The 57,671-nt window shown below is 38.3% G+C and carries 38 protein-coding genes and 1 tRNA gene (2 of these 39 running past the window's edge); 21 read left to right on the plus strand and 18 right to left on the minus strand.

Annotated features, from left to right (window positions below):
* Together CNR22_09100 and CNR22_09105 are read right to left on the minus strand one after the other, a co-directional pair.
* On the minus strand, positions 1–359 hold the 5' portion of the coding sequence (locus CNR22_09100) for a DNA-binding response regulator (protein PBQ31919.1). Its footprint begins 328 nt before the window's first position; the window shows 359 of its 687 coding nt (coding positions 1–359); its start codon is at positions 357–359; the stop codon falls past the left edge of the window.
* 72 nt (positions 360–431) lie between these two features.
* Positions 432–1,985, minus strand: coding sequence for a hypothetical protein (locus CNR22_09105; protein PBQ31920.1), 1,554 nt, complete (start codon positions 1,983–1,985; stop codon positions 432–434).
* A 134-nt stretch (positions 1,986–2,119) separates the two neighbouring features.
* Between CNR22_09105 and CNR22_09110 the strand changes: the two genes are divergently transcribed.
* Positions 2,120–2,974: a hypothetical protein gene (locus CNR22_09110; protein PBQ31921.1), complete on the plus strand. Its 855-nt coding sequence runs from the start codon at positions 2,120–2,122 to the stop codon at positions 2,972–2,974.
* 179 nt (positions 2,975–3,153) lie between these two features.
* Positions 3,154–4,974: a hypothetical protein gene (locus CNR22_09115; GenBank protein ID PBQ31922.1), complete on the plus strand. Its 1,821-nt coding sequence runs from the start codon at positions 3,154–3,156 to the stop codon at positions 4,972–4,974.
* Positions 4,975–5,499: 525 nt separating this feature from the next.
* Here CNR22_09115 and kbl read toward each other — a convergent pair.
* Complete coding sequence (kbl, locus tag CNR22_09120) at positions 5,500–6,687, minus strand: glycine C-acetyltransferase (GenBank protein ID PBQ31923.1); 1,188 nt, start codon at positions 6,685–6,687, stop codon at positions 5,500–5,502.
* Between the two features lie 90 nt (positions 6,688–6,777).
* Between kbl and CNR22_09125 the strand changes: the two genes are divergently transcribed.
* The 6 genes from CNR22_09125 (at position 6,778) to CNR22_09150 (ending at position 14,565) form a co-directional block, all read left to right on the plus strand.
* Positions 6,778–8,769: a hypothetical protein gene (locus CNR22_09125; protein PBQ31924.1), complete on the plus strand. Its 1,992-nt coding sequence runs from the start codon at positions 6,778–6,780 to the stop codon at positions 8,767–8,769.
* An 82-nt stretch (positions 8,770–8,851) separates the two neighbouring features.
* Positions 8,852–9,919 (plus strand): glyoxalase, encoded by a 1,068-nt coding sequence (locus tag CNR22_09130; protein PBQ31925.1) that lies wholly within the window; start codon positions 8,852–8,854, stop codon positions 9,917–9,919.
* A gap of 138 nt (positions 9,920–10,057) precedes the next feature.
* On the plus strand, positions 10,058–10,675 hold the full coding sequence (locus CNR22_09135; GenBank protein ID PBQ31926.1) for a hypothetical protein: 618 nt from the start codon (positions 10,058–10,060) through the stop codon (positions 10,673–10,675).
* A gap of 51 nt (positions 10,676–10,726) precedes the next feature.
* On the plus strand, positions 10,727–11,716 hold the full coding sequence (locus CNR22_09140; protein PBQ31927.1) for a tRNA dihydrouridine synthase DusB: 990 nt from the start codon (positions 10,727–10,729) through the stop codon (positions 11,714–11,716).
* 284 nt (positions 11,717–12,000) lie between these two features.
* Positions 12,001–13,782 (plus strand): hypothetical protein, encoded by a 1,782-nt coding sequence (locus CNR22_09145; protein ID PBQ31928.1) that lies wholly within the window; start codon positions 12,001–12,003, stop codon positions 13,780–13,782.
* A 201-nt stretch (positions 13,783–13,983) separates the two neighbouring features.
* Positions 13,984–14,565, plus strand: coding sequence for a hypothetical protein (locus CNR22_09150; protein ID PBQ31929.1), 582 nt, complete (start codon positions 13,984–13,986; stop codon positions 14,563–14,565).
* Between the two features lie 150 nt (positions 14,566–14,715).
* Here the strand turns inward: CNR22_09150 and CNR22_09155 are convergent, their stop codons facing one another.
* Positions 14,716–16,947, minus strand: coding sequence for a phosphoribosylformylglycinamidine synthase II (locus CNR22_09155; protein PBQ31930.1), 2,232 nt, complete (start codon positions 16,945–16,947; stop codon positions 14,716–14,718).
* A gap of 200 nt (positions 16,948–17,147) precedes the next feature.
* On the opposite strand from CNR22_09155, the gene CNR22_09160 reads away from it, so the two are divergent.
* Both CNR22_09160 and CNR22_09165 read left to right on the plus strand, forming a co-directional pair.
* On the plus strand, positions 17,148–21,656 hold the full coding sequence (locus CNR22_09160; GenBank protein PBQ31931.1) for a hypothetical protein: 4,509 nt from the start codon (positions 17,148–17,150) through the stop codon (positions 21,654–21,656).
* Between the two features lies 1 nt (position 21,657).
* Positions 21,658–23,043 (plus strand): hypothetical protein, encoded by a 1,386-nt coding sequence (locus CNR22_09165; protein PBQ31932.1) that lies wholly within the window; start codon positions 21,658–21,660, stop codon positions 23,041–23,043.
* Position 23,044: 1 nt separating this feature from the next.
* Here the strand turns inward: CNR22_09165 and CNR22_09170 are convergent, their stop codons facing one another.
* The 3 genes from CNR22_09170 to CNR22_09180 form a co-directional block, all read right to left on the minus strand.
* On the minus strand, positions 23,045–24,199 hold the full coding sequence (locus CNR22_09170; GenBank protein ID PBQ31933.1) for a hypothetical protein: 1,155 nt from the start codon (positions 24,197–24,199) through the stop codon (positions 23,045–23,047).
* Positions 24,200–24,458: 259 nt separating this feature from the next.
* Positions 24,459–25,778, minus strand: a complete 1,320-nt coding sequence (locus tag CNR22_09175) for a dihydrolipoyllysine-residue succinyltransferase (GenBank protein PBQ31934.1) — start codon at positions 25,776–25,778, stop codon at positions 24,459–24,461.
* Positions 25,779–25,810: 32 nt separating this feature from the next.
* Positions 25,811–28,579 (minus strand): 2-oxoglutarate dehydrogenase E1 component, encoded by a 2,769-nt coding sequence (locus tag CNR22_09180; protein PBQ31935.1) that lies wholly within the window; start codon positions 28,577–28,579, stop codon positions 25,811–25,813.
* Between the two features lie 138 nt (positions 28,580–28,717).
* On the opposite strand from CNR22_09180, the gene CNR22_09185 reads away from it, so the two are divergent.
* On the plus strand, positions 28,718–29,158 hold the full coding sequence (locus CNR22_09185) for a hypothetical protein (protein PBQ31936.1): 441 nt from the start codon (positions 28,718–28,720) through the stop codon (positions 29,156–29,158).
* Here the strand turns inward: CNR22_09185 and CNR22_09190 are convergent, their stop codons facing one another.
* From CNR22_09190 to CNR22_09200, 3 genes are all read right to left on the minus strand, one after another.
* On the minus strand, positions 29,159–30,163 hold the full coding sequence (locus tag CNR22_09190) for an alpha/beta hydrolase (GenBank protein PBQ31937.1): 1,005 nt from the start codon (positions 30,161–30,163) through the stop codon (positions 29,159–29,161).
* A gap of 123 nt (positions 30,164–30,286) precedes the next feature.
* A complete protein-coding gene (gene gcvP, locus CNR22_09195) occupies positions 30,287–33,145 on the minus strand; it encodes a glycine dehydrogenase (aminomethyl-transferring) (protein ID PBQ31938.1) in 2,859 nt (952 codons plus the stop codon).
* 112 nt (positions 33,146–33,257) lie between these two features.
* Positions 33,258–33,662: a hypothetical protein gene (locus CNR22_09200; GenBank protein ID PBQ31939.1), complete on the minus strand. Its 405-nt coding sequence runs from the start codon at positions 33,660–33,662 to the stop codon at positions 33,258–33,260.
* A 232-nt stretch (positions 33,663–33,894) separates the two neighbouring features.
* On the opposite strand from CNR22_09200, the gene CNR22_09205 reads away from it, so the two are divergent.
* Positions 33,895–33,971, plus strand: a tRNA-Ala gene (locus CNR22_09205).
* Positions 33,972–34,827: 856 nt separating this feature from the next.
* Here CNR22_09205 and CNR22_09210 read toward each other — a convergent pair.
* The 3 genes from CNR22_09210 to CNR22_09220 all read right to left on the minus strand — a co-directional run bounded on the left by CNR22_09210 (position 34,828) and on the right by CNR22_09220 (position 38,207).
* The gene (locus CNR22_09210) at positions 34,828–35,733 is read right to left on the minus strand and encodes a hypothetical protein (GenBank protein PBQ31940.1); all 906 of its coding nucleotides are present in this window, start codon (positions 35,731–35,733) and stop codon (positions 34,828–34,830) included.
* A 118-nt stretch (positions 35,734–35,851) separates the two neighbouring features.
* Complete coding sequence (gene gcvT / locus CNR22_09215; protein PBQ34862.1) at positions 35,852–36,934, minus strand: glycine cleavage system protein T; 1,083 nt, start codon at positions 36,932–36,934, stop codon at positions 35,852–35,854.
* A 94-nt stretch (positions 36,935–37,028) separates the two neighbouring features.
* Positions 37,029–38,207 carry an acetyl-CoA C-acyltransferase gene (locus tag CNR22_09220; protein ID PBQ31941.1) on the minus strand — a complete coding sequence of 393 codons (1,179 nt, stop codon included), beginning with the start codon at positions 38,205–38,207 and terminating at the stop codon, positions 37,029–37,031.
* 200 nt (positions 38,208–38,407) lie between these two features.
* Between CNR22_09220 and rsgA the strand changes: the two genes are divergently transcribed.
* The gene (gene rsgA, locus CNR22_09225) at positions 38,408–39,337 is read left to right on the plus strand and encodes a ribosome small subunit-dependent GTPase A (protein PBQ31942.1); all 930 of its coding nucleotides are present in this window, start codon (positions 38,408–38,410) and stop codon (positions 39,335–39,337) included.
* A 39-nt stretch (positions 39,338–39,376) separates the two neighbouring features.
* On the opposite strand, the gene rdgB is transcribed toward rsgA, so the two are convergent.
* Positions 39,377–39,967, minus strand: coding sequence for a non-canonical purine NTP pyrophosphatase, RdgB/HAM1 family (gene rdgB, locus CNR22_09230; protein PBQ31943.1), 591 nt, complete (start codon positions 39,965–39,967; stop codon positions 39,377–39,379).
* 91 nt (positions 39,968–40,058) lie between these two features.
* On the opposite strand from rdgB, the gene CNR22_09235 reads away from it, so the two are divergent.
* Genes CNR22_09235 through CNR22_09250 form a run of 4 tightly spaced genes read left to right on the plus strand, consistent with a single transcriptional unit; the run spans position 40,059 to position 48,308 of the window.
* A complete protein-coding gene (locus CNR22_09235; GenBank protein ID PBQ31944.1) occupies positions 40,059–43,352 on the plus strand; it encodes a hypothetical protein in 3,294 nt (1,097 codons plus the stop codon).
* A gap of 11 nt (positions 43,353–43,363) precedes the next feature.
* Positions 43,364–45,286, plus strand: coding sequence for a hypothetical protein (locus tag CNR22_09240; GenBank protein PBQ31945.1), 1,923 nt, complete (start codon positions 43,364–43,366; stop codon positions 45,284–45,286).
* 4 nt (positions 45,287–45,290) lie between these two features.
* Positions 45,291–47,237, plus strand: a complete 1,947-nt coding sequence (locus CNR22_09245) for a hypothetical protein (protein ID PBQ31946.1) — start codon at positions 45,291–45,293, stop codon at positions 47,235–47,237.
* A gap of 12 nt (positions 47,238–47,249) precedes the next feature.
* On the plus strand, positions 47,250–48,308 hold the full coding sequence (locus CNR22_09250; GenBank protein ID PBQ31947.1) for a hypothetical protein: 1,059 nt from the start codon (positions 47,250–47,252) through the stop codon (positions 48,306–48,308).
* Here CNR22_09250 and lptB read toward each other — a convergent pair whose 3' ends face one another.
* A complete protein-coding gene (lptB, locus tag CNR22_09255) occupies positions 48,309–49,034 on the minus strand; it encodes an LPS export ABC transporter ATP-binding protein (GenBank protein ID PBQ31948.1) in 726 nt (241 codons plus the stop codon).
* A gap of 2 nt (positions 49,035–49,036) precedes the next feature.
* On the minus strand, positions 49,037–51,499 hold the full coding sequence (locus CNR22_09260; GenBank protein PBQ31949.1) for a hypothetical protein: 2,463 nt from the start codon (positions 51,497–51,499) through the stop codon (positions 49,037–49,039).
* 231 nt (positions 51,500–51,730) lie between these two features.
* Between CNR22_09260 and CNR22_09265 the strand changes: the two genes are divergently transcribed.
* The 4 genes from CNR22_09265 (at position 51,731) to CNR22_09280 (ending at position 55,219) form a co-directional block, all read left to right on the plus strand.
* Positions 51,731–52,702, plus strand: coding sequence for a hypothetical protein (locus tag CNR22_09265; protein PBQ31950.1), 972 nt, complete (start codon positions 51,731–51,733; stop codon positions 52,700–52,702).
* 85 nt (positions 52,703–52,787) lie between these two features.
* The gene (locus tag CNR22_09270; GenBank protein ID PBQ31951.1) at positions 52,788–53,297 is read left to right on the plus strand and encodes an acetyl-CoA carboxylase biotin carboxyl carrier protein subunit; all 510 of its coding nucleotides are present in this window, start codon (positions 52,788–52,790) and stop codon (positions 53,295–53,297) included.
* A 115-nt stretch (positions 53,298–53,412) separates the two neighbouring features.
* Positions 53,413–54,069: a superoxide dismutase gene (locus tag CNR22_09275; protein PBQ34863.1), complete on the plus strand. Its 657-nt coding sequence runs from the start codon at positions 53,413–53,415 to the stop codon at positions 54,067–54,069.
* Positions 54,070–54,136: 67 nt separating this feature from the next.
* Positions 54,137–55,219: an alcohol dehydrogenase gene (locus CNR22_09280; GenBank protein PBQ31952.1), complete on the plus strand. Its 1,083-nt coding sequence runs from the start codon at positions 54,137–54,139 to the stop codon at positions 55,217–55,219.
* A 65-nt stretch (positions 55,220–55,284) separates the two neighbouring features.
* Here CNR22_09280 and CNR22_09285 read toward each other — a convergent pair whose 3' ends face one another.
* Both CNR22_09285 and CNR22_09290 read right to left on the minus strand, forming a co-directional pair.
* Complete coding sequence (locus CNR22_09285; GenBank protein ID PBQ31953.1) at positions 55,285–56,676, minus strand: NADH-quinone oxidoreductase subunit N; 1,392 nt, start codon at positions 56,674–56,676, stop codon at positions 55,285–55,287.
* A gap of 153 nt (positions 56,677–56,829) precedes the next feature.
* On the minus strand, positions 56,830–57,671 hold the 3' portion of the coding sequence (locus CNR22_09290) for an NADH-quinone oxidoreductase subunit M (GenBank protein PBQ31954.1). The gene runs 619 nt beyond the window's last position; 842 of the gene's 1,461 nt are visible here — the last part of the coding sequence; its start codon lies off the right edge, out of view; it ends in the stop codon at positions 56,830–56,832.

Here is a 57,671-nt window from a genome sequence, read left to right on the forward strand (position 1 = left end):
TTACGGTTTAGAATAACCCGAATCTTTAATAGAAGCACCTCCGAATCAAAAGGTTTTACAATATAATCGTCAGCACCCAGTTTATAGCCTTTAATCATGTCTTCGCGCATACTGCGTGCGGTTAAAAAAATGACGGGAATAGTTTTATCAACTTGCTTTATTTCAGAGGTTAAAGTAAATCCGTCTTTCTTCGGCATCATGATATCGATAATACAAAGATCGAACTTTCCATTCCTAAAGGCTTCTAGTCCGTCCTCGCCGTTCATGCAAAGTTCCACAACAAAGCCATTCATCTTCAGGTAATCTTTCAATACCGAAGCAAAATTCTTTTCGTCTTCAACTAATAATATGCTATACATTTTAAAACTTATCTCTACCTGAACACTAAAAACTATTGACTATCTGCTATAAACTATTGACTATAAACCCTGCTAACTGCTAGTTAACACTAAAACAAACTCACTACCCGCTCCTAATTCGCTCCTCACTTCTACCCTGCCTCCATGCGCTTCCACAATCGACTTCACGTAACTCAATCCCAAACCAAATCCCTTCACATCATGAAGATTTCCACCCTGCACGCGATAAAATTTTTCAAATATTTTTCTTTGTTTATCTGCGTCAATTCCAATACCGTTATCCCTAAATTGAATTGTGATTTTTCCACTTTCTTTCTTCCCGCTAATTTTTAGCTCGCTTCTTTCTCCCGAATATTTTAAAGCGTTATCCAAAAGATTACTGAAAACCGTTTTTAAATGGCGCTCGTCCGCCCACACCTTTAAATCCTGATGGATGTCTACAGTTATTTCTGCATTCTGTTCGATAATTTGCAGGCGATGGTCTAAAATAACACTTTCTAATAGCGCTTTAACAGCTATCTGTTTTTTATCCAGTTGAATTTCTCCCTTATCCAAAACGGCCGTCTGTAACACCCGCTCTACATGGCCATTCAATTTTTTATTCTCTTCTTTTAAAATACGCATATAATCTTTAAACTTTTCTTCATTATTTTTTATAAGCGGGTTGCCAATGGCGTCAAGTGCCAAAGAGATTGTGGCTATGGGTGTTTTTAATTCATGTGTGATATTATTTACGAAATCATTTTTAATATCGCTCAGCTTTTTCTGCGCCAGTATAATCTTTATAACGTAAAAAAACACCAATATGATAATTAAAGAAAATGCCAGCGATAAAAGCAAACTGCCTCGCATATGCGCCATCAGATAGTCGTCGAGCTTCGGAAACTGGAGAAATAAGAATTCGCCTGTGTAAATAACGCGTTTGGAAGAGAGGTCTCGTGCAAAAGTTTTAAACTGTTCCGCATATCCTTTAGATTGTGCTAATATCTTTTTCCCGGGTGCGAGATTTTGCATAGAAAACTCAAAAGGAAGGAAAATACCTTTGTTGCTCAAAGTCTTTTTTATAAGCGCTTGAACCGTATCCGGACTTTCCTCATCAAGATCAATAACTCTTATCTCATTAAGCATCTTGTTCATAAGGGATAAAATTCGGGCAGAGTCAGTCAGATCTTTTGAGGCATTGGCACCTAAAGTCCTGCTAACAAGATTTTCTTTAACCGTTGCCTTTGTTCCACCTAATTGAATATTTATCGCAGTTCCTTTGATCTCAATAGAATTACTTTTCCCGGTGCTTGAATTAAAGATCTTTGAGGATTTTAGGCTTGCGACTTGCTCATGAAATGTTTTGATAGCGTCTTCTTTTTCGGTAATAATGGTGATTTTGTGAGATGGCGTTTTGGCAATGGTATCGCCATTCTGAATAAAATAGGTCATTTTTAATGACTGAAGATCTTTGCGCTCTTTAAATTTTGTATCCAGCTCTTCCAAAGCAGCATAAATACTCCGGTTAAATTCTTCTTTCTTTTGAAGGTAAAAATTCCTGATCCAGTAACCCTGCAGCCCAATAATAAAAAGTACACAAGTACTTAGCAGAACAAAAATAATTTTATAGGCTCTTGAATTCATGCGTTTCAAATGTAACCAGTATTTCTTTGGCTCTTTTCAACTTTAACTTTTCGTTAACAGGGTTTAACCGGAGATTAACCTGATTGCAGAACCACTGTCTCTAACTTTGCTGTGTAATTTAAACTCCAGATTTTATGAAAACAACATCTAAAGTATCAAAACCTGCCTCATGCATTTTAGCGATTTTATTTCTAAGCGTGAACCTGGTAACTGCGCAGCAAAGTGCAAACAAAAAAACAACAGTGCGTATAGTAAAGAAAGAAATAATTAATGGCGTAGAAAAAACAAGAGACAGCACTTATACCGTGGAAGGTGCCGTTAACCTCACTACCATTGACGCCTTGAGTGAGCTGTCAGAAGAAGAGTTCAAGACCCCTGAAGAAGGAGAGATTGTGATTTCAACCAAAAAAGAAAACGGTCTTACTATTTTAACAGAAAAGGATGACAAGGTAGTAATTGTTACCGATCTGGGGAGCGATGCCCAAATGATTGAAGTGGATAAAGAGAAAATGCTGCTGGACGACCAGGTACAAAGGGCCTTAAAAGCAGCCAACCTCAATGATAAGCCGGTAAGCGCATATAAAATAATGCAATTTAGAGATACTCCAAAAACAACCGGTGAAAAGATTAAACATGAGAAAATTATTTTTATAACCACTGTTAAACTGAGCGAACTCAATGAAAAAGAAGCCAAACAGTTGACCAAAGGAGGCGACTTGAAGGATCAAAATCTGAACGTAAAAGATCTGCATTTTTATCCCAATCCTACGAATGGAAAATTTAATTTGAAATTTGAATTGGCAGACAAGGGAAATACAGAGATTACAATTTTAAATGGCGAAGGAATATTAGTTTACAATGAGGAGCTGAAAAACTTTAGCGGCATTTACGACAAGGAAATTGATCTCAGCAAAAATCCCAAAGGAATTTACTTTGTGAAGATCAGGCAGGGAAATCATTCTCAGCTCAAAAAACTAATTCTCAACTAAATCGTTTTAAATTTCTTTCGTGCTAACATGTGCTGCATCAAGCATTGCGGCCCCTTTTCAGTACTGCTAAAAAACAACAGTTTTTGTTAAAAAAGTTAAATTAAGGTTGTTTCATGTAACAATAAGAGGAACTTTACGTCTTCTATAAAAACCTAAAAAAACAAACTAAAACAAATACCATGAAATCAAAACTTTTACTTGCAATTACGGCAGGCTTCCTTTTTTGTTCCACCCAACAAAAAGCGCAGGTCAGCAATTATTCATTCACCCAAACTTTAAGCACTTACGGCTCTGCTAATACCGGAAGTCTTGTAGGTCTGGCTATTCAGGATGACGACGTAGCTACTGTTTCCCTGCCCTTCAGCTTTACTTACGATGGCACCGCATACTCTTCTATAAACGTTTGCAGTAACGGTTACTTCAGTTTTAATACGCTTACAGGAGATGAGTATTTTGCAATCCAGACTTCTACAACTTCCAATGTAATTTCTCCTTTTGGTAATGATTTATACAAAGGAATGTTTATTAACGTTGACATGACGGCAGGTAGCGCGACTCTTACAAACGTAAGCTCCACTGCGGGATTAGCGGTGGGAACTATATTTGAAGATTTTTTTGGAGACTTTAGTTCAAATCCAACTATTGTATCTATAACCGGAAATACAATCGTTTTGAACCAACCTGCACTTTTTACTAACACAGCTTATCCAATGGTTAGTACGCACGGAACTATAAAACAAAGCGTGAGTGGAATTTCTCCGAACCGTATCTGCGAATTTGAATTTGCCAATTTCTCAAGGTATTTCGAACCCGATGAAATACTTAACTTTAAACTACGCCTTTATGAAACGTCGAATAAAATAGAGGCTTTATATGGTCCTATGACTGTTGCTCCTGATTATATTCCGTCTGAGGTTGGATTAAAAGGTGCCAGCAATACAGATTACAACTCACGTTTAGTGAATGCTTCTGTTAATACCTGGAGCAACTCCAGCGCTTCAACAAGTATTACTGACTTTTGCGACTTTGACAACACTATCTTCCCGGCATCTGGTCAATCTTACATGTGGACTCCTGTAAGCTGCACAGTTCCTGTATTAGCTGTTAGTGCTACTAATTCTGTAGCCTGCGCAGGTGTATCTGTTGTTTTAACTGCAACTGGTGCTACTACTTACTCATGGTCTAATGGCCCTGCTACAGCTCAACAAACTGTTACTCCTTCTGCTACTACTGTTTACACTTTAACCGGGGCTAATACAACTTGTACATCATCTATCACTTATACACAGGTAGTAGCTGCTACTCCAACACTAACAATCGCTTCAAGCAGCTCAGTTAGTTGCGCAGGTCAATCTGCTACGCTTACTGCCAACGGTGCAACAAGTTATTCCTGGAATGCCATTGCAAGCGCATCTCAAAATATTGTATCTCCAACTGTAACAACCACCTATAGCTTAACCGGTTCTAATGGAACTTGTACTGCCAATACAAGCTTCACTCAAACCGTTGTGGCATACCCGGTTCTAACGGTTGCAATCACACCTACAGTTATTTGTGTGGGTAATTCCGCAACAGTTACAGTGTCTGGTGCTACAACTTATTCATTTAATAATGTAGCAGGAACTTCTTCTACGGTAATTACTCCGAGCGCCACTGCAACATACACTATAGCAGGTGCTAACGGTGCTTGTGCTACCACAAAAACTTTAACACAAACAGTTTTAACTGATTGTGCTACTGGAATTAAAGAAGCAAGTCTTGAAAGTGTTGGTATTTCTGCTTATCCAAATCCTTTTGGTTCAGCATTAAACATTAAAAATGCTTCTGAAAACGAATTAAACGTTTCTATTTCTGACGCTCTTGGAAAAGTAATTTACAGCGCTAAACTAAAAGGTCAATCTGTTGAAACTATTTCAGGAGAATCTTTAAACAGCGGTCTATACTTTATCTCTGTCCAAGGAACTAATGGATCTATCACTAAAAAATTAATCAAACAATAGTACTCTCTTTTAACTAAAAAACCCCGGTGGAAAATTCCACCGGGGTTTTTTATTTTCTTTTATGATGCTTAAGCTCTTTAATGCATGAACGTCAATCGTACCGCAAAGATGTCACATCGAGCGTAGTCGAGATGTCACATCGAGCGTAGTCGAGATGTCACATCGAGCGTAGTCGAGATGTCACATCGAGCGTAGTCGAGATGTCACATCGAGCGTAGTCGAGATGTCACATCGAGCGTAGTCGAGATGTCACATCGAGCGTAGTCGAAATGTCACATCGAGCGTAGTCGAAATGTCACATCGAGCGTAGTCGAAATGCCACATCGAGCGTAGTCGAAATGTCACATCGAGCGTAGTCGAAATGTCACATCGAGCGTAGTCGAAATGTCACATCGAGCGTAGTCGAGATGCCACATCGAGCGTAGTCGAGATGGTGCACCAAAATCCAGGAAGTTGTTCTCGGTTACGCTCGAAGTGCCAACTGCTTTAGATTTTTTCTCAAGCCCGTGTCGTTATTAACGCCTCCTACTTGATCACTCCCAACTCTTTGCCCACTTTTGTAAAAGCAGCAATCGCTTTGTCTAAATGTTCTTTCTCATGTGCCGCGCTTAATTGTACACGAATACGGGCTTTGTCTTTTGGAACTACCGGAAAGAAAAATCCGATCACATAAATGCCTTCTGCTAACAATTTGTCTGCAAAGGTTTGAGATAACTTTGCGTCGTATAACATCACAGGAACAATAGCACTATCTCCTTCACGAATATCCAATCCCGCTTCTTTTATCCCTTTTTTGAAATAATTAATGTTCCACTCTAATTTATCGCGCAGGGTAGTTGCTTCCGAAAGCATATCAAATACAGCAATGCTGGCACCTACAATAACTGGTGACAAAGAATTGCTAAATAAATAAGGACGCGAACGCTGACGTAAAATTTCGATGATTTCTTTTTTAGCACTTGTAAACCCGCCCATAGCACCGCCTAAGGCTTTTCCAAGAGTTCCGGTAATTATGTCTACGCGATTCATTACATTCCTGTATTCAATAGTACCTCTGCCTGTTTTACCTATAAAGCCAGTTGCGTGACTTTCATCTACCATTACAAGGGCATTGTATTTATCAGCCAGATCACAAATTTTATCCAAAGGGGCTACGAAGCCATCCATACTGAACACACCGTCTGTCACAATAATACGGTGACGTTGTGCCTGTGATTTAATCAACTGTTCTTCGAGATCAGCCATATCACAATTCTTATAACGGTAACGTTGCGCTTTACACAAACGTACACCATCAATAATACTGGCGTGATTTAACTCGTCACTAATAATAGCGTCCTGCTCATCAAACAACGGTTCAAAAACCCCACCGTTAGCATCAAATGCAGCTGCATACAAAATAGTATCTTCTGTTCCTAAAAATTTGGAGATCTTTTGTTCTAAAGTTTTATGAATGTCTTGCGTTCCGCAAATGAAGCGCACGCTGCTCATACCAAAGCCATGAGAGTCTAACGCTTTTTTTGCGCCCTCAATAACTTTTGGATGACTGGAAAGTCCTAAATAGTTATTTGCACAAAAAATAACAACATCTTTTCCGTTTACTTTTACAACCGCATCCATAGGTGTGGTTATAACACGTTCGCGTTTAAATAAACCGTTGCTTTCTATTTCTGATAAAGTTGTTTGAAGTTGTTCTTTTAGCTGGCCGTACATAATTTAATATTTTCGCGCAAAGATAAATTCTATTTGACAATATTGGTAATATTTACAACTGAATACTGCCTCCGGATTTCACTTTCACAAATGGTTTTCCAGATTTTGGGGCCTTTTTTTGGCAAACACACTGATAATTGGGTAATTGTGTTAATTCGAGGTAAAAGGTTTTTCGAAAAGCCACAGGATTCCTATCTTTACGGGGTTATGTTGACTAAAAAAGCATCTTTTATTTGTTTTCTGGTTCTGGCTTTTTTTTCGGCTTTCTCCCAAACCGGACCCGCTGGCGTTAATACTTCTTCAACAAATGTCTTTTGGCTAAAAGCAGATGCAGGAACTTCTTCAGCATCCAATACGACCGCAATTTCTTCCTGGAACGATCAGTCTGGAAATGGCATTCATATGACCCAAACCGTTACTGCTCAACAACCTTCTTTTGCTACCAATGTTATAAATGGTTTTCCGGCCATTTTATTTGATAACTCCACTACCGCAAACCAGAACGATAAGATGCTGGGTGCCGACAATTCTATATTGGATAATACCAGCGGTTACACTTTTTTTACTGTTACCCGTCCACTAACTCTCGATGGGAATGCCAGATCAATTGTGTGTAAAAGAACAGGTGTTTCCATTGATCAGTCTTTTATGATCTTCTATTATACAAGCAACAAACTCCATTTCGATATTCAGACTACAGATGACCGCTGGTCTTCGGCCACTACGTTTACTGCAAACAATACCTATCTTTCTTCGCTTGTTTATAATGGTACGCTTACTTCAGGCTCTCGTTGTGCTTTGTATGTAGAAGAAACTTTTGATAAAAACGCTTCAGAAACCAGCACTCTTGTTCCGGATAACACCTCTCCCATGTTGATTGGCAGCACAGATGCCGGTGATGGCAGGCCTTTTGGCGGTTACATTGCCGAAGTAATTATTTACCGCGAAGCTCTTGGCAATGCGCAACGCATCATTGTAAACAATTATCTGTCCGCCAAATACGATATCACTTTAAACGCCAATGATAAATATGCCGGCGACAATTCAGGGAATGGGAATTACGATCGGGAAGTTGCCGGACTTGGTCAGGAATCATCCGGGAGCAGCTCTTCTTTTTCTGCTTCTATTTCCGGTGGATTAGGGATGGTAGCCACGGCCGGCCTCGACAATGGAGACTATGTGTTTACAGGTCATGCAATAACAACCAATACCACCATTACCTCTGATGTTGGAGGAATGACCGGCTCAAATAGAGCACGTTGGCAACGAGTTTGGTATGTAGATGTTACTAATGCTTCCACCAATATTACATTAGATGTAGAATTCGATATGAGTGATGGCGGTATGCCCACCTTCACCCTGGGTTCACTTTCTAATTACGTCCTGTTATACCGTTCCGGGCAAACTGGCAACTGGCTTGAAGTAACCACGGCAAGTTCTATCAGCGGTGACAGAATTATTTTTAATGGTTTATCAGCCCTCGTAGATGGGTATATAACTCTTGGCACCCGTGACTTTCACAATAGCCCCCTGCCAATAAGTTTGGCCGAATTTACAGCAATACCGCGCTCCTCCGAGGTTGATCTGAGTTGGGCTACCCTTTCTGAAAAAAACAACGCGTTTTTTACTTTAGAAAAATCTATAGACGGAAACTCTTTCCAAGCCTTTGCAAAAATCGAAGGAGCAGGAACCAGTTCTGTATTAAAAAATTATAATTTTACAGATCAAGATCCTTATCCCGGCATTTCTTACTACCGTTTAAAACAAACTGATTACGACACTAAAGAGAGTAATTCGGAACTGGTAATGGTAGATTTTAAAGGCGATGAAGGAGATCTGATTATTTTTCCGAATCCTACCCATGGCAACTTTAAGATTAAATTTCCCAACACTTCTGTTAAAGAAATTACAGTAAGAATTTTAGACTTGTCCGGAAAAATGATTGTTTCCCAACTATCGGTTACAAGAGGCGACGATTCGTTTTTTACACCCGCAAAACTTCCGCAGCTTGCTTCGGGTACATACGTAATAGTGGCATCGTCTCCTACAAAAGAGTATTCGCGTAAGTTGATTATTAAGTAGCCAGCTTTTAACTGAACAGGTCTTTCTTTAATCTGTGACTTTTTTACACAAACTATTTTTATGATATATTTGCCCTCATATTATGGATAATTACATCATTTCAGGCATTCAACAGGTAGGCATTGGCGTACCAAACGTTCACAATGGGTTTAACTGGTACAACTCCAATTTTGGAATGGATATTCCCATTTTTGAAGAAGCAGCAGAGGCCAATCTTATGTTGCCATACACTGGCGGCGTTCCTCATAAACGCCATGCTATTTTAGCCATCAACATAAAAGGCGGCGGCGGATTCGAAATCTGGCAATACACCAGCCGTACTCCCCAACCACCAATCTTTAAACCACAATTAGGCGATCTTGGCATTTTCTGTGCTAAAATGAAAACCGATGATGTTGAAGCGACTTACGATTTTTTAAAATCAAAAAATGTAAAACTATTGGGTGGCATCACAGAAAACCCCTTAAAGAAAAAACATTTTTTCTTAGAAGATCTTTATGGAAATTTATTTGAAGTAATTGAAGACAACGTTTGGTTTTCCCGCGGACTTAAGCATACTGGCGGGCCCGTTGGTGTAATGATAGGCGTAAGCAACCTGGAGAAATCTATAAATTTTTATAAAAAAATTTTAGGGTACGATACCGTTCAGTATAAAGGGGAAGATACTTTTTCAGACCTCTCTGTTTTACCAGGAGGAACAACAAAAACCAGGCGTGCCATTTTAACTCACAGCAAAGAACGTCAGGGTCCTTTTGCACCCTTGTTTGGCAACAGCTACATCGAATTGGTTGAAGCAACAAACTACAGTCCGCGCAAAATTTTCGAGAACCGTTTCTGGGGAGATCTTGGTTTTATTCATTTATGTTTCGACATCAAAAATATGGCGGCATTAAAAAAGAAATGCGAAAGTCTCGGACATCCGTTCACTGTTGATGGTGGCGCAGGCTTTGAAATGGGCGAAGCTGCAGGACATTTTACCTATATCGAAGATCCCGATGGCGCACTCATAGAATTTGTAGAAACCAAAAAAATTCCAATCATGAAAAAGCTGGGCTGGTATTTAGATCTTCGCAAACGTGCCCCTGAAAAACCACTGCCACGCTGGATGCTGAAGGCTCTTAAGTTTAACAGGAAAAAGGTCGTAGCTTAAAATTACAGGCTCTTAACTGTTCTCGTAATTCGTGCAAGGTGTTTCGGAATTGCAAATTTTAACTTTTGTATCTCTTCTCCCTTAACCTATTTTTTCTTGATTCTTGCCCGGTGGCATAGCTTTTGCCATATCTTGGGTATGAAAAAGCTTTTTTATATATTCCTTCTGATTTCTGCTGTAAATGCGAAAGCCCAATATTTGCTTTCTTCTAATACATCTGTTCAATCTTGTAACGAGATTGATTCGTGTTTAACGGTAAAGAATTTTTCTTTATTGTATTATGACGAATCGAAAGGCGAATTTTTCCTGAAATTAGACTTCGGTTCTTTCCGTCCAGACGTGCGCGATAGCATAAACAACTGGCTGAGCAAAGAAAAAAGGGATACTTCACTCTACTTCAGAGCAATTTTTCCCAAAGAAAATTTTCCGGTATTAACTACAGAATCCAGAAAAACATACAAACTTAATGGTCGCCTTTTCTATAACAACCAATGGAAAGATCAAACGGTTGACATGACCATCTTTGCCTCACAAAACAGTTTAATGAATACCACTTCCAGCAGCACAAATTATGGATTTGAAAACTACAAAGTAAATTTTTCCATCCCTTTTGTTCCTTCCGATTTTAAGGTGTATAAAGATTTAAAATACGGCGATCAAACAGTAAATATTAACGTGACACTCGGCCGAATCAACATTCTGAAACCAGGAATGGAACCTTTGTTAAGCGAGGTGTATTACCAGCCTAACCGTTAGATTTAGGCTTATTCTCACTACAATCGCGCTTTTTTGCCTATCTTTACGGCCTTGATTAAGATTGGTCCAAATATCGAACTTCCGGAATTTCCTTTATTGCTTGCACCTATGGAAGATGTGAGCGATCCGCCTTTCCGCTACGTATGTAAACAATATGGTGCAGATTTAATGTACACCGAATTTATTAGCAGCGAAGGTTTGATTCGTGATGCTATTAAAAGCCGCAAAAAACTTGACATTTTTGACTACGAGCGTCCTATAGGCATTCAGATTTTTGGTGGCGATGAAGAGGCAATGGCGATGTCTGCAAAGATTGTAGATGCTACACAGCCCGATATTTTAGATATTAATTTTGGTTGTCCTGTAAAGAAGGTGGTCTGCAAAGGCGCCGGAGCAGGGGTTTTAAAGGATGTAGACTTAATGGTGCGTCTTACCAAAGCCGTTATTAAAAGCACAACACTTCCTGTAACCGTTAAAACGCGATTGGGATGGGATGACTCCATGATCAATATTATGGAAGTGGCCGAACGGCTGCAGGATATTGGCATTCAGGCACTCTCTATTCATGGGCGTACACGCGCTCAAATGTATAAGGGGGAAGCTAACTGGAAATACATTGCTGAAGTAAAAAACAATCCCCGCATTAAAATTCCCATTTTCGGAAATGGGGACATTGACTCTCCTGAAAAAGCCTTACACTACAAAAACACTTACGGCATTGACGGCATCATGATTGGCCGCGCTGCAATTGGATATCCCTGGATCTTTAACGAGATCAAACATTTTTTTGCAACGGGAGAACATCTTCCCAAACCTACACTGCAAAACCGCGTAGAGGTTGCCAAAACGCACGTTCTTAAATCGGTTGAATGGAAAGGCGAAAAACTGGGCCTTCTTGAAATGCGTAATCATTACGCCAATTACTTCAGAGGCATTCCTAATTTTAAAGAAACCCGCACAAAACTTGTTACACTAAGCAGCACACAAGAGATTGTGGATGTACTCGACCGCGTGCTTGAAATGCCTGAGCTGATCGCTTAAGGTTGAAAAAACTAGCTGAAGTTCACCTGCATTTTCAAAAGGTAACTACTTAACGCAAAAGCCGGGTAAACCCTGATTCTACTGCGTTTCCACATGTGGAGTAATTTCTCCAGGCTTTTTTTTGGACATCCCTTTCTACACGTGATTTTCTCGTGTACTCTCTAACGTATTTATAGTTAAGCTCTTAATGCATTTGCAATAGCGCAAATGGTCAGGCACAGAGTTATCAGAAACTAAGGCCTATTACTTCCATTAATTATTAACTAATTAAAAACTCATTCACTATGTCAAGCTTCAAAAACAAAAAGGATTCTAAAAGTGAAAACGACGAGAATTCAACAACAGCAGAGTCGACCTATAATTCAACCTCTGCAACAGATTCAACAACTACAGGATCGGATAATTACGGCACGAAAAAAGATTCAAGCACAGGAACTACTGGCAGCATGACCTCCGCAACGGATAAAACTAACGACCCTTCTGCAAAAGATCAAACTTCAACGTCTAAAGCAACAGATCAAACAACCTCGGGAAAATACGGTAAAAGTGATGATGTAAGTACCTCCAGAACTTCTGATAAGTCTGGTTCTGATAATTCAGATAAAGATTCTAAATCGTCGGCGTCTAACGACAAAACAACTTACGGAGACACAACCCGCACTTCCGGAAAAAATTACGGAAATAATTATTCCGATGAAAATAACAACGAAGCTGAAGCATACGGTCAAAGAGATACTAACTGGAATTCTAAAAATTCAGGTCAGTACAACCAGCAATCAAACCAAAACATGAACTCTGGCCGTCGCGATCAAGGCGATTCAGGACAATATGGTTGGGCTCAAAGTGGTACAAAACAAGAACCTTCTAATCAGAACTTCGGTCAACAAGGCTATAACACTACTAATAACCCGTACTCTACCGGCGATCAAAGCTATGGTCAACAAAATCAAGGCTCTAACAGCAACTATGGTTCAGGCGATCAAAATTACGGTGGTGGATATAACTACGGTGACCAAAATTACAATAGCGGATCTACTTCAGGTAATCAAAATAGTGGTCAACGTAATTCAGGTTCTAACTATGGTAACCAAAATTATGGTTCACACAACCAAGGTTCAAATCAGGGTTACGGTTCACAAAACTACGGGTACAATCAAGGACAGGGGTCACAAAATTACGGTTCAAATCAAGAGCGCGGTTCACAAAATCATAACCAATATTCCGGCTCAAATTACGGCAACCAAAACTATGGCTCAAATCAAGGTTCCAGCCAAAACTGGGGTAATAGCCAGGACTACGGAAGAAACTTCAACGACACAAATACAAGCTACGATAATCAATACACGGGTAACCAAAGAAACCCCGGTTCATCTTACGGCTCCAACCAGGGCACTTATGGTTCAAATCGTGGTTCTTCTTATGGGTCAAATCAAAGGAACAATCAATATGGTATGGCGGATTATAACAGCCAAAATTCAGGATACGCTAATGGGGGCTGGCAGAACCAAAATTCAGATTTCCAAAACTCAAACCGTGGTGGCTCTATGAACCGTGGTGGTAATCAGGATTGGAATCAAAATCACGGTCAAAGAAATAACTATTCTGATAACCGCAACGAAGAAAATGGCGGATGGTATGGTAGCTCGCAACGCAATGGCGGTAGCGATTACAGACAGGGACGTCGTAATTCAGATCAAAGTTCATACGATCAGGATTATGGACGCGGTAACAACAGCTCATACCAGGACAGCGAAGGCAGTAGCCAAAAAAATCAGGGAAATTACAACGACAACCGTAATGCGGGTTACAACTCAGGAGCCGGACATACCCGTAATAACCAAGGTACAGGACGTGGATACGATAGCTCAAACTATTTTGAGAATGAGCAACCATCTGGTCGTCGTAATGCTACTTACAACACATCTTCCGGATATAACCAGGATTATGATAACACCCGCTCAAGCGGATCAGACTACGATCACTTTAACGATTACGAACGCGGCAACAATGAGTTTGGCGGCAGCGATCATAGCTCAAAAAGAAATAAAAAACACTTTGGAAAATAATTAAAACACTATCTCTTATAAATTATTTTCTATCTACAAACCCCGGAACCTTCCACTACAGAAGGAACCCGGGGTTTGCTTTTGATGAATTTATTACCCGGAATAGTTTTGATCAGGAATTAAACGCGTCTTTACTCCCTAAACTTCTCAAAAACAACTGGCACAATTTTATCTAGTATTAAGAAACTAAAAATAAAACCAATGATAACTTTAAAAAAAATTACTACTTACTCAACAGCTTTATGTTTAGCTGTAACATTAATGAGCTCTTGCTCTTCAAATTCAACAGACACTAAAGAAATGGCTGAAGAGTCAAACGAAGAAAAATTTGATAACAAAGGCGAAAAAGCTGCAGACCATTTGGTAGAAGCTTATTCAGGAAATATGTACGAAGTAAAAGCTTCTGAAAACGCTGCTATGAACGCCTCTGATCCTGAAGTGAAAAAAATTGCTGCTATGATGGTAGAAGCACATACAAAAATGAATACAGATGTAGCCAGCCTTGCCGGTCAAAAAAATGTAACACTTCCAACCGATCTTACGGATGACCAAAGAAAATGCATCGAAAAATTAACTGAAAAAACAGGGGTTGATTACGATAAAGAATATATTTCTGATCTAAAAGATAAGCATGAAAAAACTTTAAAAATGCTTCAAAAAGTATCTGATAAATGCGACGATGCTGAAATTAAAAATTGGGCTACTGCCTCCATTCCTGAAGTGCAACACCATTTAGATATGGTTAATGCTGCTCATGAGAATTTAAAAAACCGCAAGTCATAATTTTGATTCACGGTAAACTGAAAAAGGGCCCCTTTCGGAGCCCTTTTTTTTGTCACAAATGACACGGATTTCACTGGTTTTTAATTATATCAGATCAGCGATATCGTTATAATCAGTGGCTAACTTCTTCAGGCTGTAATCTGCGAAATTTTAATTCAGATATCCCTCAATACTCGTATCAAACGACTTCTTAAAATCACTTACAGTACCATAATTCGTTCCGTCAATAACAATCGCATTTCCTTTTACAGATCCTAATTTTGTAAACGCGACACCTTGTTTTTTTAATTCTGCTTCCACAGCTGCATTAGATCCCGCTGAAGCACTTACCACCACACGGCTTTGAGCTTCTCCGAATAAAAACGCATCCTTTCTTACAGATGAATCAGATGAAATTTCAAATCCTAAATTGTTCACCATGCTGCTTTCTAAAAGCGTCATAAATAAACCACCATCACTTAAATCGTGTGCAGAATTAATGGCTTTTGAACGAATAAGTGCAGTAACTGTTTGCTGTACTTTGTATTCTGTCTCCAGGTCAAAATAAGGAGCCGGGGTATTTTTTACCTTATGAAAACTGTATAAATATTCTGAGGAAGAAATATCGTTTTTACTTTCACCGATTAAATAAATAGTATCGCCTTCGTTTTTAAAATCTAAAGTGGTTTTGTGAGCTTTGTCTTCTACAATTCCAATCATACCAATGGCAGGAGTTGGAAACACTGGTCCCTCGTAGCTTGATTGATTATAAAAACTTACGTTACCGCCTGTTACAGGTGTTTCAAATTTTAAACAAGCTTTGCTCATTCCTTTAATAGAACCAACAAACTGCCAGTATACTTCCGGATTGTAAGGATTTCCAAAATTCAAACAATTTGTCACCGCGCTTGGAATACCTCCGCTGCAAACAATGTTACGGGCCGCTTCACTCACAGCAATAGCACAACCTGTTTCAGGATCTGCATTCACATAACGTGCGTTACAATCCACTGTCATTGCCAAAGCTTTTTTACTTCCTTTAATATTTACAATAGCAGCATCACTTGGTGCATTCGTACTCATATTAATAGTTCCAACCATACTGTCGTATTGGTTATAAACCCAACGCTTGCTGGCAAGATTTGGATGTTTTGCCAAATGTTCCATCGCCGGTTTCAGATCCTTTGGTTCCGCAACCGAAGCGATATCGAATTTTTTAGACTCCGCAAAATAAGCCGGTTCTTTATACTCGCGCTTGTAAATTGGAGCGCCACCTCCTAATACTAATACTCCCGCAGGCACATCAGCTACTAACTCGTCGTGCATGTAATATTTTAAACGATCACCTGCAGTTACTTCTCCTATTTGCTCACAGTTAAGATCCCATTTATCGAAAACCTTTTTTACCAGCTCTTCTTTTCCTTTTTCTACAACTACCAACATACGTTCCTGAGATTCAGACAAAAGAATTTCAAATGGATGCATTCCTGCCTGGCGCGTAGGAACTTTGTGTAACCATATGTTCATGCCGTGCTCACCTTTAGCACTCATTTCAGAAGTTGAACAGGTAATTCCTGCTGCTCCCATATCCTGCATGCCAATAACAGCACCGGTTTTAATCACTTCTAAAGTTGCTTCCAACAATAATTTTTCCTGGAACGGATCTCCCACTTGTACTGATGGAAGGTCTTTCGCCGAGTCTTCAGTCAAATCTTTACTGGCAAAAGCGGCTCCGGCAATTCCGTCTTTTCCGGTTGAAGATCCAACAATGAATACTGGATTTCCAACGCCATAAGATGTTGCGCTTACTGTTTCACCTGTTTTTACAATCCCCACGCTCATGGCATTTACCAAAGGATTCACGTTATAACATTCGTCGAAAAATACTTCTCCGCCTACAGTCGGAATTCCAAAGGCATTCCCATAATCACCAATTCCTTTTACAACTCCCTTTATCAGCCATTGTGTTTTCGGTGAATTGATATCACCAAAACGCAAAGAGTTTAATTGCGCAATGGGACGAGCACCCATGGTAAAAATATCACGGTTAATTCCACCAACACCTGTTGCTGCACCTTGATAAGGTTCTAAAGCACTTGGGTGATTGTGCGATTCAATTTTAAAACAACAAGCTAAACCGTCGCCAATGTCAACCAATCCGGCATTCTCTTCACCTGCTTCTGCAAGCATGTGCGGACCTTTCTTAGGCAGAGTTTTTAACCAGGTAATTGAATTTTTGTAAGAGCAGTGTTCGCTCCACATTACCGAAAAAATAGAAACCTCCGTAAAATTTGGGGTTCTTCCAAGAATTTCTTTAATTTTTTCAAATTCCTCAGGTAAAAGTCCCAGGTTTTTTGCCGCTTCAAGGTCAGCTAATTGTTCAGAATATTTAAGTGTTGACATAGGTGATTTTAAAGGCACAAAGATATTATTTTTAACCCCCCGGTAAAGTGTTTTTTAATGAACATTTTCGCAAAATTTTGAGAAAAAGAAGCCGTATCGCCTCTTTCGTCGAATATTGACGCGTTTTAGCAAATTAAAACAGTCTAAAAACCTATAAACTTCTATTCATTTTTTATATTTGGTCGTTTAGTTTAGCGCCTATGTACCTTCCTGTATTAAGATCTCTTTGTATAAATTTATTTGTTGTTGTATGCCTGGCAGGGCAAGCACAAACAAAGCTTACACAGTTTTCTACCGACACCACAAAATTTACCAGAGACCTTAATCAGTATTTCCAGGATAACTCTGCAAATAAAGTTCAGGCTGCTGACTACATTCGTGAGTTTGAAAAGTTGTGGAAGGAAAATGTGGTAGCTGGTTATTACAAAGAAATAATCATGGAAACCTCTAATACCATGCTCACTAAGCGCATGAAGCCTTTTCCTTATTTTATCGGATATCTTAACACCGTGGTAAATGCCATAGTTGCAAAACAAAGCATAGAGAATTTTCAGAACTGGCAAGCCTGTGTCGACAAGCTTTTGAAAAGTAAATCGAACAGAGGTGCTCAGGATTTTTTAGACATGAGTGAAAATATTTTTAAGAATAATACCTTTTATAAGACTCCTTCGTACCGTTATTACAGTATTGAACCTAACTACAAATTTGTATACGACACCATTCCGCTGGTTATATTTAACGACATTACACTCATAGGCGCAAATCCACGCGGCGACAGCCTTGCTATTGAAGAAACGAGTGGTACCTACTACCCGATAAGCGGAAAATTCGTCGGCAAAGGTGGGAAGGTAAGTTGGGTAAAAACAGGCCTCGATGCTGAAGTATACGCGACATTAAAACGCTACACCATTGATTGTAAAGTAGGAAATTATACCAGTGACAGCGCTGTGTTCCAGGGTAAACAGTTCTTTAACCAGCCACAGCTTGGAAAAATAAACGACCGGGTAATCACTGAAAATGGCGAACTCACCTATCCCCGCTTTGATTCTTACAGCAAAAGACTCGTAGTAAAAGATATTTATCCGGATATAGATTATGAAGGTGGTTTTGGCATGAAGGGCGCAAAATTCGTGGGAACGGGTGTTGGTTCAAATATGGCCCGTCTGGTTTTTAAAAACAACGGTGTCCGCTTTTTAGAAATCAGTGCGCGTGCCTTCGGTATGGGAAAAGAAAAAATTGTGGGAAATCCTGCGCAAATAAAATTCTTTCTCGAAAAAGACACCATCTACCATCCTTCCTTAAGTTTTACCTACCTCGTTGAAAAAAGGCTTGTGACTATTTTACGTGGCGATGACGGCCTTCAAAAAACGCCTATTCAAAATACCTTCCACAAGTACGACATGTATTTCGAGGAAATTGTATGGAATATTGATGAACCTTTTCTTTCGTTTAATTTTCTTCCAAACAATTTACAAGGCGAAGCTTATTTCGAGTCTTCTGATTTTTACAACCGTGATAAAGCAGAAGCGATTCGTATGGGAGAAAAGATCAGCCCTATTACCAGGATGATCGAATATTACAATGAAAATAATAAACCTCAGACTTTTACGGTTGTCGATTTTGCAAAGTATATACGTTTCCTTGCTAATGACCTTCGTCCAATCATTTTTAAAATGGCCGTTTTTGGTTTAATTTATTTTAATCCGGAGACTGATGAAATTAAAGTACGACAACGTTTATTCGACTATGCCGAAAACGCAAAACACAAACACGATTACGACATCTTAACCCTTCACTCCGTAAATCCGGGAAAAGATAATGCCACCATGAATCTTCTTAATTTCGATCTAACGGTTCACGGTGTAAGGCAGGTATTATTAAGTGACACGCAAAAAGTATTTATCTTCCCGAAACAAGGAGAAGTGCTTTTGAAAAAGAACAGACGCATCGATTTCAGCGGCACCGTAGCTTCTGGTAAATTTGAATTTGTAGGTAAAGACTTTGTTTTTGATTATGATCTTTTTAAGATCAGTATGAAGACGATTGATTCCATAAAAATTTACGTGGAAGCTTTTGAACCTGACGTTAATGGAAACATACCCTACAAAAAGGTACAAACATTAATTGAAAATGTAAACGGAGAATTGCGTATCGACGCCCCAAAAAATAAAAGTGGCTTTGGAAAAGCCCCTACCTTTCCAAGCTTCCAGAGCTTTAAAGAGAGTTATGCTTTTTATGATAAACGCCAGATTTTTAAAGGTGTTTACGACCGCGATAGATTTTATTTTAAGTTAGACCCATTTAATATCGATAGTCTCGATAACTTCCGTAACGAGGGTATGCGCTTCGATGGAACATTCGCCTCCGCAGGAATTTTCCCGGATTTTAAAGAAACTCTTGCTTTACAAAAAGATTATTCACTCGGATTTATAAGGCAAACTCCCCCTGGTGGTTTTCCAATCTACAAAGGTAAAGCAAACTTCGACCAGGAAATTCGTTTAAGTAACAAAGGTTTAAGGGGTGGCGGAGATCTGAAATTCAGCTCAAGTTTATCGAAGGTCCCCGACCTGATATTCTTTCCGGATAGTGCTAACGGTATAGCCAATAGCTACGACATCGCCGAGCAGGATAGTCCGGAGTTTCCTGTTGTGCATGGCGATACAGTGCGCTTACATTTTATGCCTTTTGAAGATCTGTTACAGTCTTTTGATATCAGAACTCCCTTTCTGGCCTATAGAGAGAAGGTTCAGTTTCGTGGACGCTATGATCTTACCTTTAAAGATTTGGTAGGAAATGGAAAAGTAGATTTTGAAAAAGCGAACCTGGTTTCTACCAAAATTTTATTTGTTAAGCGGCGCATTTTTAGCGATACCGCCAACTTTCGCCTGAAAGCCTTTGAGGAGGAAGGGTTCACATTTAGTACCGTTAACGTTAATGCTAAGATTGATTTCGACCAGCGCATTGGCGAGTTTGTTACCAATGGAGAAGGTTCGTATGTGAAGTTTGATAAAAACCAGTACATCGCTTTTATGGATCGTTTTAAATGGTACATGGATGCGGAAGATATTGAATTGGGTGACACTCAGAAAAAAGCTGTACAGGATACTTCTGAAGCCGGCCTCGATCTCGAAGGTCCCGAGTTTATCAGTATTCATCCGAAACAGGATTCACTGCGTTTCTTTGCGCCCGGCGCGAAATACAATTTACGCAAGTACATTATTCGTTGTGTAAATGTTCCTTTCATCAATGTGGCCGACGCCAGGGTTTTTCCAAAAGAAGGTGATGTTACCGTCTTTAAAAACGCGGTGATGGATACCCTCCGTCAATCTTCTATCCTGGCTAATACAGTTACCAAGTTTCACATGATTCGCAACACAACTGCCAATATCTATGGGCGACGAAGTTACCTGGCATCCGGTGAATACCAATACCTCGATGAGAACGATAAACCCTACTTAATTTTATTTAAAACTATTAAACCGGATACCTCAGGACAAACTATTTCAGAAGGGGAAATTCCTGAAAAAGAAAATTTCAAATTCAATGATTATTTCAGTTTCGCAGGAAAGGTTTATTTACAAGCTACACAACAGTTCTTAACTTTTGATGGGGGAACTAAAATTGTACACAACTGTAACAAAATCGGAAAATCCTATTTGAAATTTACCGGCGAAATAAATCCAAAAGAAATTTTAATTCCGATTCCAAAAAGCTCTTTGGATATGCGAGGTGCACCGGTTGGTACAGGCTTATTTTTTAATCCTGATTCCAATAAGGTTTTTGCCTCATTTTTATCCTTGCAAGGTTCAAGAAGTTCTCGTGATGTAATTGAAGCCGAGGGGGTGTTAACTTTTGACAGAGAAAATCAGCAATACGAAATCTCAAACAAAGAAAAATTAGAAGAGATGAGTTTGCCTGGAAATTACGTGAGTCTAAATACCTCTAATTGTCTGATTAATTCAGAAGGAAGCTACAACATTAGTACCGACCTGGGACAAATAAAATTAAAGAATGTGGGTAACGCGGTTTACAATGCCGTTAACGACAGCATTAATTTTAATCTCATGATGGTTTTCGATTTCTTTTTTGAAGAAAGTATTCTTAGAAAAATGGGTAAAGATTTTGAACTCTCAGCAGGTTCGTTAAATCCAACTCCTTTTGAAGGGGATCTCTTTAACCACGGTATGATTGAACTTCTTGGAAAAGAGCGTGGCGACCGGGCTCTATCTGAATTAAACTTGTACGCAAGCTTTAAAAAATTCCCTGATGAGTTAGAAAAAGCAATTGTGTTGAACGATGTAAAGCTAACTTATAACGAAAAATTAAAATCTTACATCTCTACCGGACCCATAGGCGTTAGCAATATTCTAAAAACAGAAATTTTCAGATATTTCGGCGGACAATCCATCATTCAGATCACTAAAAAAAGTGGCGGAGACATATTGGATATCTATCTCGAAGCGGATGCTAACACCTGGTACTATTTTAACTTTACCCGCGGAAAAATGCTTGCAGTGAGCAGTAATAAAGATTTTAATACCTCATTAACAGAATTAAAAAGCAAGAACAAAAAAATGAACGTCGAGAAAGGTCCTTCCTATTCTTTCGACTCCAATAATCCTGCTAAGAGGCAAAAATTTCTTGATAATTTAAAACGTAGCGGCGCCTTAGGTGGCGACGAGACTGAGGAGAAAAAAGACGACGAATAAAATGAGGATATACGCTTTAAGCATCTTTTTCTTGTTTAGTTCTTTGTGTTGTTTTTCGCAAGCACCAAAGTTTGATATAAAGTTTTCAGAGCCACTGGCTATTTTTTCGTACGTTGATCAGTTGTCATCAAAGCATCCTGACAATGTATTCAAAAAACAATTCAGCACATCTATTTATAACCGGGAAAAATATAAAACTTTGTTAGCCCAGTTTGATACACTTCGCATTAATTACTCCTACCATTTCGAAGGATTTCCCTATGGTTCTAAAAATCCGGGCATGACAGAAGCACTGATTAAGAAAAATCTTATCAGCAGCGCTAATCTTAAAGATTTTAAAAAACGTGCAATAGGAATTCTTCCTAATTCAACGCTCTTGCAACTCAGCGCCATCTTATATGAGTTTCAGATTGTGTACAGAGAATTGGTTTATCAACCCAATAAAACAAAATTCGAAAAACAATTAACAGAGATAACTGAGCTTATAAAAACAAAAAACCTCAGCACGTATTTTGATAAAGGATTAACATTTTATAAATCTAACTGGGACGAATCCTTTGCGTTTGAAATTGCTTTTTATCCTTTTCCAGATGAAGTAGGATTTAGTGCGGAAGCATTTTGTAATAATGCTATTTGTGCAATAACACCAGACACTAAAGATTATAAAATTCTTTTAGGAGTTGTTATGCATGAGATTTACCATATTCTTTACAACGAACAATCTGTTTGGGTTAAAAATAACATTGCCAAGTGGTTTGCCGCTAATTCTTCCAAATGCAGTGTCTACGGCTATCATCTGCTCAATGAAGTTCTCGCTACAGCACTTGGAAACGGTTACGTTTACGAAAGTCTGAGCGGAAAAAAAGATGAAGGTGACTGGTATAACCGTAAATACGTAGATCTAATGGCAAAAAAGATCTATCCGATGGTCGTGGATTACATCACGCAGAAAAAACCAATTGACGAAGGTTTTGTAAATATCTATCTTAAATTTTACGATGAAAATTATTCTGACTGGTTAAATGAGATGAGTAATATAATGTGCTACCGTTACATTATAACCGACAGTGCCACCGATTTCTCTGTCTTCTCAAAACAATTTCCTTATGCTTCACTATCACAATATGAAGATCAGGTTACGGAACTTTCTATTCAAAAATTAAAAGCTACCCCGGTAACTAAGATCATCATTGTATCTAAAGACAATGAGACGAAGTTAGCAATGATTAAAAAAGAATTTACAGAATTAAAAGAGTGGAAATATAAGGCCAAAACAGATTTTATTTACACTACTTTCTTAGAAGATAAAACACAATTTCTCCTTATCAATACAGTGAAGAATACAACCGAACAAATGATCAACGGTCGTATTTTACTTCCAAAATAGTTTAATTTTTTAGCAATCGCTTTGCAATAAAACCTGAAGAAGTTTTAATTTTTATAAAATAAGTGCCCGCAACAAGGTCATCAGTAATAATTTCGAGTGCGTACTTATCTGTTTTAAAAACAGGCAGGTTAATTAAACTACCAAAAGCATCATAAATACGTATGTCGGCCGGCACAGATAGCGGTTCAGATGAAAGAACAGTCAGCTTATTTTGAAAAGGATTAGGGTAAATCTTTACGATATTATTGCGATTGCTTACATCAAAAGTAATTATATCATAGTTTGTACTTGTTCCGTCTTTGTCGGTCTGTCTTAGATAATAATAATTTAATCCCGTACTACTTTCCGGATCATCCACACTATAATTAACCAATCTATTGCTAGTTCCTGACCCTGAAATTTGTGCTAGCTCATACCAGCTCAAACCATCTTTTGATTTAAATAAAGTGAAATAATCATTATTCATCTCAGAGGCTGTACTCCAGTTTAAATTCACGCTTCCATCTCTTAACAGGGCATAAAATTTTAAGAGTTGTATCGGCAACGGTGATGATGACATACATGCACACATGGCTCCATTTGGCACTACCTGCCGGGTTATACTAAGTCCTGCAGATTGGTATTCAAGCACACAGCGATTGTTACCTGTATTTTCACCATAATGAATTTTGAAATCCTGTAAGCAATTGGCTGTAAAAATAGCAACCGCTGAAACTGTTGTGGGAGAGTGCAATCCTCCGTTATTGATAAAACTATTTCCTGAAGTTGGATTAGCAATCAATGCATTTCCTCCAAGGAAAAGGTAACAGGCATCATCGCTTGTTAAATAGAAAGTGTAACTCCCGGCTGCTACAAAAATTCTACCACTGAAACGCGTACTGTATGTTTCAGGGCTTGCGTTACTTCCAGATGCAGGAGGCGCGATCGATCCCCAGTTGTCAGTAGAGTAGCCAATCGTGGATTCATTGCGTGTTAAACCTACGGTTGTTGCGGTAAAATAAGTATGCACATCATTGAAATACCCTGAATAATATTCTCCTGTGGCTCCGCTACTGCATGGACAAAGTGTGCCTGAAGCAGTGCAACTAAAAGTTGTCTGGCAAAATATTCTTAAGGATAAAAAAATAAGTAGTACGCAAAGAATTATACTTTTCATTGTATTACGAATTATTAATGAAAGATAAACATTAAAACAGAATCTAATTTATTTTCTATCGCTGATAATAGGGCTTTTGACGAAGCCTTTAAATTCCCTGTGGTTTTCCCACACTTTATCTAGTAGAAGTCTCAGAAAAACCCACAAGTCTTTATCTTAAAACCTCCTTCTATCCCGGTATTGGGATCGAAGAATCAGGATTTTTTTTAACGCATTCAGAAGGGTTTATAGACTATAAAAAATAAATCAGTCGCTCTACTTATAATCCCAGTAGTATTTCCTCTGGATTTTTACCTCCAAACAACATACGACTTGGATTTTCAAGCATCTCTTTTACTTTCACTAAAAAGCCAACACTCTCCTTACCGTCAATTATACGGTGGTCGTAACTTAATGCAACGTACATCATCGGGCGGATAACAACTTGACCGTTAATCGCCATCGGACGCTCAACCACATTGTGCATACCCAGAATTGCGCTTTGAGGAGGGTTGATAATTGGTGTGCTCATCATACTTCCAAAAACACCTCCGTTGGTAATAGTAAAAGTTCCACCTTCCATATCAGGAATGCCTAATTTACCGTCACGTGCTTTAACAGCAAGTTCTTTGATTCCCATTTCAATTTGGGCAAGACTCATTAATTCTGCATTGCGCAAAACCGGCACCATTAAGCCTTTAGGAGCACTTACTGCTATTCCAATATCGCAATATTTATTGTAAACAATTTCTTCGCCATCAATCATACCGTTTACTGCCGGAAAATGAAATAAAGCTTCGGTAACCGCTTTGGTAAAGAAACTCATAAAACCTACATTGGTTCCGTAAACCTCTTTGAATTTGTCTTTGTATTTGGCGCGGATAGCATAAATCTCGCTCATGTCTACTTCATTAAATGTAGTCAACATAGCTGTTTCGTTTTTTACAGCCACCAACCGTTTAGCAACGGTTTTACGAAGATTACTCATTTTCACACGTTCTTTGTCACGCGAACCCTGCCAGCTATTGCTTAATGCTTTTTCAGCAGTAGGTAAGCCGTTAGAGAGTGCAGATAAAACATCTTGTTTAGTGATGCGACCGTCTTTACCGCTTCCGTTTAACTGATTAGAAGAAATATTATTTTCAGCCATCATCTTACCTGCTGCAGGACTCGGAGTTCCACTTGCGTAGGTTTGTTTGCTATCAGCCGATTGCTTACCGACTTCTGCCGACTGCTTGCTGACGTCTGCCGTCTTCTTACTTTCAGTTGCTTCTTCTTTTTTAGGCTCAGCTTTCGTTTCCTCTTTCTTAGCTTCAGCTTTGGGTTCGCTTGTGGCAGATGCCGTTTTAGCCTCCGGCTTAACTGAAGTGTCAATTTTTACAACTACCTGTCCTACTTTTACAGTATCGCCTTCACCAGCCATCAATTCTATCTTACCTGCCTCTTCAGCATTTAAAGTTAAAGTAGCTTTATCTGAATCAATTTCAGCTAACACTTCATCTTTTTCAACAACATCACCTGTTTGTTTTACCCAACGGGCAATGATCACTTCTGTGATAGATTCTCCGGGACTTGGTACTTTTAATTCTACGATTGCCATAATTTTTTATTCTATTGAATAGGTTTCTAATTTTATTTTACAAGCACTTTTGAATTTGAAAAAATGCTCACCATAATTTCTTCGCTTTCCGCAGCATGACGTTTTGCAAATCCTGTTGCCGGACTTGCTGCTTCATCCCTTCCTACGTACCGCATGTTAAGCGAACGAAGATTTTTATCTACAAATCTCCACGCTCCCATGTTCTCAGATTCTTCCTGCACATATAAATACTCTTTTACGTTTTTATATTTCGCAAGAATAGCATCTATTTGTTTTTGTGGGAATGGATACAATTGTTCTAAACGGATAAATGCAATATCGTTCGTTCCTTCCTTCTCTCTGCGCTCAATTAAATCGTAATAAATTTTTCCTGAACAAAAGGCCAAACGCTTTACTTTTTTCACATCAGCCGTTACATCATCAAAAATTTCATTAAATTTTCCTTCTGTGAAATCTTTAACGCCACTAACACAAGTTGGATAGCGCAATAATTTTTTAGGCGTAAAACAGATTAACGGTTTACGGAAATCTCTTTTTAATTGGCGACGAAGTGCGTGAAATTGTTGTGCTGGTGTTGTTGCATTTATTATTTGCATGTTATTTTCAGCGCACATTTGAAGGAAACGTTCTATGCGCGCACTCGAGTGTTCCGGACCCTGTCCCTCATACCCGTGTGGTAATAATACAACGAGACCATTCATTCTTCTCCATTTATATTCGGAAGAGGATAAATATTGATCAATAATAATCTGCGCGCCATTAAAGAAATCGCCAAATTGTGCTTCCCATATTGTTAAAGCATTTGGCGATGCATATGCATAGCCGTATTCATAACCAAGAACCGCGTATTCACTTAAATGCGAGTTGTAAATTTCCAATCTTTCAGGTGCGCCAAAATTATTTAACGGCACGTATTCTTCTTCACTATCTTCTACTTTTATTACAGCGTGACGGTGAGAAAAAGTTCCGCGTTCAACATCCTGTCCGCTAAAACGCACTCTGTGGCCTTCGTTCATTAACGACGCGTAAGCCAACAATTCTCCCATTGCCCAATCGTAAGTGTCAGATTTAATCATATTCTGACGATCGTTGAATAAACGTTCAATCTTATTAAAGAATTTTTTATCCTTAGGTAATTGTGTCGTTTTTTCGGCTAGTTCTAAAAATAACTTTTTATCAATGCCTGTTGCTGGTGATTCATCAAAATCGTGACCACCGGCCATTTGCACGCCTTTCCACGGACCTTGAAGAAAAGAGGTGATTTTAGCCTTCTCTACTTTTTTTGCAGCCTCCAGATTTTTTTCCAAATCATCCTTAATAGCTTTTTCTATGTCTGAAATTTCTTCAGCAGTGAACGAACCTTCCTCAATTAATTTCTTAGCGTAAATTTCTTTTGGATTCGGATGTTTTGCAATTTCTTTGTAAAGTAATGGCTGAGTGAAGCGAGGTTCATCACCCTCATTGTGTCCGTATTTACGGTAACATAAAATATCAATAAAAACATCTTTACGGAAATTCATTCTGAACTCCATCGCCATTTTTGCAACAAGAGTTAAAGCTTCCACATCATCACCATTTACATGGAACACCGGAGCTTTTGTCACTTTTGCAACATCTGTACAATAAGTGCTTGAACGTGCATCTCTGTAATTAGTTGTAAATCCAACCTGGTTGTTAATTATAAAATGAATTGTTCCACCAACTTTGTATGCATCTAAATGAGCCATCTGAACCACTTCGTATACTACACCTTGGCCTGCAATAGCAGCATCACCATGAATAATGATAGGACAAACTTTTCTGTGATTTCCTTTATGACGGCCATCGATTTTAGCGCGGGTAATTCCTTCAACAACCGGAGCAACAGTTTCAAGGTGCGATGGATTCGGCGTTAAAGAAATGTGAACTGTTTTACCAGATTCGCTGGTAACGTCGTTACTGTATCCCATGTGATATTTAACATCACCGTCAAATAGGCCGTCTTCACTAGGGCGTCCTTCAAACTCTGTAAAAATATCAATTGTTGGTTTATTCATAATGTTCGCGAGAACATTTAAACGACCGCGATGTGCCATTCCGATTACATAATCTTCAATCCCCATTTCAACACCATGCTCCATCAAAGAATTCATAGCTGGTAGAAAAGATTCAGCCCCTTCTAACGAAAAACGTTTTTGTCCTACAAATTTTGTAGCAAGAAAATTCTCAAAAGTAACGGCTTCTGTAACTTTTTTCAGAATACTCATTTTCTCTTTTTTAGAGAAATTCGGAATGTTTTGAGAAGTTTCCATTCTTTCCTGCAACCAGGTTAAAAGATTTGGATTTCTGATAAACATATACTCAACGCCAATACTTTGGCAATAAGTTTTTTCAAGATGTTCTATGATGTCTTTTAACTTGGCATCTCCGATTTCAATTTCGGTTCCTGCATGAAAAACCGTTTCAAGATCACTTTTATCCAGATCAAAAACATCTAAACTGAGATCCGGTTTATACTTGCGTCTGTTTCTAACAGGGTTGGTTTTTGTAAATAAATGCCCCCTTGTTCTGTAACCATTAATAAGGTTAATTACGGCGAATTCCTTGCCAACATTATTATCTGAACTTGAACCTTTGCCAGCCGAACCGCCTGCATTTGCCGCAGTACTATTCGCTTTGGAATAATCTGCTCCAGCAAATTCAAAACCTTTAAAAAAATCCTGCCAACTTTTGTCCACAGAATTAGGATCCTTTAAAAATTGAGCGTAAAGTCCTTCAATTGCTACTACATCACTGTTTCCTACGTAAGAAAATTTGTCCATTTTACCGAGTTAGAATAATGGGTAAATTTAAAGAAATTATTGGGATATAAGCTTGAAAAAAGGCCAAAATTACTAGGATAAACCGTTCTGAAGAGCATTCTGTGCTAGACGATTTTTCACTCCACCAAAATTTCTTAAATCAAAGAATTTAAACTGGCTTGTTCTAAGTTTTTATTTACTTTTACGCTAGTGAAATATTTCCTGACATTAGCTTTAGTTTTAACTCTTTTCGGCCTTCGGGCTCAGGAAACTGTTAATCCATTGCAAACACAAACTCAGCTTAAAGTTAAGGAACTTGTAGATAAAAAAGCTGAATATAACCGTTTAACAGGTGGCAAACAGGATGGATACCGCATTAAGATCCACTTTGGAAGCGACCGTGATGCTGCAGAAGCAATGCGCATTAAATTCGCCAGTCGTTTTACAGAGTATTCTTCCGATAAAGAGTATGAACAACCTTACTTTGTTGTGCTGGTTGGTGATTACAAGACCAATCTTGAAGCCTATGAAGCTCTTAAAAAAATTCGTCCTGAATTTCCAAATGCTTTTATCGTGAAAACGAAAATAAAAGCCCGCTAATTATTTTAAAGGATTTTTCTGCAGTTCAAAGTTTTCAGACTTGGCTGATACTGCATGTTTTTCAGCTCTCAAATCGTCGTTTACACCTAAAGAAGGTTCATGTCCGCAAATTTCTCTGCAAACAGACGTATCCATTTGACATAGCGTTTTGCAATTCGATTTATCCAGTAACAGTTGTTTGATAATGCCAGGTTGCTGATGTGTGATCTGATGCCCTGTGTGTTTTAGTTTTACAAATACAGCGGGACAAGCGGTAATATACTTTTTAGCAAATGAATAATTTGCTGTATCCGCTACCTGATCTTCTTCCCCTGTGATCACATAAGTGGGTGTGTTTAACTTTTGCCACTCCGGAATCATAAGGCGCATTTCCTGTGCATGTGAAAATTTTTCTTTTGTGGCAACATTTAAAAGATCGGGTAAAGCCCACTGCACTAAGCGCGAATTGCCAATATCACTAAACCAATAAAATTTTTCTTTATCAGGATCAATTACCGGCGACACCATGATCAGTTTCTCAAAAGTTTCAGGAAAATGAATCGCAAGCCAGGCGGCAATGGGTGCACCGTATGAACGACCCACCATAAATACCTTTCTGTTGGCGGTATTCTCTTTGTCAATAATATTTTTAATCGCAAGTGCCTGTAGTTGCGTCGACAACACTTCCTTACCATACTCCGATTTTCCATAACCTAAACGGTCAACCGCAACAATCTTAAAATTTGCCTGCAACAAGCTGTCATCCGTTAGATTCATATAACCATACCAGGCCCCGGGAGCGCCGTGAATCATAACTAATAATGGCAGTGTGTCACTTTTGCTTAATACAGCGTAGTGCATTTTATGATCTGAAAAAACCGTTTCTTTATAAACAGGTTTAACCGGCTTGCTAAGATAATGTTCCTGCAATTCAGCATCTGTGTAAATGTATTTATTCAGATAACAGCGACTAAAGAATAAACTCAGTACGGCAATAACGCCAGTTAAAAAAAGGATTTTTTTCATTTAATAAAAGTAAGGACCAAAAAATGATATAATAAAGTTAACGAAAAAAACCCTCCGTTATTGGAGGGTTTTTAATTTTTAACTCAAGCCTTAACATTTAATAAGAGCTTTCCACATGTGGTATTAGGCCTCTACAGGCTCTTCCATATATGCTTCAATCGGAGCACAAGAACAAACCAGATTACGGTCACCGTAAGCGTTATCGATTTTACCTACACTTGGCCAGAATTTATTGTCACGTACCCAATTTAATGGATAGGCAGCTTTTTGACGTGAGTAAGGTTTTTTCCAATCATCACTAATCACTAATTTACAAGTGTGTGGCGCGTTTTTAATAACGTTATCGGCTTTATCAAATTTACCGTCTTCAATTTCTTTTATTTCTTTGCGAATAGCGATCATAGCATCACAGAAACGGTCCAGCTCAGCTTTTGATTCTGATTCTGTTGGCTCTACCATTAAAGTATTTACTACCGGGAACGCTACCGTTGGAGCATGGAAGCCATAATCCATCAAACGTTTTGCGATATCTGCTACTTCAACTCCTGTTGCCATTTTAAATTCATTACAATCTAAAATCATTTCGTGAGCGCAACGTCCGTTTTTGCCTGTGTAAAGAATTTTATAGTGATCTTTTAAAGTTTCTTTAATGTAGTTGGCGTTTAAAATAGCCATTTCAGTAGCTTGTTTCACGCCATCATTTCCAAGCATTTTAATATAGCCATAAGAAATAAGCAAGATCAACGCACTACCATAAGGAGCTGCCGATACCGCGTGAATCCCTTTATCACCACTAGTATTAATAATAGTATGTGAAGGTAAAAACGGAACTAATTTTTCAACTACCCCGATTGGTCCCATTCCAGGACCTCCACCGCCATGAGGAATAGCAAAAGTTTTATGAAGGTTTAAGTGGCAAACGTCTGCTCCGATATTACCGGGAGAGGTTAAACCTACTTGAGCATTCATGTTTGCTCCGTCCATATAAACCAATCCACCGTTATCGTGAATTAATTTGGTGATGTCCATAATAGACTCTTCGTACACACCATGTGTAGAAGGATAAGTCACCATTAAACAAGAAAGGTTGTCTTTGTATTTTTCCGCTTTTTCCTTTAAGTCAGCAAGATCAATATTCCCTTTGTCGTCACATTTGGTAACTACGATAGTCATACCCGCCATTGCTGCGCTTGCAGGATTAGTGCCGTGTGCAGAAGAGGGAATTAAAGCCACATTTCTGTTAGCATTTCCATTCGCAATATGGTAAGCTCTGATAACCATTAAACCTGCGTATTCTCCTTGAGCACCAGAGTTTGGTTGAAAGCTCATGCGGGCAAATCCGGTAATTTCAGAAAGATCTTTATTTAATTGCTCGATCAATTCTGTATAGCCTTGCGCCTGATCAACCGGCACGAAAGGGTGAATGTTTGCAAACTCCGGCCAGGTAATTGGTAATAATTCAGATGCTGCATTTAATTTCATCGTGCAAGATCCTAAAGAGATCATTGAATGAACCAATGATAAATCTTTGTTCTCAAGACGTTTGATATAACGCATCATATCACTTTCACTATGATAAGTGTTGAAGGTTGGATGCGTTAGATAGCGTGAAGAACGATTTATAGCGGATTTCGAAATCAGATCAGAGGCCTTTACTTCAGCCTTTGTTGTTACACCAAAACTTGCTAAAATATCGGCGATATCATTTTCCTCCACTGTTTGATCTAAGCTTAGAGCAACGTGTTTATCATCTACTTTTCTAAAATTGATTTCTTTTGAAACAGCTGCGGCCATTACTTTCGCAGCATCGCATTCAACCACAATGGTATCAAAAAACACTTTGGTTTTAACAGTTAAACCGCCTTTTTTCAATTCTCCCGCCACTGCGGCCGTAGCGTTGTGCACACCTTGTGCAATTGCTTTAATGCCTTCTTCACCATGATATACAGCGTACATACTCCCCATGATAGCCAGTAAGGCTTGGGCGGTACAAATGTTTGAAGTTGCTTTATCGCGTTTAATGTGTTGCTCACGTGTTTGAAGTGCCATACGCAATGCAGGGTCTCCTGCTGTATCAACCGATACACCAATGATACGTCCTGGAATTAAACGTTTGTAATCTTCGCGGCAGGTAAAGAATGCTGCGTGCGGACCACCATAACCTAGTGGAACACCAAAACGTTGTGAGTTACCTACCACGCAATCTGCGCCCCACTCTCCCGGAGGAGTTAACAAAGCAAGTGCCAGAAGATCTGTCGCTACGGCAACCTGGATATCTTTCGCTTTTGCTTCAACCACAAAGTTTTTGTAATCTACTGCTTCTCCGTTAATATCCGGATATTGAATCAGCATACCAAAAAACGATTCGTCTAATTTTGTTGTAGATGTATCGCCGATTACAAGCTCAATTCCATAAGGCACGGCGCGGGTTTTAACCACATCAATAGTTTGAGGAAAACACGTGCTGCTAATGAAGAATTTATTAGCGTTGTTTTTTATTTTGTCTTTACTGCGGTGACTGTAAAACATAAATAAAGCCTCTGCAGCTGCAGTTGCTTCATCTAAAAGCGATGCATTTGCAATTGGCATGGCCGTAAGATCCATAACCATAGTTTGGAAATTAAGAATGGCTTCTAAACGTCCTTGCGCAATCTCAGCCTGGTAAGGCGTGTAGGCTGTGTACCAGCCTGGATTTTCCAGAACGTTACGCTGAATCACCGCGGGTAAAATATTGTTATAATAGCCCATGCCTATATAAGAACGAAATAACTTGTTCTTTTTTCCAAGGGCTTTTAAATGTTTGGAATACTGGTACTCACTCATAGCAGGCGCTATACGAAGCGGTTGCTTTAAACGAATAGTAGGAGGAACTGTCTGTGAAATTAATTCATCAACACTTGCTACTCCAATTTTCTTTAGCATAGCTTTAACCTCTTGCTCACGAGGGCCGTTGTGACGGCTCACAAATTTGTCGGTAGTCATTTAAACGCAAAATTTTAGTCCGCAAATTTACTAAAAATAAGGCGCTTATGCAGATACTTTGTTACAAGAGATCTTAACCAATTGTTAAAAATAAAAAAGGCAAAAAAAAAGACTAAGCAGCCATACCACTTAACTTGTCGATGGTGCTGTAAAGAAGGTTCATATTGATGGGCTTGGGAATGAATTCATCTGCGCCTAAAGTGAGGGTGTTATTAATCAGAGGGCCACCAGGGAGACCAGAGATGAGAATAATGGGAGTCTTTGGATAAAGGTTTTTTAGAGTGCATGTTAATGACATGATCGGGGTATCAAGCATAATTACATCAGAAATAATCAGGTCTATTTTATGGTCACTAAGTTCATCAAGAGCCTTAATGCCATTGGAGGCGGTGTAAACATGATAGCCTTGCTTGCTCATTGTTTTACTGATTAGAAAAAGAAAATCTTTATCGTCATCAATTACCAGGATATTTTTTGAGTTCGGTTCCATTGTATGTATATACGGGGCAATTTTCATACCAGATGTTTAAATTGTACTGATAATAGGCAACGCAAGCGTTAAAATGCGTGAAAATTCGATGAATAGGGGTTTTCTGGGGGCGAACTGACTTACTTGCAAAAAAATAAAGTCAAAAAGAGAGGTAAAAATCTTGGGGTAATTTGACTTTTGCTCTTATTGCGCATCCCACAACAGTATTTTTTTCTACGGTTTAAAAATTAATCTTATTTTTGCAATCCAATTATAATGCGGGGGATTAGCTCATTTGGCTAGAGCGCTTCGCTGGCAGTGAAGAGGTGATCGGTTCGAATCCGATATTCTCCACCAGAGTCCCGGTTTTGCCGGGACCTTCTTTTTTACATAGATTTTAAGTTTACATTCTTTATTCAATTTAAGAGAGGATTAATTCTCAGGAGACTTATTTAACCCAACAGCAGAGATCAAGCGGAAAAACTCGAAAATGTATTGAAGGCTTTGCCCGGTAAGGCACTAGCTCATTTGGCCAGAGCGCTTTGTTCCGACTTAAAATTGGCATGAAGAGGTGATCGGTTCCCCCGATAGCTATCGGGGCGATATTCTCCACCAGAGTCCCGGTTTTGCCGGGACCTTCTTTTTTCCATAGATTTTAAGTTTACATTCTTTAGTCAATTTAAGAGAGGATTAATTCTCAGGAGACTTATTTAACCCAACAGCAGAGATCAAGCGGAAAAACTCGAAAATGTATTGAAGGCTTTGCCCGGTAAGGCACTAGCTCATTTGGCCAGAGCGCTTTGTCCCGACTTAAAATTGGCATGAAGAGGTGATCGGTTCCCCCGATAGCTATCGGGGCGATATTCTCCACCAGAGTCCCGGTTTTGCCGGGACCTTTTTTTTTACATAGATTTTTAGTTTACATTCTTTAGTCAATTTAAGAGCGTATTAATTCTCAGGAGATTTATTTAACCCAACAGCAGAGATCAAGCGGAAAAACTCGAAAATGTATTGAAGGCTTTGCCCAGTAAGGCACTAGCTCATTTGGCCAGAGCGCGTTGTTCCGACTTAAAATTGGCATGAAGAGGTGATCGGTTCCCCCGATAGCTATCGGGGCGATATTCTCCACCAGAGTCCCGGTTTTGCCGGGACCTTTTGTTTAGCATTTAACGAGATCTGGGTCAAAAAAAAAGGCGCCTTTCAGCGCCTTAAATCAATTCTCTACCTGGGTATCCCCTACATACATGCCATTCTTGTAGACGGCTACGCGTGTTAAAATACCATTATCATCATAAAAGTAGGCTTTCCCATCCATAAAACGGTTCTCTTTAAACACGCCGTCTTTGGTAATTTGTTTGTTCTTATTATATAAGGTATACTGACCATTCAAAACCATTGGTCCCTTTGCCGGAACGCCTTTTTTAGCAGCCTCATTCGGACGTTCATCGTCTCTTACTTTCACTACGGGTGCATTCTCTGCAGGATTATCAGATTTAGGCTGAATTGGTTTCTTTGGAGCAAATTCTTTTATGGAGGCTACATCAACATTTCCATCGGCAAAGTTCTTTTCTGCTTTTTGATCTCCGTTTTCGTAGTATTCTTTTATGATCCCGCTTTCTTTACCATTTGAAAAATTTCCTTCAATGGCCAATTGTCCGTTTTCATAAAAATATTTTTGAGACCCTTCGCGTTTACCCGTTTGGCTGAATACAAATTCGTGTTGTACCTGGCCGTTATCGTAGTATAATTTATAATTACCTACCCAACGGTTGTTTTTCCAGTTTCCTTCTTCGCTTATTTTTCCGTTTTCATGAAACATTTGGGCGTAACCATCAGGACGCCCATTTACGAATGTGAGTTTGTTTTTCATATTGCTGTTGCAATAGTACTCCATCCATAATTCTGTTTTTTTATTGTCTCTGTATTTCCCTTCTTCGGCCTTTTGATCGGGTTTATAGCAGCTTCCGGGTTTGTGTTTGCCCATTAAAATCCACTTGCCTTGTTTCTTGCCATCCACATCAATTTTATTGATAGTGTCTTTGCCATTAAGCTCCCAGTTCTGGGATTTAACCAGCCCGGCGAAACAAAACAAAAATAAAACGGCGACAAATTTCTTCATGATCAATTATCAAATATAATTGTTTTTAATCTCACTCACTTATTTTTTAGATTAAAATTCAAAACTTATTTATAAATGTTAATATTTAACGGACGAAAGGAAATTTAACTGCGGGAGCTTACTTTTTAAGGAAAGGAATCTTGCAAACCTTTGCTTTAATAGCTTTATCACGAATCATAATGTAAATTTCAGAATCTGCTTTTGCGAATTCGGTAGCTACATAACCCATACCTATGGCTTTATTAAGAGTGGGCGATTGTGTTCCTGAAGTTACTTTACCAATCACCTTACCGTTAGCGTCGGCAATCGGGTAATCGTGGCGAGGAATCCCACGGTCAATCATTTCAAAACCAACTAGTTTTTTTGAAACACCAGTTTGTTTTTGAGTTTCTATGTTTTTTCTGTTAGTAAAGTCTTTAGTGAATTTGGTAATCCAGCCTAATCCAGCTTCAATGGGAGAGGTTGTATCATCAATGTCGTTTCCATACAGGCAAAAACCCATTTCTAAACGCAGAGTGTCACGCGCTCCTAATCCAATCGGACGAATATCGAATTCTTTTCCTGCTTCAAAAATACCATCCCACATTTTGTTTGCGTGTTGGTTATCGAAATAAAGCTCGAATCCACCCGCACCTGTATAACCAGTATTGCTAATTACCACATTGTCGATACCATTGAATTTTCCCTTTACAAAGCTGTAATAAGGAATATCCGCCAATTTAACATCCGTTAGTTTTTGAAGAGCTGCAATAGCGTTCGGACCTTGAACCGCCAATAACGAAGTATCATCCGAAATGTTTTTCATATCCACATTCCAGGTGTCGTTTTGTTTGATCCAGTTCCAGTCTTTTTCAATATTGCTGGCGTTAACTACCAACATATAAGTTTCTGCATCTATTTTATAAACCAAAAGATCATCTACAATGCCGCCATCGTTATTAGGTAGGCAAGAGTACTGGGCTTTTCCATCGGTTAAAACAGAAGCGTCGTTACTTGTTACTTTTTGAATAAGATCTAAGGCATGAGGCCCTTTCAAAATAAATTCGCCCATGTGACTAACGTCAAATACCCCGACACTGTTTCTCACAGCAGCGTGTTCTTCGTTTAATCCTTTATAAGAAACAGGCATGTTGTAACCTGCGAATGGCACCATTTTAGCGCCAAGGGAAATATGTTTTTCAGTTAGGGCTGTCGACTTCATTTCAGATGTATGTTTTTTTGATAAGGGCATAAAAGTAAACAAAAAAGCCTCAACTTTTGTGAAGCTGAGGCTTTAAATTTTATACAAGGTAGTGTTAGTTCATATTTTCAATTACAAGTGCACTGGCACCGCCACCGCCGTTGCAAATTCCTGCAGCGCCGTATTTAGCGTTGTTTTGTTTCAGAATGTTTATTAAAGTAACTATTACACGTGCCCCACTCGCTCCCAAAGGATGCCCGATAGAAACAGCGCCACCATTTACGTTTACTTTCGCAGCATCGAGATTCATTAATTTGATGTTTGCTAAGCCAACAACGCTGAAAGCTTCGTTTAATTCGAAATAATCAATATCCGTCATTTTTAAACCTGCTCTTTCAACAGCTTTTGGAACCGCTAAACTCGGTGAGGTAGTGAACCACTCCGGAGCTTGTTCCGCATCCGCATAACCAATAATTTTTGCAAGCGGTTTTAACCCTAAAGCATCTGCTTTTTCTTTACTCATTAAAACTAAAGCAGCAGCGCCATCATTCATAGTACTTGCATTAGCAGCCGTTACAGTTCCATCTTTCTGAAACACCGGTTTTAAAGCCGGAATTTTTTCGAAATTTACATTTTTATACTCTTCGTCTTCAACGAATTCTACATCGCCTTTTTTTGTTTTTACAGTTACCGGAATAACTTCTTCTTTGAATTTTCCGGCGCTCCACGCTGCTGCCGAGCGTTTGTAAGACTCAATAGCGAAAGCATCCTGTTCTTCACGCGAAAAATTCATGTCTTTGGCACAAAGCTCTGCGCAATTTCCCATCGGCACATTTCCGTACACATCGGTAAGGCCATCTTTTGCTAAACCGTCGATTAGTTTGGCATCACCATATTTGTTTCCCCAACGCGTGCTGTCAGAATAAAAAGGAACCGAACTCATATTTTCCATTCCACCTGCAACAACGATATCGTTATCACCTAGTAAAATACTTTGCGCAGCTAATGAAATAGATTTCATGCCACTTGCGCAAACTTTATTTACCGTAGTACAATTTACGCTGTCTGGTAATCCCGCAAACTTAGCGGCCTGGCGCGCCGGCGCCTGACCAAGATTGGCCTGCATAACAGAACCCATAAATACCTCGTTTACTAATTTACCATCTAATTTTATTTTTTCAATGGCTGCTTTAATAGCGCTTGCTCCTAACCTGGTAGCAGGCACTCCTGCTAAAGTTCCGCCAAAAGATCCAATGGCTGTTCTTACCGCCGATACTACATATACTTCTTTCATTGTGTGATTGTTCTAGTAATTTTTAAAAGTTGCCTAATTTACGGATAATTTCAGTTTTTTTCTTTTTGAAAGCCCCAGATAGGTAAGAAAATTAGTATTTCTTATGCTTTGCCAGGCTACAAAAGGCCCAGGAAAGGCCTCAAAATGAAACGAATAAAATAAAATGGCTATTTTTATAAACTTATAAGTGAAATTTAAAAATGGAGGGTGTTGTAGTAAAGTCGACGGGTAGTAGGTATCTGGTAAAAGCCGGTGCTAAAATTTATGATTGTGTACTTAAGGGAAAGATCCGCCTGGAAGACCGCAAGACCACCAATCCTATAGCTGTTGGAGATATTGTTGATTTTGACATCGAGGATAATGATGAAGCTTCCATCAAAAAAATCCATCCACGTAAAAACTACATTATTCGCAAATCGATTAACCTGAGTAAGAAAACACAAATTCTCGCCTCCAATCTGGATCAAACTGTTTTAATTGCCACCCTTGTGTCTCCCCGCACCAGTCTTGGTTTTATTGACCGCTTTTTAATTACCGCTGAAGCTTACCGTATTCCGGCAAAACTTATTTTTAATAAATCTGATTTACTCACTGGAGAATCAGCGGAAATGCAAAAAGAAATTATCGCGCTTTATTCTAAAATTGGTTACGAATGCATTGAAGTAAGTAGTTACGACACAAAACAAATTGAAAGTTTACAAAGCATTTTTAAAGATAAAACCACGCTTATTGCTGGTCATTCAGGTGTGGGAAAATCTACTTTTGTAAATGCCTTGCAGCCCGGACTTAACTTAAAAACCGGAGAAATTTCTTCGGCGCATGCTAAAGGAATGCATACTACAACTTTTGCTGAATTACATCCTCTGAGTTTTGGCGGAAGTATTATTGATAGTCCGGGCATTAAAGAGCTCGGTCTAGTGGAAATGAAAAAAGAAGAGGTGGGACATTATTTTCCGGAAATTCGGGAACGTATGAACGCTTGCAAGTTTAATAACTGTATTCATGTTAACGAACCAAAATGCGCTGTTATAGCAGCTGTAGAAAGCGGAGACATCAGTGAAGAACGTTACACAAGTTACCTCGGAATTTTAAACGGAGAAGAAATGGATTGGAAAGAATGGGAAATATAACAACTCCATTCAAAATAATTCTCAAAACAAATTTACATATCAAAGTGTGTTCAAATACTCTATTAGCTTTTTAACAGCAAGGGCGCGGTGACTAATTTGATTCTTCTCCTCAGCGCTAAACTCAGCAAAAGTTTTATCAAAACCGTCGGGAATAAAAAGTGGATCATATCCAAAACCATTATGACCTCGTGGAGACATGGCGATTGTTCCTTTTACTTCACCCGCAAAGAAATGCTCCTGTCCATTCTTGAGGAGAGTTATTACTGTGACAAATCTTGCCCTGCGACTTTCTTTAGAGCTTAATTCCTGCAATAGTTTTTTATTATTGGCCTCATCATTTTTTGGTACACCTGCATAGCGGGCACTGTAAACGCCGGGAGCATTGTTCAACGCCTCTACTTCAAGTCCACTATCATCGGCAAATACTGCTGCCTCTTTGCCTTCCGACTTCAACCTATCTATTACGTACTTAGCCTTTAAAAACGAATTTTCTTTAATAGTGGTTCCGGGCTCGGGAATTTCCTCCAGAATTCCTGCTTCTTCAAGTCCTGACAGCTTGTATCTATCAGAAAGTAGCGGCGTTATTTCCTTAATCTTGTTTTTGTTGGCCGAAGCAAATAGAAGGTTCATAGACTATAGTTATTTGTGCTATTCGCTGCAAGATAAGCAGCATAAATTTAAAATATTACTTATTTTAGCAGAATTCCATTTTTACCCACTTATGAAACACACACGCACTTATTCCCTGTTATTGGGCACGATTTCTTTTTTTGCTACAACTTTTAACGCACAAAGCAATTTTAAGGAACTTGAACGTTCTTCAGTTATCATTAACCGTGGCATTGAGCTTCACGGCGACAAAAAATACGAAGAAGCAATTACCGAGTTTAAAAAAGTTCACAGAAATGATTCTAATTACTACCTGGCTTCTGTAGAGATTTTAAATTCTTACCTGGCGCTCAAAAAAAACAACGAGGGTATTGCATTGTGCGATGAACTTCTGAAATTAAAAAATGATTACACGCCAAACATCCTGATTTATAAAGGCGACTTTTTAGATCACATGGAAAAATATGGCGAAGCGGAAAAGATTTACGAAATGGGGGCAAAAGAATATCCGATAAATCACGTGTTCTATTATGCCATGGGAGTTAGCAAATTGCATCAAAAAAAACCCGATCAGGCTTATACATACTTTATAAAGACCTTAAAACTAAATCCATTTCACTCGGCAAGTCACTTGCAATTAGGATTATTAGCCCGACGCAATAACTCTATTGTTGGTACTATGCTTGCTTACCAGTTTTCATTATTGTGCGATGCCTCCAGCAAAAGAGCCCAGGGCATTGTTGGCGATCTTGAAAAAATTTCAAAACTAGAACTGGAACCTGATACTATTTTGTCAATGAAGGTTTTTGAAACTGAAAATGATTTTACAGAGTTAGAAAGCATTATTAAATCTAAAGTAGCACTGGGAAGCAAATACAAATCAAAAACAGATTTGCAATTTGATCTGGTAAAACAAATGCAACTTTTAATTGAAAACATTGGCAAATACAAGGATGTTAAAGGATTTTACAATGAATTTTATGGAGCCTTTTTCACCGAGCTCAATAATTCAAAATTTCTTGAACAATTTATTTATTTCAGTTTACGTGGCATGGAAGTTGAAAAAGTGAATAAATGGCTGGCAAAAAATAAGGCGGACGTTGACGTTTTTGAAACCTGGTGTTATAACTACATGTGCAAAACTCTGGCCAATTATCCTGAAAATTTAAATGGAAAAATTGTAACTGTACCACATTGGTTTCAACAAAATTTAATTGTGGCCGCAGGAGTGCAAAATGCGGAAAAAAACAACGAAGGCTATTGGGTTTATTATTATAAAAACGGAATCAAAAAGGCTGAAGGTGAATTTGTAAATGGGAAAAAAAATAAAGTCTGGAAGTATTATACTCAAACCGGAGCTACCAAAGAAGAAACAGAATTCAGTAATGGTGCCGAAAAATTATATAAAAGTTTTTACGAGAACTCAAATCCCAGTGTAGAAGTTGCGATTGCCGACAACAAGATCACCGGTGTTAAAAAGGCTTATTTCTCTAACGGAAATATTGCCTCCAGTACCGAATATAAAAACGGAGAAATAAGTGGTACCGAAACGCACTATTACAGAAATGGGTCTTTACGGTACTCCATAAAAAATGAAAAAAAGGTGATAAACGGCGACCTGGTGGAATACTTTGATAACGGAAGAATTTATCAGAAAGTTTCTTTTGTAAATGATAATCGCGAAGGAGCATCAAAAACCTTTTTCAACAATGCAAACAATACCGTAGCTTCTGAAGGTGTTTATAAAAAGAATAAAGCTATAGGTGAGTGGAAAACCTATTACAGAGGTGGCAGCATTTACAAGCAAATGACCTACAATGAAGATGGTTTTTATGATGGCACAGTAAAAGAATTTCATGAAAACGGAAAAATTAAAACGGAGGAAGTTTATTCGGCGGGTAAACTTAATGGCCTTACAAAAGAGTTTACTGATGATGGCAGTTTATGGCAGGAATTTGCTTATAAAAAGGGCAAACTTCTTGAGTACAGAGCCTTTAAAAAAGATGGTACAAAAATCTGCGACAACAAGATCAATGGAAAAAATTTCCAGTTAGTGCTCTATCATCCTAATGGCAACAAACGACGTGAAGGAAAAGTAAGTGATGGTGAACTGGACGGAATTTGGAAAGATTACTCCAGCTTTGGTGTGTTAACGCGTGAAGCAAATTATAAAGAAGGACGATTTGACGGTAAATATCTGGAGTACCATACCAACGGAAAAGTGAGAAAAGAACGTCTCTATAAAGAAGGTACAGAAGACGGTTATTATAAATCTTTTTATTTGGATGGAACGCTGGAAACGGAGGGAATGATAGTAGAGGGCGAAAGTCAGGGTTATTGGAAAAACTATTACAAAAACGGTAGTCTTGAAAGTAATACCTATTATCTAAACGATGATATGTTTGGCTGGAACGAATATTTTGACGTAAATGCAAAACTCTCCAGCGAAAACTTATACCGTGAAAACTGCCTTGTAAAAATTGTTTATCACGATACAACAGGGTCCGTTTCTCAAAACATTGATCTGCCAGGTGGTACGGGACTAATTGAAAGAAAAACAATGGATGGCGTTGTGATCTTTAAAAAACAATATGTGAAAGATTATGCTGAGGGTACCTCCAAAAGTTTTTATCCTGATGGAAAAACAGAAACCGAAGTGGAATATAAAAAAGGAAAACGGGAAGGAAAAGCATTTGCCTTCAATCCACTGGGTGGCCAAATAAGCGAGATCGGGTATTTTAATAACGAAAAAAACGGAAAGGAACTTGTTTATTTTGATAATGGTAAAGTTCAATCTGAATATTATTATGAGAATGGCAACATTAACGGTAAATGTTTTTTTTATTTCCAAAGTGGAAAAATTTTTAAAGATATAAATTATGATTACGGCGATACAGAAGGAGAATCAAATGTATATGATGAGTCCGGTGAACTGATTTACACACGTAATTTTCACAACGACCTATTAATGAGCTACACCTACAAGGACACAAAAGGGCAGTTGCTTAAGCCAATGGAGATGCCTACAGGCGATAAGACAGTAATTTGTTATTATCCAAATGGAAAAAAATCGTTTGAAGCAAATTATACGAATGGCGATTTAAATGGGAAACGGATTTTATATCATTCAAACGGAAAACTGATGGAGGACACTGAATTTTATTTCGATGTTCAAAATGGGGTTTCAAAGGAATACTATTCAAATGGTAATCTCAGGATTCTTCAAAATTATTCCTACAACAGACTCGAGGGTAAATCTGAAAATTATTATGAGAATGGCACACTTAGATCTGAACAAAACTACAAAAATGGTGTTGAACACGGATGGTTCAAGTATTATGATGCTAATGGCAAATTGGTAAAATCAGTTTTATACTACAACGGAGATCCTATCGTTATTAAATAATCGTACTTACCTTGAAAACTTTATCTTTTTTTGTTCTGCTTCTGTGTACCAACGCCGTTTTCGCGCAGAAAGCGGATGTGAATTATTATTCCACAAAATATCCGAATACAGCCTATATTAATTTAGATAAATCTGAAAATACAAACATTAGTATTACTAAAGGTGCTCTTGAGATTGTGCAACATCATCATGAGGAATTTATGATTTTAAAAAGCACGTTGAATTCGGTAAGAAGTAAAAAGGTTTATACAAGTTCTTTTATTAAAGTAAAAAATCTTACCGCGTTCATTCATATATACAATGGCAAAACACATAAAAAAGAAAAAATAACTTCTATACACCTTGAATCTGAGAATGATAATGACGCCACTTTTTACGATGATAATCAATCTTACACCATTAGTTTTTTAGAAGCTAAAGAAGGCGATATAATCGAAGTGGATTACGATCAGCTTTTTGTAGAACCTCGTTTTTTCGACGTCACCTATTTTAGCAATTATTCTCCCGTTATTCATTCTAAAAGTACAGTTACCTATCCTATTAACCTGGTAAACTTTAAAATCCGTGAAATAAATAATCAGAGTCTCGCGCTTAATTTCAGAGCCGACAGTACAAAAAAAACGAAAACACTCTCCTGGTCGGCAGATTCGATTTTACCTTTAACCAGCGAATATCTCGATGCGTCATACAGGTATAAAGCTTCCTATATTCTGATGGCGATTGAGAGTTACAAGTCGGCAGATTCTGTAGTTAAACTTGCAGGATCACTTGAAAATCTGTACAGTTGGTACCGGTTTCTTATTAAGAATGTAGATATTTCCACGGACGACTACCTGGTATCACTTACAGATTCTCTCTTAAAAAATTGTAACAGCGATCTTGAGAAAACTAAACAACTCTTTTACTGGGTGCAGAACAAAATTGCTTACCTCGCTTATGAGGATGGACTCGGAGGTTATGTTCCCCGCGAAGCTTCAGTAGTTTGTAAAAGAAGGTTTGGCGATTGCAAAGATATGGCCAATTTGATTGTGAAAATGGGGCATATTGCTAAACTTCCGATTTACCCTGCCTGGATTGGCACCCGCGACATTCCTTATCAATTCTCTGAATTTCCAGTTCCTTTTTGTGCTAATCATATGATTGCAGCTTATATTTCTAAAACAGATACTATATTTCTTGATGGTACAGGCAAGAGCCATCCGTTTCGCCTACCCACATCTATGATTCAGGGCAAAGAAGCCTTAATTGGTATTGATAATATGCATTTTGCGATAGCCAAAGTACCATTTATTGAAAAAGAGAGAACGATCGAGCATGACAGCGTCATTCTTACCTTACTACCGAATAATAGAATAGAAGGCTTAGGCTACTATCAACTTACGGGATATGAAAAAGTAACATTAAGTAACTACCTGGATAAAAAATCTTATCAGCTTCAAAAAAATTATTTGAAAGCTATTCTTGAAAAAGGAAATAACAAATTTAAACTCGATACTTTTTACATCACCCAGCATGAGCTCGAAAAACCCCTGCTACTGTGTTACAAGTTTGTAATCAGTGATTACGTTACGCAAACCGGCGAACAGACTTTTATTAATCTGAATTTCTTTAAAGATTATTTTGATAAACTTAATATGTCTAAAAGAAAAAACGCGATCGACTTTGATTATAAAACTATCCGTAAACTAACCGTAGCGATGAAGCTTGACGAAAATTACAGCATTGAGTATATACCTGAAAATACTTCGTTTTCAACTGCTGTAATGGGATATGAATTAAATTATAAAGTGAAGGATCAAACACTGTATTTCACTAATGCGATTTCAATCGATCGCGCGACTATTTATTCTGAAGATTTTAAAGAGGTAAACCACATTGTAAGCAATTATAAAAAAACAAAATCCAATCTTGTTTCCCTAACCACTAAAAAATAAGCACATGAAATATATAGTGATTTTACTTTCATTTACCTGGTCTCTGACTGCACAAAACAACTACTATCATTCTAATTACAGCTGGGAGAAAAATCCAAAAGTTTACGTACCAACCGCCGAAGAGAAAAAATCGGATATGGTGATCGTTCAACAGAAGAAAATTAATGAATTTGCTTATGACGCCGATGGACAAGCAATTCTTTATGAAACCGTTCACATCATTTACCACGTAAATAGTACAAAAGCTATCGACGCTGTTAATAAAGGCTATATGGCCCTGGGAAGCATTCTTGAAGAGATTGATTTGAAGGCAAGATGTATTACACCTGAAAATAAAGTTTTGTATCTGAACAAATCCACCGTAAAAAGTGTAGATAACCTTGACGACGATGGTGCCTATAAAATATTTGCAATAGACGGAGTAGATGCAGGGTGCGATGTGGAAATATTATATATAAATAAAAAATCTTTTCATGCTTACGCTTATTTTTATCTTCAGCCCCGCTCTCCCCTGGCGTATTTTGAAACGCGCATCATTTCTCCTAAAAATCTTGTATTTGAAACTAAAACCTACAACGGGCTCGATAATTTTGTCAACGAAAAAAACGACACCACAAAAAATACCTGGGTACTGATAAAAAAAAATATACCTGCCGTGGAAAAAGAGAAATATTCGGTAGGCAAAGCAGGTGAAATGGGGTATGTATACCAGTTAGCCTATAACATGGATAGGAAAAAATCAAAAATCTACACCTGGGATATAATTTCGAGAGAGTATTATACCGCTCTTTATGCTCTTGAAAAAAATGAAACCAAACTGGTGGAAAAAATTCTTGACAAGAATAAAATAAGTAAACTATCTTCTTCTGCAGAAAAAGCAAAGGCACTTGATTCTTATATTAAAACAACTTATGAAATAAGTGAAAGTTATGGCTCGCTTACTTTCGAAAAAGGTTTAGATACCAAGAAGATGGGAAATTCCAATACCATGAAATTATATATTGGAGCACTTAAATTTATGCAAATACCTTTCGAACTCATCCTTGCGCCCGAAAGAAGTGAACTTAAATTCGATTCAAAGTTCCCTTCCTATGTATACATGAAGGAATACCTCATCTACTTTCCTGAAACCAATAAATATCTGTCACCTTTAAGTCTGTACAGTCGCTATGGCTTTGCCGATCCCGACATGTTGAGTAACGAAGGCTTGTTCATTAAAGAAGTTAATATAGGTGACATATCTTCGTCTACGGCGAAAACAAAAAGTATTTCAACCACTGACTATAAGGACTCCTACCATAACTCTGATGTAAAAGCAGTACTCGACTTTGATAACAAATCAGCCAAAATGGAAGTGAATCAAAATATTGCCGGGTACAACGCCTATTATCTTCAACCCATTTACAGGTATTTAACTGTAGAACAAAAAGAAGAGCTTCATAAAAATTACTACCTCACCGAAAATTCGGAAGGCGTTAAAGATTTTGAAGTGAAAGGATTTGAGGAACAAGATCTTTTTGTAAAACCACTTCTAATAAAATTTACTATGGAGCAAAATGATTTCCTTGAAAGCGCAGGAAATAAATTCATTTTTAAAGCAGGCTTATTAATCGGGCCACAAGCGGAATTATATCAGGAAGAAAAACGCAAAACACCTGCTCAGATGGACTATCCGCATTACCTAAGCCGTAATCTGGAAATAAATATCCCCACGGGCTTTAAAGCCACAAATTTAAAAGACCTGGTTATCGATAAAGTTTGTGTGCTCGAAGGCCAGGAAATCGCATCGTTTAAATCGTCTTATGAAATTAAAGACAATAAAATTCTCATAAAAGTATATGAGGATTACCGAGCAATAAATTATCCGCTGGATGTATTCGAAAATTTTAAAGCCGTTATAAATGCGGCCGCCGACTTCAACAAAAAAAATATCATTTTTGAAAAAATCTAATCGCTGCAACTTATGATTAAAAAAATCCCGGCACTAGTCTCTCTAATTTTTATGTGCATAACATTCAGTGCACAATCTAATTTTTCAAAATACTACTCAGAAGGAGCCCAGAGCATGGAGAAAGATGAGCTGAATGTGGCCATTGACAAATTCTCGAAGGCCATTGAAAATAAAGACGAAGCTCCGAATAATTACAAAATAGCAGATGCGTACATGTATCGCGGCTATTGCAAATACCTTCAGAAAAATTTTAAAAGCGCTGTTTCAGATATGGATGAGGCGCTCAAAGTAAAACCAGAATACGTTAAGGTATACGCGATGAAAAGTACAATTTACCTTACCAATAAAAAATATGAAGACTGTATAAAGAGCTGCGACAAAGGCCTTGAGAAAAATGCAAACAACGACGAACTATTGTTTAATAAATCGCAGGCATTTTTTTTCATGAAAAAATATAACGAGTCGCTAAAGCCACTCTTTATAATGCTTGCAAACAATCCCCGCGACAGCAAGGCTTTCACTTTTATCGGTGCAACATTCCTTCATCAAAAGATGTGGGACAGCTCTATTGTTTACTTTTCAAAGGCGCTGGAGATCGATCCTCTTGATCTTATGTCACTTTACAACCGAGGCATCAGCAGGTCCTATACAAAAGATACAGCGGCAGCTACCCGCGACATTTTAAGGGCAATGCAACTTGATACTGCAACTAAATTTGTAGGTTATAACAACCTTGCCTTCTATATGAAACTTGAGAAAAAAGATTTTACAGGAGCAATTGAGTACTTTGATAAAGCCATAGAACTAAATCCTGCATTTGCTTATGCTTATAGTAACAGAGGATTTGCCAAACTTAACCTTAACGATATTAAAGGAGCATATAAAGATCTGCGAAAGTCTCTCGAACTCGATAATACAAATTCTTATGCGTTCAAAAATCTTGGACTGATCTATTTAAAAGATGGTCAGAAAAAAAATGCCTGTGAAAATTTTAAGAAAGCCCTCGAGTTAGGTTATACCGACAGTTATGACGACGAAGTAGAAAAGCTTCTGAAAGAAAACTGCAATTAATTATTTCCTTAACTCGAAATTTTCGCCCAGATACACTTTACGCACTTGCTCATCGTTCGCAAGATCTTCTGCAGAACCACTCTTTATAACGCTACCAGAATACAACAGGTAAGCTCTGTCTGTAATACTTAAAGTTTCATGCACATTGTGATCGGTAATCAGAATTCCAATATTTTTATCTTTCAGTTTTCGCACTACCTGCTGAATATCCTCAACAGCAATGGGATCAACTCCGGCAAATGGTTCATCCAGTAAAATAAATTTAGGGTCCGTTGCCAGGGCTCTCGCTATTTCGGTCCTGCGACGTTCTCCCCCGCTTAACTGGTCTCCCAGGTTTTTGCGCACATGATGCAATGCAAACTCATCCAGCAAACTTTCAGCTTTCATTTGCTGTTCTTTTTTGGTAAGCTTTGTCATTTCCAGAATGGCGTACAAATTATCTTCTATGCTCAATTTTCTAAAAACCGATGCTTCCTGTGGCAAGTAACCAATCCCCAATTGCGCCCTTCTGTACATAGGTTCTTTGGTTATATCCATATTGTCGAGAAAGATCTTGCCGCTATTCGGTTTAACCATTCCAACAATCATGTAAAAGGAAGTTGTTTTACCGGCGCCATTTGGCCCCAGTAATCCTACTATTTCTCCTTGCTGCACCTGAACCGATACCATGTTGGCAACTGTTCTGCTTTTGTATTTCTTTACAAGGTTTTCGCTTCTTAAAATCATGTTTATAATGCTAACTGAAATCCAAATTTAAATCCAAAATTATCAATGGCGTTAGGCAGCTGGTAGTTCAAACGCCAGAAAGCATCTATCCTGAATACTTTGAAGATATTCTCAATACCTACACTCGCTTCAGCATACGGACCTTTATCAAGCGCCGACAATGTTTTAGGGAAAAGAAGCGCATGCCTGTTTTTTTCATTCACTGTACCCCAAACTGCTTTTGCTGTTACTACCTCACGCCATTTTAATTTTCGTAACAAAGGTATCTTATTTAAAAACAATCCTTCAAAATGATGATAAATGGCCAGTGAAACAAACTGATCACTCGTAAATTCGTAATAATTCATCATATTAAAAGCCATGTAATCGTAAATGTATGTCTGATTGCCGCCATGCAACTCCATCAAAGGATAGGGCACCACGCCCCATATCTTCCCGCCTTCCAGCACATAATCGGTATATCCTAAAATTGGAGTTACCCTTAAACGGTCACTAACATTCACTACTAATTTATGATAATCGTATTCACCTTTAAAAGCATCCTGAAGAGATTTTGAATAATTTAACTGTATGATGGGATAAGTAGTTCCTATGGACAAGCGTGTGAAACCTTCTCCAACGTATTTTTCTTTCCAGGCAAAACGCACGTTAATACGGGCCTCGGTATTGTTAATGCTTTCACGCTGACCAATTCCACCATCCGATTTTTCGTACAGGTATTGATTGGTACCAATGGTATTAAACTGTCTGCCGATCAAACTTAATTTTGTGATTAATCCCGGAAACCATTGCCGCTCATAATATCCCTGAACACTGCTCACACGCGTAAGATTTGTAAGTGGGCTCGACCTGAAGAAAGACGCAAGTACGTTATCCTGTGAGAACCCATTGGTACTCTGTCCCAGGATTTCATTGTCACTTCGATAATTCATCCCAACAATCTGCCGGCTTGGTTTCTTTGAAAGAAAACTCTTAAAGCCGAGCGCATATTTCCATTTCTCATCCTTTAAACCATAGGCCACATAACCGTTTAACTCGTACCATTTACTGAAAATGTCGCTGGTTCTTCCTCCAAAGCGCAGACGCAAACCTTCAATAGCGTTATAGGATACGAGATTTGTGTAGGGACCAATCTCAAAATTATTTACTTTTTTATAGCCTGCTACCAGCACATAAAAAATGTCTACCCAGGTTTTATATACCGGCAAAGACTGAATTGTGTCAATCATTTTAAAAATCTTCTGCTCCCGCTCTGTCAGGCTATCGTGCCGGTTCTGGATCCAGAACTCGTCAGAACGAGTAGTTGCACTATCCAATACATCAATCTTATCAGAGAATTCGTAAAACTTATCCTCTTTAGGCTGATTTAATTTTATCTTTTTGTAAGAGGCGGTTTTCCGCCCATAAAATCCCAACGCCTTTTTTGTTGGGGCAAAGTCAATTACCAGTCGGTCTTTGCTCATTGTCCAGGCACTATCCGAATACGTAAATTCCTGGATAATATTTGCTGTATTAATAAAATTAAGGTTAGCATCTTTGGGAAGGCTCATTTCCAGGCGCTTCACTCCCCAGGTGGTATCTGCTATCCAGATGTTTCCAGTAAAGCTTAGTTCCTGAACCCTTTTTGGTTTGAAGCTAATGTGGTAGATATATTGATTGTTCTCAAAAGCGCTGTCCTGCAAATAAAACTTATAATAGAATAAGGCATTTTCGCCTATAGGACTGGGCAATTGCTTGTTAAACACTAAAATATTGTTGTCGAAAATATTTACATTTTGATACATATCGCCTAAAACCTGCGACACACTTGAGTTTTCAATTCCCGTGATTTTGCTACCAATAACCACTTCCTTTTTTCTTTTTGGACTGCTTTTATAATAAAACTCTGATAAACTTTCAATAATAAAGAAAGGAAGCGACGGTTTTTCACCACTAAAGGAACTATCCACATTATCAAAAACAAAAGCTATCGGTTTAAGAATTTTTTTATCACGCATATCCTTGGGAATGCGCGTAAGATCGAACTCGAGCTTGTTATACACCTCATATTCATAAGCCTCCAGCCTGTTTCTGTCATTCTTGTACTTATTTGCGACACAATTGCGAATAATTCTGTGCGCGGGGTTATCACCGGCTTTAATTACTACTTCATCCAATGCAACACCTGCTTCCGCCATTGGAAAATTGATTTGCTGGTTGTTAAGGTCTTTTAAAGCGCGGGCCATGCGTTTATATCCCACATACACGGCAATTAAAGAATCTCCCAGCTTAGAAGTAGTTATACTAAAATTGCCATCAAAATCGGTTTGAGCCCCTATGGTAGTGCCTTTAATGATAACCGACACAAAAGGAAGCGCTTCTTTATTGCTTGAGGCAAAAACTTTTCCATGGATAACATATTGAGCCTTTTGCACAAAAGGAAACAAGCATAGAAGCACCAGGAAAGCGGCCTTTTTTAGTTGCATGCTTGTGTGCCTGATGTTTTAATGGCAAGCCATGAATACTTTCCGGAAGAAGTAAGACTTACGCTGGATTTGGCGATATGAGGGCGTTTATTGCTAAACAAAAAAGTCATATAGATTCTAAAAATACAAAAAAAGAAAGAGTATCCTGCGTTTCAATAGCTAAATATCTTTCTGCGCCGCTCAACTTTGAGCTAACTTTAAGAAAGGCAGATTAACCGAACAAAATGGCAAGTGCAAAAGACCAGATTTAAGCCTTCTCAGGACGCTAAAAAAAATATCACTTTTACTTTAAAATATCTGAAAGAAATCGTATTTTTCAGCCAAATATATTTTGTTATTCAGAATTTAGGTTATAATATTGCACGCAATCCAGTCATTTTTAATTTGATGAAGAAATTCATAGTATATATATTTTGCTTATTTGTGTTAACCAGCACAGTTAAATCACAAAATGTGATTATTCTGGAAGGTACATATCAAGGCAAAGTTCTATATGTACAAAATCCTTATGGCCCGGGTGGAGTTGGTTTTTGTGTGACGGAAGTAAAGGTAAACGGCAATATTACAACAGACGAGTTAACTTCAAGCGCCTTCGAAATTGATTTAAAACCACACAAATTAAATATAGGAGATAAAGTAGAGGTAAAGATTTTTCACAAAGAAGGTTGTAAGCCAAAAGTTTTAAATCCTGAAGTATTAAAACCGAAAAGTACTTTCGAGATCATAGCTATGTCTGCTGACAAAGACGGTACTTTCAAGTGGTCTACAAAATCCGAAACAGGTAAGCTCACTTTTATTATCGAACAATTCCGCTGGAACAAATGGGTTAAGGTAGGCGAAGTAGACGGCGTTGGAACTCCAACCAGTAACGAATATTCATTCAAAATTGCACCGCACAGTGGTAAAAATTCATTACGCGTTCGCCAAACGGATTACAGCGGTCTACCACGTTTAAGTAAAGCCGCAGATTTTACCAGTGAGATTCCGGAAATTGATTACGCTCCCCTAAAAACAAGTAAAGACATTAATTTTTTCGTAAAAGGAAAAGAAGATAAAACGGTAGAAACCATGTATGAGATCTATGATCAATACGGTAACATCGTTAAAAAAGGATTCGGTTCAAAAATTGATGTAAGCAATCTTCCAAAAGGGGCTTATTTCCTGAATTTTGACAATAAGATGGGTGAGTTTGTAAAAAAATAATCCCCCTGTGGTTAAAAAAACTTATTTACATCCCTCTTCCTCATAAGAAGAGGGTTTTTTATTTTAATAATTTTAAATTTGTGTTATGTATTCTCTAACCCTGAATGGAAATAAAACACTTAAGACGGATCTGACGCTTAAGGATACAACTTTTGAAGGAACTTTAAACGAGGCCCTTATCAAAGGAGATTTGATGAAAATCAATGCCTACCAATACCATATTCTCTACAACAACAAATCTTATAATATAGAGGTTGTAAAGATGAACGCCGAAGACAAAACAGTGGTCTTAAAAGTAAACTCAGCAAAATTTACATTGCAGCTCAAGGACAAGTACGACGCCTTATTGCACAGCCTTGGTCTAGATAATCTCGCTACCAAAAAAGTAAATGAAGTAAAAGCACCAATGCCTGGAATGGTTTTAAGAGTGCTGGTAAATGAAGGTGACGAAATTAAAAAAGGCGATGCGCTGCTGGTACTCGAAGCCATGAAAATGGAAAATATTATCAAGTCTCCTACCGATGGCACCATTAAAAAGATCGCTGCCATTACAGGAGTAGCCGTTGAAAAAAATCAGTTACTAATACAGTTTTAAAATGAGCGATAACAGAAGAGATTTTCTAAAAAAAGGAGCTTTGCTAGGCTTATCAGGATTAACCTCCGGCCTCATTGGCAAAAATAAGATAGATCACATAGAACAAGTTTCTGAAATGATCAGTGGAGAAGGTAATTTATTTGTCCTTCCAAAATTACCTTATGCCTATAATGCTCTGGAACCTTTTATTGACCGACGCACAATGGAAATTCATCACACAAAGCATCACCAGGCTTATGTAGATAAATTAAACGCAGCACTAAAAGACGCTCCAGCCAACACTATAGATTTTAACGTGAGCGATGCGGCTAAGTGTGGTAAAATTACTCCGGGAACTCCTGATGCCATTCGCAATAACCTGGGTGGACATTATAATCATAGTTTGTTTTGGACACTTATGAAACCTAATCCGAAGGCTTTACCCAATTTACCAAAGGGAAAACTAAACGAAGCTATTCTAAAGAAATTCGGAACTTTCGACCATTTTAAAAGAGCTTTCAGTGATAAAGCTACAAGGTTGTTTGGAAGCGGATGGTGCTGGCTAGCGGTAATTGGAACGGAAATAATTATTACTACCAGCGAAAATCAGGATAACCCTTTAATGCAAATACAAGAAAGAGGAACGCCGGTTTTGGCTCTCGATGTTTGGGAACATGCTTATTATCTGAAATACCAAAATAAACGCGCTGATTATATCACTGGCTGGTGGAACATTATTAACTGGGATAAAGCTGAAGCCTTATTTAACGCACCTCCCGAGGATAGACGCTAATCAAATAAGCTCAATTTGTTGAATTTTTAACCAGAGATCTAATACTGCTTTCTGTGACACACTGAATATGACTCATAAGAATTTTAAAAATATTGATCGCGTTACTTATGGACGGGGATCTTTCTCACAACTAGACGAAACTATTGCTCCCATCAGAAAAGAAAACAATAAGTATTTTGTTTTTATAGTGGACAATTATTTCAAAGGAAAACCTTTAAGTGATAAGTTACAAAACAAACCTGAAGATCTGGTTTATTTTGTAGACGTAGATTCTTACGAACCTACAACAGACCAGATTGACACATTGCGGGATGAGATCTTAGCCAAAAAAGGCCTGCCCAGCGGTATTATTGGTATTGGCGGCGGAAGCATTATGGACATTGCTAAAGCCTTGTCTTTAATGGTGACTAACGAAGGCTCGTCTACTTTATACCAGGGCCTAAATCTTATTAAAAAAGCTGGCATCTATCACTTAGGCGTTCCAACGATTTCGGGCACGGGCGCAGAGGTCTCTATGACAGCGGTACTCACAGGTCCTGAAAAAAAACTGGGTCTAAAATGTGACTGGACCGTTTTTAACCAGGTGATCTTAGATCCTGAATTGATTGCAAGTGTGCCAACAGACTGGTGGTTTTATACCGGCATGGATACCTACATTCATTGCATTGAATCTCATAACGGTATCCGCAATAACGCATTTAGTTTAGCTTATGGTGATCAGGCTCTGCATTTATGCCGCGAAGTATATTTAAATGAGAAAGCCGGACAAACGCCTGAGAACGATGATATTTTGATGGTTGCTTCTCTCATGGGCGGACTAAGTCTGACTTACAGCGAGGTGGGTGTTTGTCATGCTTTAAGTTATGGTTTATCAAAAATTCATGGTACGCGTCACTGTTATGCCAACTGTGTGATCTTCCAACATCTTGGTGACATCTATCCTCAGGGGCACAGCGAGTTTATGCAGATGATTAAAAAACACAAGATCACTTTACCACAAAATTTAAGCAAAGACTGGGACGAAGAAACCCTTACAAAAATGGCAACTGTGAGTTACAATCTGCCTTTTATGTGGAACCATGCCTTTGGCGACAACTATAAGGAGATTGCAACAATGGATTATATTAAAGATTTGTTCAGGAGGTTGTAAACTGAATTCAAAAAGAAGGGGGCTGAAACGATTCAGCCCCCTTCTTTTTTATCATACCCAGGTTTTTAAAAAGCGAACATCTCCGCTACCATTCCCGGTGCTATACCAATTATCAATGTTAAAGCTGTAGTAAGAATAATCACCACTTTATTTGCGCCTTCCATAGCCACAGGAGCTTCTTCTTCCTGATCTTTAAAGTACATGGCAATGATTATTTTCAAATAGTAGTATGCACCTACTGCAGAAGTAATAACGGCTAATAACAACAGCCATTGGTACTGAGTACCCATAACCGTTGTGAATACAAAATACTTCGCGAAGAAACCCGCGGTAATTGGAATACCTGCTAAAGAGAGCATAGCAATGGTCATACATACCCCTAAGAAAGGATTGCGTTTTCCTAAACCGTTAAATGCAGAAATTGTTTCGTTTCCTTTTTTTGTAACGCTGTATAAAATTCCGAACGAAGTAATACTGCCGATAGAATAAGCCAGTGAATAATAAATAATCGCATCTAAAGAGATATTCGATCTAACGTTAGCCATAATAACCATAAGCATAAAACCCGCGTGGCTGATACTTGAATAGGCCAACATACGTTTTACACTGTTTTGCATGGCCGCAGAGAAGTTCGCGATGATTAATGATAAAGCGACTACAACTGCTAAAATACCGGTCCACAAACCGCTGATCTCTCCAAAACCTACAAGGAATAAACGCATGAACGCTGCAAAAGCCGCCGTTTTAACCACAGTACTCATTAAAGCAGTAATCAAAGTAGGAGAACCTTCATAAACATCAGGCGCCCAGAAATGAAATGGGGCAGCAGACACTTTAAAACACATAGCTACTAGCATCATAACAACACCTACATAAAAAAACATTGGCATTTCTGCACCTTGTGTACTGATGTATTGACGAATCGCCATAATATCAAAACTTCCGGAAGCACCGTAAATTAAAGCTATGCCGAATAATAAAAACGCACTGGCAAAAGATCCCATGATCAAATATTTAAAGCCCGCTTCGTTACTGCGCATGTCGCCCTTTTTACTCGCCGCTAAAACATACATAGGAATACTCATGATCTCAATTCCTAAAAATAAAGTGGTCATGTTTGTGAAAGCCGTCAACATTAAAGCACCCACTAAGGCAAACAAAACAAGAGCAAAGTGATCTACTAAATTAGATTCTTCTTCAAAATAATCGTTCGCCAGGATGAACCAGAAAAAAGCGGTAGCAAGAATAATTCCTGAGAAAGCGATTGCCGGTTTATCAAAAGAAATCATGTTATCGAAATAAGGCATACTTAATCCTTTCGACCATTCGAAATAGTTGAACGCGTAAGCTGCGACGATTCCGAGCAGAACTATCGGCAACAGCAATTTTTTAAATTTAAAAATCTCAGCCAGCATGGCTAATATCCCTAATCCACTAATTATAAAAAGACCTTTCATACGGTGATATTGTTTGTTTTTTATTTGTCGTATGGTATAACACTCTTCGCTTTCTTTTATCTTTCGAAAGATTGTTATTTCATATTTTTTTAATATTATTTATCCAGCAACTTGTCATTTCGAGCGTAGTCGAGAAAGACAAGTGTCGAGAAATTATTTTATACTCATTAATACAACTTTCGTCGCTTCTTCTGCAATGTCATTTAAGGGTTTTGGATACACACCAAAAGCAATAATAACAGCACAAATAATAATTAACACGGCTTTATCCGTATTAGCTAGAGGACCAAAAACAATATTGGAATCTCTTCTTTCGCCCAACATAATAGTTTGATAGCTGCGTAACATGTAAACGGCTCCTAGAATGATCGTGAGACCTGCGAAGGCTGCAATTACTGCACTGAACTGGTAAACGCCATTGATTAATAAAAACTCTCCCACAAATCCGTTAGTTAAGGGTAAGGCTACAGACCCTAAAACAATGATCAGGAACAACACTGCAAAGTTTCCATTCATACTTCTGATCCCGCCCAGTTGGTTGATCTCGCGGGTACCTGTATGTAAAAACAAAATATCTGCGATAAAGAATAAACCTACCACGTTTACACCATGCGATAACATTTGCATTAGAGCTCCTTGAATACCTTGTTGATTCGCTGCCAAAATACCTGCTGAAATCAATCCCACGTGGGCAATAGAGGAATAAGCTATTAAACGTTTAAAATCTTTTTGTACAATAGCAATACACGAAGCGTAAACAATTCCGATCACTGAAAGTCCGATGGCCGTGCCGCCCCATTGTTCTAATCCTAAAGGAACAATTGGTAACAACCATTTAATAACCCCGAAGGTACCCATCTTTAACATAATCCCTGAAAGAAGCATGGTTCCTTGCGTTGGAGCATTTACATAAGTATCGGGTTGCCAGGTATGAAAAGGAAAGATCGGCATCTTAATAGCAAATGCAATGAAGATCAACCAGAATAAAATGCCCT

The sequence above is a fragment of the Sphingobacteriaceae bacterium genome (assembly GCA_002319075.1).
Lineage (GTDB): Bacteria > Bacteroidota > Bacteroidia > B-17B0 > Aurantibacillaceae > Aurantibacillus.

Bases quoted from the DNA above. Each gene is read 5' to 3' on its own strand.
- CNR22_09105 (PBQ31920.1), bottom strand. From the start codon at position 1,985: ATGAATTCAAGAGCCTATAAAATTATTTTTGTTCTGCTAAGTACTTGT.
- CNR22_09110 (PBQ31921.1), top strand. From the start codon at position 2,120: ATGAAAACAACATCTAAAGTATCAAAACCTGCCTCATGCATTTTAGCG.
- CNR22_09115 (PBQ31922.1), top strand. From the start codon at position 3,154: ATGAAATCAAAACTTTTACTTGCAATTACGGCAGGCTTCCTTTTTTGT.
- kbl (PBQ31923.1), bottom strand. From the start codon at position 6,687: ATGTACGGCCAGCTAAAAGAACAACTTCAAACAACTTTATCAGAAATA.
- CNR22_09125 (PBQ31924.1), top strand. From the start codon at position 6,778: ATGGTTTTCCAGATTTTGGGGCCTTTTTTTGGCAAACACACTGATAAT.
- CNR22_09130 (PBQ31925.1), top strand. From the start codon at position 8,852: ATGGATAATTACATCATTTCAGGCATTCAACAGGTAGGCATTGGCGTA.
- CNR22_09135 (PBQ31926.1), top strand. From the start codon at position 10,058: ATGAAAAAGCTTTTTTATATATTCCTTCTGATTTCTGCTGTAAATGCG.
- CNR22_09145 (PBQ31928.1), top strand. From the start codon at position 12,001: ATGTCAAGCTTCAAAAACAAAAAGGATTCTAAAAGTGAAAACGACGAG.
- CNR22_09150 (PBQ31929.1), top strand. From the start codon at position 13,984: ATGATAACTTTAAAAAAAATTACTACTTACTCAACAGCTTTATGTTTA.
- CNR22_09155 (PBQ31930.1), bottom strand. From the start codon at position 16,947: ATGTCAACACTTAAATATTCTGAACAATTAGCTGACCTTGAAGCGGCA.
- CNR22_09160 (PBQ31931.1), top strand. From the start codon at position 17,148: ATGTACCTTCCTGTATTAAGATCTCTTTGTATAAATTTATTTGTTGTT.
- CNR22_09165 (PBQ31932.1), top strand. From the start codon at position 21,658: ATGAGGATATACGCTTTAAGCATCTTTTTCTTGTTTAGTTCTTTGTGT.
- CNR22_09170 (PBQ31933.1), bottom strand. From the start codon at position 24,199: ATGAAAAGTATAATTCTTTGCGTACTACTTATTTTTTTATCCTTAAGA.
- CNR22_09175 (PBQ31934.1), bottom strand. From the start codon at position 25,778: ATGGCAATCGTAGAATTAAAAGTACCAAGTCCCGGAGAATCTATCACA.
- CNR22_09180 (PBQ31935.1), bottom strand. From the start codon at position 28,579: ATGGACAAATTTTCTTACGTAGGAAACAGTGATGTAGTAGCAATTGAA.
- CNR22_09190 (PBQ31937.1), bottom strand. From the start codon at position 30,163: ATGAAAAAAATCCTTTTTTTAACTGGCGTTATTGCCGTACTGAGTTTA.
- gcvP (PBQ31938.1), bottom strand. From the start codon at position 33,145: ATGACTACCGACAAATTTGTGAGCCGTCACAACGGCCCTCGTGAGCAA.
- CNR22_09200 (PBQ31939.1), bottom strand. From the start codon at position 33,662: ATGAAAATTGCCCCGTATATACATACAATGGAACCGAACTCAAAAAAT.
- CNR22_09210 (PBQ31940.1), bottom strand. From the start codon at position 35,733: ATGAAGAAATTTGTCGCCGTTTTATTTTTGTTTTGTTTCGCCGGGCTG.
- gcvT (PBQ34862.1), bottom strand. From the start codon at position 36,934: ATGAAGTCGACAGCCCTAACTGAAAAACATATTTCCCTTGGCGCTAAA.
- CNR22_09220 (PBQ31941.1), bottom strand. From the start codon at position 38,207: ATGAAAGAAGTATATGTAGTATCGGCGGTAAGAACAGCCATTGGATCT.
- rsgA (PBQ31942.1), top strand. From the start codon at position 38,408: ATGGAGGGTGTTGTAGTAAAGTCGACGGGTAGTAGGTATCTGGTAAAA.
- rdgB (PBQ31943.1), bottom strand. From the start codon at position 39,967: ATGAACCTTCTATTTGCTTCGGCCAACAAAAACAAGATTAAGGAAATA.
- CNR22_09235 (PBQ31944.1), top strand. From the start codon at position 40,059: ATGAAACACACACGCACTTATTCCCTGTTATTGGGCACGATTTCTTTT.
- CNR22_09245 (PBQ31946.1), top strand. From the start codon at position 45,291: ATGAAATATATAGTGATTTTACTTTCATTTACCTGGTCTCTGACTGCA.
- CNR22_09250 (PBQ31947.1), top strand. From the start codon at position 47,250: ATGATTAAAAAAATCCCGGCACTAGTCTCTCTAATTTTTATGTGCATA.
- lptB (PBQ31948.1), bottom strand. From the start codon at position 49,034: ATGATTTTAAGAAGCGAAAACCTTGTAAAGAAATACAAAAGCAGAACA.
- CNR22_09260 (PBQ31949.1), bottom strand. From the start codon at position 51,499: ATGCAACTAAAAAAGGCCGCTTTCCTGGTGCTTCTATGCTTGTTTCCT.
- CNR22_09270 (PBQ31951.1), top strand. From the start codon at position 52,788: ATGTATTCTCTAACCCTGAATGGAAATAAAACACTTAAGACGGATCTG.
- CNR22_09275 (PBQ34863.1), top strand. From the start codon at position 53,413: ATGATCAGTGGAGAAGGTAATTTATTTGTCCTTCCAAAATTACCTTAT.
- CNR22_09280 (PBQ31952.1), top strand. From the start codon at position 54,137: ATGACTCATAAGAATTTTAAAAATATTGATCGCGTTACTTATGGACGG.
- CNR22_09285 (PBQ31953.1), bottom strand. From the start codon at position 56,676: ATGAAAGGTCTTTTTATAATTAGTGGATTAGGGATATTAGCCATGCTG.